The organism is Roseateles oligotrophus, from assembly GCF_014204525.1.
GTDB lineage: Bacteria > Pseudomonadota > Gammaproteobacteria > Burkholderiales > Burkholderiaceae_C > Paucibacter_A > Paucibacter_A oligotrophus_A.
In genome coordinates, this window is sequence record NZ_JACHLP010000001.1 from 112,379 (window position 1) to 167,912 (window position 55,534).

Genomic DNA, 55,534 nt, shown 5'->3' on the forward strand with positions numbered 1-55,534 from the left:
AGACAAGACACCGGAGCTGCTCGCACCTGCGGCGCTGAAACCGGCGGCAACCCCCTGCCCGGCCAAGCCGGACGCCCCAGCGCCCGATGCACTAAAGCCATTGCCCGCGCTGGGCGAGCCCAGCTTGTTGAGCGACAGTGGAAAGCGCTGCGGCCGATTGCTCGGTTTGTTCATGCGCGGCTGCCAAAACGCAGCGCCCAGGCGGGCAGCGCTGCATGATGGGTCAGATCGACCTGCAAGGGGGTGATGGAGATTTCGCCCGCAGCGGTGGCATGAAAGTCCGTGCCCTCCCCCGCCTCCCGCGCATCGCCCGCCGGACCGATCCAGTAAATCGTTTCGCCGCGCGGGCTTTGCTGGCGGATGACGGGCTCGCTGGCATGGCGCCGACCCAGACGGGTCACGCGGCGCGGCAGGCTCAAGGCATCGGCACGATTCGGGATATTGACGTTCAGCAGGAACGGCTTGTCCAGCCCGCCAGCGATCACCTGTTCGATCAACTGCCTCGCCAGCGCCGCTGCCGCATCGAGCTCGCCCCAACCCTTCTCGACCTGCGAGAACGCGATGGAGGGAATGCCAAAAAGATAACCCTCAGTCGCGGCGGCAACCGTACCGGAATACAAGGTGTCGTCGCCCATATTGGCGCCGTTATTGATGCCAGACAGCACCAGATCGGGCTTGTACCCAAGCAAGCCGGTCAGGGCCACATGGACCGAGTCCGACGGCGTGCCGTTGACGTAACGAAAACCATTGGCCGCCGTGTAAACCGACAGTGGTCGCCCCAGCGTCAATGAATTGGAAGTCCCGCTGGCGTTTTGCTCAGGGGCAATCACCTCGATCTGCCCCAAACCTTCACAAGCCTTCACCAGAGCGTGCAGCCCTGGCGCGAGGTAGCCATCGTCGTTCGCTATGAGTATGCGCATGGCGCGCATTGTAGGCATCTCGTCACCTGTGCGACCCGCAATCCGGCAGGCGCTCCCTATCATCCGCGCCACGCTTGCTGGAAACCTCAGCGGAGCGCTAATGGACGAATCGGAGAGTCGCGATGAAAGCTTGGTTGTGCGAGAACCCCATTGGCCCCGAGGGCTTGACCCTGCGGGAGCAGCTCATCCCCGAACCCCAGGCCGGTGAGATCCGCGTGGCCATCAAGGCAGCCAGTCTCAACTTCCCCGACCTGCTGATCATCCAGAACAAATACCAGCTGAAACCGCCCCTGCCCTTTGTGCCCGGCGCCGAGTTCGCCGGCGTCGTGGAGGCTCTTGGGGAGGGGGCAGAAGGCTTCAAAGTCGGCGATGCGGTCGCCGCCTTCTCTGGCACCGGTGGTTTTGCCAGTCATGCCTGCATTCCTGCGGGCCTGGCCCTGCCCCTGCCGCAAAGCATGGGCTTTGAGGAAGCCGCCGCCTTCATCTGCACCTATGCCACCAGCTATCACGCCCTGATGGATCGCGCGGCGCTGCGGCCAGGCGAGACCGTCTTGATCCTGGGAGCGGCCGGCGGCGTGGGGACGGCCGCCATCCAGATCGCCAAGGCCGCCGGCGCCCGAGTGATCGCCGCCACATCCAGTGACGAGAAATGCGCGCGCTGCCTCGAACTGGGCGCCGACGCCACGATCAACTACGGCAAAACCCATCTGCGTGAGGAACTCAAGACCCTGACCGAAGGCCGCGGCCCGGACGTCATCTACGACCCGGTGGGCGGCGACTTGGTCGAGCCCGCCTTCCGCTCCATCGCCTGGCGTGGGCGCTATCTGGTTGTGGGTTTTGCCCAGGGGCAAATCCCGTCCCTGCCCATCAATCTGGCCTTGTTGAAGGGCGCATCCTTGCTGGGCGTGTTCTGGGGCGAGTTCGCCAAGCGCGAGCCCAAGGCCAATGCAGAAATGCTGGGGCGATTAGCGCACTGGCATGCGATAGGGAAAATCAAGCCCGTGCTGGACGCCGTGATGCCGCTGGAACAACTACCCCAGGCGTTTGCCCGGATGGCAAGCCGCCAAGTGATCGGCAAGATTGTCCTGCGCTGCGACTGAGGCTTGCAGCCCAGGCGAGGCCGCTAGACAACATCTCAAGGCGGCAGCAGACTTGAACTCGAGCACTGTGCGCTATCCGTGCTTTGTGAGATACGATGAAAGCTGTCCGGAACTATTCGCTATGGCCGTCAAAGTACTCATCATTGAAGACAATCCGGTTGCCCGAAGCTTTTTGTGCCGCGTGGTGCGAGAGAGTTTCAGCGATCCCATGGAAATTACCGAAGCGGGTGATCTCGAAGGCGCACGCCGCCAAGTCGCCAAGTTGGCCGAATCCAGCCCCGACCTTGGTTTCAAACTGGTGCTCGTCGACCTGGAGTTGCCCGATGGCAATGGCATGGAGTTTCTGGCCGAGTTTGCCGCCACCCCGGCGCTGAAAATCGTCACCACGCTTTACTCTGACGACGACCACCTCTTCCCCGCCCTGCAATGCGGCGCCGACGGCTATCTGCTGAAGGAGGACCGCTTCGAGGTCCTGGTCGAGGAATTGCAGCGTATCGTGCGCGGCCAACCGCCTTTGTCGCCCGCCATCGCTCGCCGCCTGCTGTCCCACTTCCGCCCCGCTGCCGGTGGCGACAGCGGCCCAATGGCGCTGAACTCCGGCTTTGGCAACCTCTCGTCCAGCGCCCCTATCAACAGCGGCCGCGGCGTCGTGCTGGACCCGCCACCGGAATGGGAGCGCCTGACGCCGCGCGAAAGCGAAGTGCTGACCTATCTCAGCAAGGGCTTCACAATCAAAGAAATCGCCAATCTGATGGGCATCAAGTGGTTCACCGTGAACGACCACATCAAGTCCATCTACAAGAAACTCAATGTCTCCAGCCGTGCCGAAGCGGCGGTGCTGGCCAGCAAGCAAGGCTTGGTCTAGAAGACCTGCTCCAAAACAAAAAAGGCCCGAATCAATTCGGGCCTTTTTCATAAGCAAACCAAACACGGCATGCAAACTCAATATGGATTGCACAAAGCAAAACAGGCACCCGAAGGTGCCTGTTTCTTTTTTCTGGGGTGGCTGATGGGGCTCGAACCCACGACAAACGGAATCACAATCCGTGACTCTACCAACTGAGCTACAGCCACCGTAGAGACTCTCATTATAATACGTTTTTCAACGCCTCTGAGAGTTTTTCAAAAAAACTTCATTGAAATTTTCTTGACCGGGAAATCTTTGCTTTCAGCGCTTGGCACCGAATATCAATCCCCCGAAGCCAGCTAGTATAACACCAATTTAGGGTGCTGGGGAAGATGCTACAGCAGAAGGCGCCTTCATCACAACTTTGAAGCGTGTCTTCAGCGCATTGGCATAGGCCTGAGCTTCGGCAGCCGTCCAGGCCTGGGCATATTGCTGGGCGGCACGCTTGGCATCGACCACGGCAGGATCGCGATCCTGGAGCTTGACCAAGCGCGCCACGACGTAGGCGCCCTCACCTGTCTCCACGCCGATGAAGCCGGGCAACTTGCTGGCGTCGGCCGCCAGCACCGCTTCCAAGACCTTGCGCGACAGACCTTGCGGCTGAGCACGCGACACCAGCACGGGCGCCGACAAGCCACTGGCATCGCCGCCTTTTTGCAGGGCAGCCAGGCGGGCCTGGCCTGCCTTCACGGCCTCGGCCATGGCCAGCTTGGCCAGCACCTGATTGCGGACCTGACTCTTCACCTCGGCCAAGGGCTGCATCTGAGCCGGCTTGTGCAGGACCACATGAGCCGCCGTCATCTGATTGGGCGCGGTTTCCAGCGCTTCGGTATTGCGCTTGTTGCGCAAGGCATCGTTGCCGAACACGGCTTCCAGCAACTTGGTCGAGGCCAGGGGGCCGGTCGCACCGGGCGCAGGCGTGCGCTGCACGGTGGCCGTGGCGATGCTCAGCTTGAGCTTGTCGGCGGCGGGCTGCAGGCCATCGGCCTGTTCGTAGACCAGATTGCTGAATTGCTCGGCCGCTTCCGAATAACGCTTCTGCGCCAGTTGCTTGCGCACCTCGGCTTCGACCTCCGCGTGGACGGACTCAAAGCTCTTCTTCTCGCCACCACGGACACCGGTCAGCTGAATGACATGGTAACCGAAGTCAGACTCCACCGGCAGGCTGACCTCGCCCTTTTTCATCGCGTAGGCCGCGTCTTCAAAAGGCTTGACCATGGCACCGCGGCCAAAGAAGCCCAGGTCGCCGCCGTTGACGGCCGAACCTTCGTCTTGCGAATTCTTGCGTGCCAGCTCGGCAAAAGCCGCGGGATTCTTGCGCGCCTCGGCCGACAACTCTTCGGCGCGTGCCTTGGCCTTGCTGCGCTCTTCCGCGGGCGCACTCTTATCGGCCTTGATCAGGATATGGCTGGCGCGGCGCTCTTCGGCGACAGCGTAACGCGAGGCGTTCTCGTCGTAATACTTGCGCAGCTCTTCTTCATTGACGGTCACACCCGCCTTCAGCGCCTCGATGTCCAGCACCAGATACTGGATCTGGGCCGATTCCGGCAGCTGGAACTGCGCCGCGTGGGCCGGGTCTTTATAAAAAGCCTCGATCTGCGCCTCGGTCGGTTCGATGCGCGCAGCGAAGTCCTTGGCTTCAAAACGCTGCAACTGCACTTCGCGCTGCTGCAGCAAGGCATCGAAGGCCAGCGCGGCATTGGCATTGCTGGCAGGCACCGAGCCAGCCACGCCTGCCGTCACCTGGCGCAGGGTCAGGTCTTGCCGCAGGCGCTCCACAAACATCTGCGAACTCATGCCTTGCGAAGCGATCAAGGCCTTGTTGACCGTGCCGTCGGGATTGCGCAGGAAGGCGAACTGAGGGTCATTCAGGAACAGAGACTGCAGGCGCTCATCGCTGACGACGAAGTGCTCATCCTTCGCCGCAGCCTGCAGAACGCGCTCGCGCACCAGACCTTCCAGGGCTTCGCGCTGAGCTTCGGGCGAATCCAGCAGCTTGGGGTCCAGATTGGGCATCTGCGCGCGCAGGCGTTCGGCCTGCTGACGCTTGGCGTTATCCCACTCGGTTTGTGTGATCTTGTGACCATCGACCGTCGCCACGCTTGCATTGGCGCCGTCCATAAAGCTTGTATAGCCCTGCATGCCCACCAAGGCAAACGAGGGCAGGATCAGGATCAGCAGGATGAACTGAAACAGGCGTGTGTGTTTACGGACGAACTCAAACATCGAAAAACCTCAGACATGCATGCGAATGCGACAAAGGCGAACCGAGGTCCGCCTTTGAATGAGCTGGCATTGTGGTTGATGCCATGCACCAATCGAACTCAATCGAACTTGGTACCGTACTTCCATGGAAATATTTGGTGGGTGCTGACGGGCTCGAACCGCCGACCTGCGCCGTGTAAAGGCGACGCTCTACCAACTGAGCTAAGCACCCGGAAACCCGTAACTATACGGGATTTAGTTGACCGCATCCTTCAATGCCTTGCCAGGACGGAATTTTGGCACCTTGGCGGACTTGATTTTGATGGCGTCGCCGGTGCGCGGATTGCGGCCCGCACGCGCGGCACGCTTGCTGACGCTGAAGGTCCCAAAGCCCACCAGGGACACCGTGCCATTCTTTTTGAGCGTGGTCTTGACCCCGCCGATCAACGCTTCCAGGGCACGTGCCGCCGCCGCCTTGGAGATATCTGCTTGCGTGGCAATGTGATCGATCAGTTCAGACTTATTCACGAAGTTACCTCTCAAAGATGGCTGAGCATGCCGTCCACATCGGGGCGGATGGCAAGAAGCGTGCTGAATTGGAAGCCGACCGAGGCCCAGAACTTGCCGTAGGACAAGCCTGCAAGACGCCCGTAGATGGCTCGGGGAAGCGGATTCTATGCGGATTGGAGAGGCCTGCCTTGCAGGGAAAAGTCCTGATACACAAAGCGCCGGCAGCGACGTTTTTCAGGCCTTGCGCGCATGCATTTTTGGGCCTAACGAGCTCAGGCAAGGCAGAGCACGAGCAGTACGCCTATCGCACTCGCCAACAGGCCCGGCCGCATTGCCAAGCCTGGCGATTGAGCACGCGCCAAGGCTTCAATACCGCAAACCTTGGGTCACTCAACGCGCCTTGGCGCGGATCTCGGGCAAAGCCTTCTGCAGGTAATAGACCATGGACCAGATGGTCAGCACCACGGCCAAATAGATCAACCATGTGCCCCAGACGCGGGTCGAGATGAAACCGAATAGCGGGCCATCAAACAGCAGAAAGGGAATGGCCACCATCTGCACCGTGGTCTTCAGCTTGCCGACCATATGCACGGCCACGCTGCGCGAAGCGCCGATCTGCGCCATCCACTCACGCAGGGCCGAGATGGTGATCTCCCGGCCGATGATGACCAGGGCTACCAAGGCGTCCACGCGCCCCAACTCCAGCAGGATCAGCAGCGCCGCGCAGACCAGAATCTTGTCGGCCACCGGGTCGAGAAAAGCACCAAATGCCGAGGTCTGATTGAGCTTGCGGGCCAGATAGCCATCTAACCAGTCCGTCAAAGCCACCAGCACGAACAAGGCGGTCGCAAACAGGTTTTTGCTGTCGGTGGGCAGATCAAGGTAGTACACCCCAATGATCAAAGGGATGGCGACGATGCGCGCCCAGGTGAAGAGTGTTGGCAGCGTGAAGAACATGTGGCGCATTGTGCACAACAAAAGGACGCGGCCCTGACCGGGTCGCCGCCGTTTGTGGCTTTATTGTTGCAGGGACGGAGAGACTCGCGCCGCCCATCTCAGTCAAGCGTTCTGGGCTTGAAGCGGCGGTCGTCGTTGAACAAAAAGGTCTCGGTGAACTTCCAGGGCTGAGGCATGCGCGAGACATCGCCAAACGGTGCCGCCCGGTGCACCGCGTCGATGGCCATCTGCAAGGTCTCCGGGGCCTGGCCGGGGCGGCGCAGCACATGGACGTTCTTGACCGTGCCATCGCGTCGCAACTCCACCTCCAGCACGGGGATGGCCAGCAAAATATCGGGCACCTGGCCCAGATAGATTTGATCGGGATTGGCGGCCACCAGGCGCTGCGCGGCCTGCCGGCGTAACTCCTCGCCGTTGCGGACGGGTTTGGGCGGCTCCAGCAGCAGCAAAGACTTGGGCTGAGTGCCAGGTGCGGCCGGGGCCTTGCCACGCGCGGCCACGTCAGGGCTGGAGGGGTTTGTTGGCGTAGCCGCGGCACCAGCTACCGGGGCCGGGGCAACGCCGGGCGACAGCGAACACCCCGACAGCAGGCCCGCCAAGCCCAGAGCCAGGCTCAGCCGACCCGGCCCAGGCAGCCTGCGCTGCCAAGATTCAATACAAGAAGCCATGGTCTTTTTCATCCTTTTTTGTTGGTGCAGCACGCGGTAGATCTCTTCGGCAAGCTCGCGTGTTCTGCACCTCAGTGCAGCACGCGGTAGATTTCTTCGGCAAGCTCGCGTGAAATGCCCTTCACGCTGGCGATCTCCTCCACGCTGGCCTGGGCCACGCCGCGCACGCCGCCAAAACGCTGCAGCAGCAAGGCCCGTTTCTTGGGCCCGATACCGTCCACATCCTCCAGACGCGAACCGCCCGTGCGCACGGCCGCCCGCTTGGCCCGCATGCCGGTGATGGCGAAGCGATGCGCCTCGTCGCGGATCTGCGCCACCAGCATCAAGGCGGCGGAGTCGCGGCCCAGGCCTATCTTGGGGCGGCCATCGGCAAACACCAGCTCCTCCAGCCCGACCTTGCGGCCCTCGCCCTTTTCCACGCCCACGATCAGGCTCAAATCCAGGCCCAGTTCTTCAAACACCTCACGCGCCATCGAGACCTGACCCCGGCCACCGTCCACCAGCACCAGATCGGGCAAGCGCCCCGTGCCCAGCTGCGCAGCCTCGGCCAGCTTGCTGTAGCGCCGGGTCAAGACCTGACGCATGGCGGCGTAGTCGTCGCCGCCGGTGATGCCCTCGATGTTGTAGCGCCGGTACTCGCTGCTCTGCATCTGATGCGCCTCGAACACCACGCAAGAGGCCAGGGTGGCCTCGCCCGCCGTGTGGCTGATGTCGAAACACTCGATGCGAAAGCTGTTGATGTCTTCCACCGTCAGGTCCAAGGCGTCGAGCAGGGCGCGGCTGCGGGCCTGCTGCGAGCCTTCCTCGGACAGCAGCCGCGCCAGCGCCAGCTCAGCCCCCTTGACGCACATCTCCTGCCAGATGCGACGCTGGCCGCGCGGCTGAGCCTGGGTCGTGACCTTGTAGCCGGCCTGCTCGCTCAAGGCGGTGGCCAAAGCCTCATCCACCGCCTCGCTCAGCACGATCAGCGAGGGCACCTGGGCGTCCAGATAGTGCTGGGCCATGAAGGCCTCCAGCACCTGGCGCTCGGGCGAGTACTCGTCCGGCTGATCGTCCTCGGCCAGGCGGGTGGCCGTGGCCTCTTCCACATGTTTGGGAAAGTAGGCGCGGTCGCCCAGATGGCGGCCGCCCCGCACCATGGCCAGGTTGACGCAGGCCCGCCCGCCCTGCACCTTGGCGGCCAGGATATCCACATCACGGTCACGCCCGGTGGCGCTGTTCTCGTCCACCGACTGCTGCTGCAGCACCCGCGCCAAGGCCTGGATCTGATTGCGCACCTCGGCCGCCAGCTCGAACTGCAGGGCGTCGGAGAAAGCCATCATCTGCGCCTGCAGGCCGTCCATCACCTGCTGGGTCTCGCCCAGCAAAAAACGCTCGGCATGGCTGACATTGCGGGCATAGTCCGCGCCCTGGCCCTCGGGCACACAGGGGCCGGAGCAGCGGCGGATCTGGTACAGCAGGCAAGGCCGGCTGCGGTTGTTGAACACCGTGTCTTCGCAGGTGCGCAGCTTGAACACCTTCTGGATCAGCTGGATGGACTCCTTCACCGCCCAGGCGCTGGGGAAAGGCCCGAAATAACGGTGCCGCCTGTCCACCGCGCCGCGGTAATAGCTGATGCGCGGAAAGGCGTGACCGCTGAGCTTGAGATAGGGGTAGCTCTTGTCGTCCCTGAACAAGATATTGAACTTGGGGTTCAAGGCCTTGATCAGATTGTTTTCCAGCAGCAAGGCCTCGGCCTCGGTGCGCACCACCGTCGTGTCCAGGCGGGCGATGCGCGCCACCATCATGCCGATGCGGGTGCCGCCATGGTCGCGCTGAAAGTAGCTGGAGACGCGCTTCTTCAGATGCTTGGCCTTGCCCACATAGAGCACCTGATCCTGTGCGTCGAAGTAACGATACACCCCGGGCAAGGCCGGCAAGGCGGCCACCTGGGCCAGGATTTTTTCGCGGCCGGCGCTGGCGGCGGCCTCCATCTCCAGCACGCGGGCGGCCTCGGCCGTCTCGATGATTTGCCGTTCCGCCGCCCACTCGGCTTGCTTGCGAGCGCCCAGGGCGGCAGCCTCATCGGCGGGCTCGGCCGGATCGGGGATCGATGGGTTCTCTGACTCTTGCATAGGCCGGATTGTGCCGCCCTCGATAATCGCCCCATGGGAAAGCAATGGGATTTGTTCTGCCGAGTGATCGACAACTTCGGCGATATCGGGGTGAGTTGGCGCTTGGCGCGCGACCTGGCGGCACGGGGCGAACAGGTGCGGCTCTGGCTGGACGACGCTTCAGCCCTGGCCTGGATGGCGCCCCAGGGCATCCCGCCCGGGATTGAGATCAAGGCCTGGGAGCAAGCCTGCCGGGCGTCGCTGGGGCCGCTGGGGCCGCAAAGCCCCAGCGATGTGGTGGTGGAGACCTTTGGCTGCGAGCTGCCCGAGGCCTTTCTCCACCACATGGCCGAGCAAGCCGCCCAAGGCCATGCGCCACAGTGGATCAATCTGGAATACCTCAGCGCCGAACCCTATGTGGAGCGCAGCCACGGCCTCAACTCGCCCCAGTTCAGCGGGCCGGCCCGGGGTTTGAACAAGACTTTTTTCTACCCCGGCTTCACCCCGCGCACCGGCGGCCTTTTGCGCGAGCCCGGTCTGCTGCAGGCGCAAACGGCTTTTGAGCCCCAAGCCTGGCTGGCCGCTCAAGGGGTGGCGAACCAGGCGGCGAGTGGCGAGCGCATCGTCAGCCTGTTTGCCTACCCCAATGCGCCCCTGCCCCAGCTGCTGGCGGCCCTGGCCGATCGCCCCACCCTGCTGCTGGTATGCGCCGGCCAGGTGCAGGCCGATATTCAGCGTCTGAGCTTGCCGGCCACGCTGCGCCTGCATGCCCTGCCCTATCTCGGCCAGGACGATTTCGATCGCCTGCTGTGGGCCTGCGATCTCAACTTCGTGCGCGGAGAGGACTCTTTTGTGCGGGCGCAATGGGCGGGCAAGCCTTTCGTCTGGCAGATTTACTCGCAAGACGACGGCGCCCACGCCCCCAAGCTGGAGGCTTTTATGGACTTATGGCTGACACAAGCACCGGCAGGCCTTGCCTCGCAGTGGCGGGCCGTCTGGCGGTACTGGAATGCCTTGGCGCGTGAAGACGCAGGCGCCAAGCGATTGGCCCTGCCCGACACGGCGGCCGGCAGCGCCGCCCTCGCCCATGCCCGCCAATGGCGTGAGAATTTAGCCTCGCAGCCCGACTTGCTCAGCCAACTGAACGCGCATTTGCTAAAGCATTCGCACAAATCAAGTTAAAATCTCGGGCTTTGCCGCGCCACGGGGATTTTTGGCGCGCATTCTCATTGGCATGGGCTGCACAAGCCTATGGAAGCCGTGGGGGCCAGCGCAGATGGGCGCCCCACCCCGAAATACCTGTCCCTCCCAATATCGGAACACTCATTCATGAAGATCGCTCAAGAAATCCGCGCCGGCAACGTGATCATGCACGGCAAGGACCCCATGGTCGTGCTGAAGACTGAATACAGCCGTGGTGGCCGCAACGCCGCCACCGTGCGCATGAAGCTCAAGAGCCTGCTGAACAACTCCGGCACCGAAGTCGTGTTCAAGGCCGACGACAAGATGGACCAGATCATCCTGGAGAAGAAGGACTGCACCTACACCTACTTCGCCGACCCGATGTATGTGTTCATGGACACCGAATACAACCAGTTCGAAGTCGAAGCCGAAAACATGGGCGACGCCGTCTCCTACCTGGAAGACGCCATGCCCGTGGAAGTGGTGTTCTACGACGGCAAGGCCATCTCGGTTGAAATGCCCACCTCGGTGGTGCGCGAAGTGACCTGGACCGAACCCGCCGTCAAGGGCGACACCTCGGGCAAGGTGCTGAAGCCTGCCAAGATCTCCACCGGCTTCGAGATCCCCGTGCCCATCTTCGTGGCCCAGGGCGACAAGATCGAAATCGACACCCGTACCCACGAGTACCGCAAGCGCGTCTGATCGACGCCCGCGCATCGAAAAGCACCCTCGGGTGCTTTTTTTACGCCCGCAGCCCCTCCTGCAGATAGGGCTTGTCCTTGGCCAGCAAGACCTCGTCATGGCCGACCCCGGCCGGCATCATGGGGAAGCAGTTCTCCTCGGCCGCGACCTGCACATCGAGGAAGAAGGGGCCGTCCGAATCCAGGCATTCGGCGATGGCAGCGTCCAGCTCCTCCAGCCGCTCCACCCGTCTCGCCTGCCAGCCAAAGGCCCGCGCCAGGGCCACAAAATCCGGCAAGGCCTCGGTATAGCTGTGGCTGTAGCGCCCGCCGTGGATCAGCTCCTGCCACTGCCTGACCATGCCCATGCGGCCGTTATTGCTGAGCAGCAACTTGACGGGCAGGCGGTGCTGCACGGCGGTCGACAGCTCCTGGATATTCATCAGCACCGAGGCATCGCCGCTGACGCAAACCACCAAGGCCTGTGGGTGCGCGACCTGGGCGCCGATGGCCGCCGGCAGGCCATAACCCATGGTTCCCGCGCCACCCGAGGTCAGCCAGCGCCGCGGCCGCTCGAAGCGCAGATGCTGGGCCGCCCACATCTGGTGCTGGCCGACATCGGTGCTGACGATGGCATCGCGCGGGCCCAGCGCAGCCTGCAGCCGCCGCATCAGGCGCTGGGGCAAGACCTGACCCTCGCTGGCGCGCTCATCCACCGCCAGCGAGTCCTCAGCCCGCCATCGGTCGATCTGCGCCCACCAGGCGCACAAATCCTGGCCACCGCGCCCCCGCAAGCGCAGCCCCGCCTCCAGGGCCTGCAGCGAGGCCAGGCAATCGCCCACCAGGCCCACCTCGGCCCGCCTGACCTTGTGGATCTGACCGGCCGCCACATCCAGATGGATCACCCGCGCGCCGGGACTGAAGCGCTCCAGCCGGCCGGTGACGCGGTCATCGAAACGCGCGCCCACGCAGACGATCAGATCGGCATGATGCATGGCCAGGTTCGCCTCCAGCGTGCCATGCATGCCCAGCATGCCGAGGAACAAAGGATCCGAGGCCGGGAAGGCGCCCAAGCCCATCAGCGTCAGCGTGCAGGGCGCGTGCAAGGCCCGGGCCAGGCGGGCAAAGGCGGCGCAAGCGGCCTCGCCCGAATTGATCAGGCCACCGCCGCCGTAGAACACCGGGCGGCGCGCAGCCTGCAGCAAATCCAAAGCCGCGGTGATCAGACCGGGCTCGGGTGCTGGCGGCAAGGGCAAAGGCGGTGGCAGCTTCTCAGCAGGCCCGCCCGGCAGCGCCTGCTGCAAATCCTTGGGAAAGTCCAGCAAGACCGGGCCCGGCCGCCCCGAGCAGGCGCGTTGGAAGGCCTCGCTCACCAGGGCCTCGATGCTGGCCACCGAGCGGATCTGCGCATTCCAGCGCGTCACCGGCCGCGACAGGCCCAGGGCGTCGCACTCCTGAAACGCGTCCGTGCCGATGGCGGCGGTAGCCACCTGGCCGCTGATGCACAGCAGCGGAATGGAGTCGCAGAAAGCATCCAGCAGGCCGGTCACGGTATTGCTCATGCCCGGGCCCGAGGTCACAAAGACCACGCCCACCCGTCCGGTGCTGCGGGCATAACCCTCGGCCGCATGGACCGCAGCCTGCTCGTGCCGCACCAGCACATGGCGCAGGCGCGGCTCGGCATGCAGAGCGTCGTACAGCGGCAGAACGGCCCCGCCGGGGTAGCCGAACACGGTATCCACACCCAGCTTGAGCAAGGCGGCGATCAAGCGCTGGGCGCCATTGCCACGGTGTTCAAGCGGCCCAGGGGCGATGTCGGAAGTTGATTCTTGGAAAGGCGTACTCATGCCTCCACTGTGCCCGGCATGAGGCGGCAAAGGTTACCGAATTTTCCAGTGCCAAACTAGAATTCAGAAAATCCTTCTGCCACTCTTGGGATTCGCAGTGAAACTGGACAAATTCGATCTAGCCATACTCAAGGCCTTGCAGCTGGACGCCCGCATCAGCCTGCAGGAACTCAGCACCCAGGTGGGCCTGACCAGCTCACCCTGCTGGACGCGCATCAAGCGCATGGAGGAAGACGGGGTGATCGAGGGTTACTCGGTGAGGGTCAATGCCGCCAAGGTCGGCCTGGCCGACACGGTGATCGTGCAGGTCACGCTGGACAATCATTCGGACCAGGCCTTGTTCGAGTTCGGCCGCGCGCTGGAGCAGATCCCCGAGGTGCTGGAGGCCTTTCTGGTCTCGGGCGACTACGACTACTACGTGCGCATCGCCGTGGCCGACACCCGCGACTACGAGCGCCTGCTGCGCGAGCGGCTCTACAAAATCCCCGGCATACGGCACAGCAAGTCCAGCTTTGTGCTGCGCCAGCTCAAGCAAAGCCAGCTGCCGCTGCGCCTGCCCAATTAGTGAGGCTTGCCAGCCTTGGCGGCTTTGGCGCTCTTGCCGGACTTGGCCTTGCCGCTGGCCTTGGTCGTCTTGCCGGTCTTGCCGGACTTCTTCGCCGTGGCCTTTTTACCGGCGGTCTTCTTGCTGGCCGTGGCCTTCTTGGGTTTGGCCTTGGACTTGTTCTTGACCGTGGCCTGCTTTTTTTCCACGGGAGCCTGGGCCGTCGCCGGGTCGATCGCGCGGCCGGCCACGGCCGGCGGCAGGGGCTGAGCCTGCTGCTGCGTCGCTTGCGGCGGCGGCAGTTGCTGAGCCAAAGCCAGGCTGCAGGCCAGGCTGGACAAGGTCAAGGCGAGGATTTTTTTCATGGCGAGCGATAACTAAGAATTTCGATGGACAGCGATTCTAGGCCGACCCTCAGTTGAACTCGCCCTGCCGCAACCACTTGGTCGCCACCCATTTTTCGCCCTCGCGCACCGGCGCGCCGCCGTGCAAGGTCTGGGTGCGGGGATGGGGGCTGTCGTAGCTAAAAAAGACGGCATTGCCCTTGAGCGCCGAGACCGCCAGATGGACGTCCGGGAAGGTGGTCGCGCCGCCCGCCTGCGGCGTATTGAGATACATCACCAGGGTGCCGACCCGTTGGCCGCCGCGCTCCAGAATCGCCGGCGTGGCGGAATGCTCGGGGTCGAAGTAGTCGTAATGCGGCTGGTACTCGGCACCAGGGCGGTAGTGCAGGACTTGCAGGCCCTCACCATAAATCACCGGCCAGTTCAGCAGCTTGGCGATGCGTGTTTCGACCCGGCGCACGATCTCGCTCTCGCCGCGCGCGAAGAACATGCCGTCGCTGGTGCGCGCCGTGTTGACCTCGCTGCCGGCGGCAGAATCGGCCACCGTTTCGGAGCGGCTCAGGCGGCTGCGCGCCTGCGCCACCAGCTCATCGCACTCCGCCTCGCTGAGCAGGCCACCAAACACCAGCACCCGCGGCTGGGCCATGCTCAGCAAGACCTCGATGCCGTGGCCGTCGATCTCGATCCGGGTCTGGCCGCCGGACAGATCGGGCTCGGGCACGCTGCCGCTTGGGGCGATAGCGACCACCGGCGCCAGCACCTGGCCGCTTGTCACTTCCAACAAGGCCTGCTCGGCCACATCGGCCGCCCAGCCGCTGGCCCGCATGGCGGCCTTGAGTTGCTCGGGCGTGTAGCCCTCCTGCAATTGCGCCGCGATCCAGCTGCGCACTTCGGCGGTGATCATTTGCACGGCCATGGGGGTTTCCTTCTACTTGCTCGTGAGTGTTCAGGCCAGGCGGCGGCGGAACAGCAGGCGCTCCTGCGTAGAGAGCTCGGGCTCGAAGGCATAGCCCTCGAGATCAAAACCCTGCAGGCCGGCCGGTGTGTCTATGCGCTGGGTGATGGCGTAACGTGCCATCAGCCCGCGCGCGCGCTTGGCAAAAAAGCTGATGATTTTGTACTGGCCGTTCTTCCAGTCCTCGAACTGGCATTCGATCACCCGCGGCTTCAGGCTGCGCCTGTCCACCGCCTTGAAATACTCTTGCGAGGCCAGGTTGACGATCACCGGCACCTGGGCGGCGGCGGCCTGGGCATTGAGGTGCTGGGCCAGGCGATCGCCCCAGAAATGGTAGAGATTGCTGCCGCCGGCATTGGCCAGGCGGGTGCCCATTTCCAGGCGATAGGGCTGGACCAGATCCAGCGGCCGCAGCACGCCGTACAGGCCCGACAGAATCGCCAGATGCTGCTGGGCCCAAGCCAGTTGCTCCAGGCTCAAGGTCTTGGCCGACAGCCCGCCGTACACATCGCCATCGAAGGCAAAGGCCGCCGGCTTGCTATTGGCATGGTCGAAGCTAGGCACCCAGCTTTGATAGCGGGCCACATTGAGCCGGGAGAGGTCTTCAGACAGATGCATCAAGGCCGCCACATCCTCGGGCGTCTTTTGCCTCAGGATCTGAATCAGCTCGCTGGACTGCGGGATGAATTGAGGCTGGCTCGCCAGGGCTTGCACCGGAGGCGGTGTGGGCGTTTCGTAATCCAGGGCCTTGGCAGGGGAGATCAGATAAAGCATGGCGTCATTTTCACCCGGTGGCTTGAGGGCGGGCCCGGGCCGGCCCGCTGCGCGTGCGCAGGCCATCAAGACCCGCATGAAAAAACCCGCCGCAGCGGGTTTCTGAAAAGCGCTGGCTAAACCAGCAACGGCGCTTACTTGGCCAGCAAGGTGTTCACCGCGCTGATGTTCTCGGGCTTGAGCTGGCCCGAGGCCTGGCGCAACTTGAGGCTATTCACCAGCACGTCGTAACGCGCCTTGGCCAGATCGCGCTGGGTGGTGTAGAGCTGGGTCTGGGCATTCAAAACGTCCAGATTGACCCGCACACCGACCTTGTAACCCAGCTGCGTGGCGTCCAGGGCCAGCTTGGAGGAAGACTCGGCCGCCTCGTAGGCATTGACCTGGGCGCGCAGGGACTGCACGCCGAAGAAGGCGCGCTTGGTGCCCTCGGCCACGGCGCGGCGGGCGTAGTCCAGATCGTTGCGGGACTTTTCTTCCAGCGCCAGGGTTTCCTTCAAGCGGTTCTGGATCGCGCCGCCCGAATACAGCGGGTAGTTGATGGACAGGCCCAGATTGGCCACCTTGGCCGTGCCCGCGCCCGCCGCCAGATTGGCCGGGCCCGACAGGCTGTTGTGCTGGTTCTGCACATTCAGGCCGCCGGTCATATCGACCGTGATGCCGTCGGCCGCACGCGATTTGGCGGTCTCCAGCTGAGCCACTTCCAGGCCCAGCCTGGCCTTGCGGATCAGCGGATGCATATCGTCGGCCTGGTTGACCCAGGGGTCCACATTGACCGGCATCACGGCCGGCAAGGCTACCGGTTGAGCCAGGGGTTTGGGGGCCACACCCACACGGCCCACCAATTGGTCCAGGGTCACGCCCTTGACGCGCAAATCGTTCTCGGCCCCCAGTTCGACGGCGGTGGCCAGGTCGAACTTGGCCTGCGCTTCACGGCTGTCGGTGATGGTGGCGGTGCCGACCTCGAAATTGCGCTTGGCCGAGGCCAGCTGCTCGGCGATCGCGGCCTTGGCGGCGCGGGTGGTCGTCAGCGTGTCCTGCGCGCCCAGCACATCGAAATAGGCTTGCGCCACGCGCACGATCAGGTCTTGCTCGGCCAGTTCCAGATCGGCCTGGGCCACGCTGAGGGCGCGCTGGGCTTGCTCGATGCTCAGGGAGTTGCCGCGGTTGTAGAGCGCGTACCTGCCGTTCACGCCGGCCTGCACGGTGGCGGAATTGATGTTGTTGCCCGAGGCAGGTTCGGTGCGCTGAGCGCTCACGCCGGTGCTCAGGCCCACGCTGGGGCGGGCCAGAGCGTCCGCCTGGGCGGCCTTGTACTGGGCCGAGTCCGCCAGGGAGCGCGCCGACAGATAGCTGGCATCAAAGCCGCGTGCCGCGTCGTACAAGTCCTGCAGGCTCTGGGCCTGGGCGCCGCCAGCAGCGCCAAAAGCCAGCACCATGGCCAGGCCAAGGCGGGTCAGGGGTGAGCGCGATGGGTTTGCACGACGGTCTGACATGGGCATCCTTGTGAACATGATTTTTGGAAACTGTTGTAGGTCTTCAAACGCTTGGCGCAGGGCCCGAGGTGGCAGAACCCATCGGCCATCAATAGCGCGGCACCGAGGGGTCCACATCCTGCGACCAGGCATCGATACCACCGGCGAGGTTATAGACGGAATCGAAGCCTTGCCGCCGCAGAAATGCGACGACTTGCAGACTTCGCACCCCGTGATGGCAATAACAGACGACGGGCTGCGCGGGATCCAGCTCCTCCCAGCCCTGTCCCAGCTGGCCCATGGGCATCAGGCGTTGGGGCAGGCCCGGCAAAGCGATGCGTGCCAGTGCCGCCTCCCAGGGCTCGCGCACATCCAACAGCAGCGGCCCGGCCTGGCCCTGCGTCAATTGGCTGCACAGGGCCTGCAGTTCAAGCGCGCTGATTTGCATCGCTGGGCCAAGCAGCTCAGAACTTGAAGGCGCTGGACTCGGCAAAGCCCTGCAGGCGCGGCGCCACCGTGTCAAACAGATGGCTTGTACGGAATTCCTTTTCGCTCACGCGGCTGATCAGCTGGGCGCGCATGACCGGCTCCTCGCCCACGATGGCGGCCAGCCGGCCACCCACCTTGAGCTGGTTCAAGAGCTTGGCCGGCACCTCGGCCACCGAGCCCGACAGCAGGATGGCGTCGAAAGGCGCTTCGCCCGCCAGGCCCTGGCTGCCGTCCTGCGCCAGCACGTTCACATTGCGCACCCCGGCCCGCTTGAGATTGTCGTTAGCCAAAGCCACCAGCTCGGGCTGGACTTCCAGGCTGAAGACCTTTTGCGCGCGATGGCCCAGCAAGGCGGCCATGAAACCGCTGCCCGCGCCAACCTCCAGCACCTTCTCGTGGCGGGCGATCTTCAGCTCCTGCAGCAGGCGGGCTTCCACCCGCGGCGCCAGCATCTGCTGGCCACCGGCCAGGGGCACTTCGGTGTCGGTGAAGGCCAGGCCTTTGTAAGCAGCGGGCACAAAGTCCTCGCGCTTGACCACGGCCAGCAGCGCCAGCACACCCGCATCCAGCACGTCCCAGGGGCGGATCTGCTGTTCGATCATATTGAAGCGGGCTTGTTCGATATTCATCACTATTCCTCTGTGCTGCGGGGTTCGCTGCGGGGTTTATTCAACAGGTTCAAGATGGAATTCTAGGGCCTGCCCACCTGCGCTTGGCCCATTGGCCCAGATCGTCCAGATAGCAATAGATCACCGGCACCACCACCAGGGTCAGCAGGGAGGAGGTGATGACGCCGCCGATGACCGCCTGGCCCATGGGCGCGCGCTGCTCCGAACCCTCGCTCAGCGCAAAGGCCAGCGGCACCATGCCGAAGACCATGGCCAGGGTCGTCATCAGAATCGGCCGCAGCCGCACCCTGGCCGCGTGCAGCAAGGCCTGCTCGCGGCCCATGGGCTCGGCATCCACACCATGGCCATGCTCGCCCGCGCGCGAGCGGATGGCGAAGTCGATCAGCAAGATCGCGTTCTTGGTCACCAGGCCCATCAGCATCACGATGCCGATGATGCTGAACATATTCAGCGTCGAGTTGAAGGCCAGCAGCGCCAGCACCACGCCGATCAGGGTCATGGGCAGGGAGCTCATCAGGGCCAGCGGCTGCAGAAAGCTCTTGAACTGGCTGGCCAGAATCATGTAAATGAACACCAGACCCAGGGCCAGCGCGCCCAGGGCGTAGCCGAAGGACTCGTTCATATTCTTGGTCGAGCCGCCAAAGCTGTAGCGGTAGCCGGGCGGGAAGGCGGTGTCGTCCAGGACCTTCTTGATATCGGCCGAGACCTCACCCGAGCTGCGCCCCAGGGCATTGCCGTCGATGGTGATCTCGCGATTCAGGTCCCGCCGATTGATCTGGTTAGGCCCGGTAGAGGCCTGCACCTCGGCCACCTGGCTCAGGCGCACGACGCGGGCGGAGCCATCGGCGGCGGCCGCCACATTGATGGGCAGATTGCGCAGATCGCCGATGGCATCGCGGCTTTGCGGGTTCAGGCGCACGATGACGTCGTAGTTCTCGCCGTCCGGCGCGCGCCAATTGCCCACCGTCGTGCCGGCCACCAGGGTGCGCAGGCTGCTGGCCAGGGCGTTGACGTTCAGGCCCACATCGGCGGCGGCATCGCGCTTGACCTCGATCGAGACCGTCGGCTTATCGGGTTTGAGCGTGCTGTCCAGATCGACCAGGCCGGGGATTTTCTGCAGCCGCGCCATCACCTGCCGGGAGATACGCGCCAACTCGCCCAGGTCCGCGCCCTGGATGGAGAACTGCAAGCTCTTGCCCCCGCCCAGATCGGTCTGGCCAATATTGGTGACGGTGATGCCGGGCACGGCGGCGAGCTTTTGCCGCATGGGCGTGGCCAGCTCGGCCACGCTGAGTTTTCTGTCCTTGCGGTCCTGCAGGCGCACATAGACCGCGCCATAAATCTTGCCGGCCGCGAAACCGCTATTGATGGTGGTGACGGTGTAGCGCACCTCGGGGAACTCGCGCAGCAGGCGGTCGATCTGCTGGGCCCGCGCCTCGGTCACCTCCAGGGCCGAGCCCACCGGGGTGTAGAAATTGATCTGCGTCTCGGACAGATCGGCCTTGGGCACAAACTCCTTGCCCACGCCGCCCAGCAGGGCGCAGCTGCTCAACAGTGTCGCCAGCGCAATGCTCAAGGTCGCGCCCTTATGCCGCAAGGACCAGCCCAGAATGCCTTGATAGCCATTCGACAGCCATTCGGTGAAGCGATCAAAAGCCCCGGTCACACGGCCCAAGGTCTTGTCATACAAGGTCACCGGCGGACCCTTGTGCACGCCATGTGCGGCCGGGTCATGCCAGACGCTGGACAGCATCGGGTCCAGCGTGAAGCTGACAAACATGGAGATCAGCACCGCCGCCACGATGGTGATGCCGAACTCGTGGAAGAACTTGCCGACGATGCCGCCCATGAAGCCGATGGGCAGGAAGACCGCCACGATGGACAAGGTGGTGGCCAGCACGGCCAGGCCGATTTCCTCGGTGCCGTCCAGCGCCGCCTGGCGGGGCGAGGCCCCCATCTGCACATGACGCACGATGTTCTCGCGCACGACGATGGCATCGTCGATCAACAGGCCCACGCACAGGCTTAGCGCCATCATGGTGATGTTGTTGATGGTGAAGCCGAAGGCGTACATGAACAGAAAAGTGCCGATCAGGGCGATGGGCAGGGTCAGGCCGGTGATGACCGTCGAGCGCCAGGAGTTCAGGAACAGGAAGACGATCAGCACCGTCAGCGCCGCGCCCTCGAACAAGGTGCGCTGCACATTGGCCACCGACACGCGGATGGCGCGCGAGTTGTCGCGGTTGACCTCGGTGCGTATGCCCTTGGGCGTCAGCGCGGCCGATTCCTTCAGCGCCGCCTGCAGGCCGTCGACCACGGCGATGGTGTTCTCGCCCTGGCTTTTCTGCACGCTCAGCAAGACGGTGCGCTGGCCGTTGTAAAGCGCCAGGCTTTCCACCTCCTGCGGGCCGTCCACCACATCGGCCACCTGCCATAACTTGATCTGTGCGCCGGCCTTGCGGGCGACCACGATGTCCTTGAAGTCCTCCGGGCGCTTCAGGCGGGCATTGATCTGCACCACCTGCTCTTTTTCCAGCGAGCGCAGATTGCCCAGGGGCAGCTCCTGGTTCTCGCTCTTCACGGCCGCCAGCACCTGGTCCACGGTGATGCCCAAGGCCTCCATGGCCTGGGGGCGCAGCAGCAAGCGGATCTGCCGCTGCAGGCCGCCGACCACCGTCACCGAGCCCACGCCACGCACATTTTCCAGCCGCTTTTGCAGCACCTGCGTGGCCCAGGTAGTCAGCTCCTGGGTCGTGTGCTTGTTGTCTTCGGCCAGCACCGCCACATTGAAGATGGGCGCGCTCTGCGGGTCAAAGCGGGAGACGCGCGGCTCCTTCACCTCCTCGCGCAGCGTGGGCCGCATCAGGGCCACCTTCTCGCGCACGTCCTCGGCGGCCTTGCGGCCATCCACATCGAGGTTGAACTCGATGATGACGACCGACGTGCCTTCGTAGGAACGGGAGGTTAGCGCATTGATGCCGGCCACCGTGTTGACGGCCTGCTCGACCTTTTTGGTGACCTCGCTCTCGACGATCTCCGGCGAGGCGCCGGGGTAGTCCATCTGCACCACCACGGTGGGGAAGTCGACATTGGGGAATTGATCGACCGACAGACGCTGGTAGCTGAACAAGCCCAGCACCACAAAGGCCAGCATGACCATGACGGCCATGACGGGGTTCTGGATGGAGACGCGGGTGAACCACATGGCGGGCCGTCCTCAGCGTGCGGCGCTGGTCGCGGGGGACGGGCTGGCCAGCTTCACCGGCGTGCCCTCGGCGACCTGGCCGGCCGAGGCGGCCAGCAGCAGGGATCCCTCACCCAGACCGCTGTCCGCGCCCAGGCGCAGCTCGACGACGGCCTGGCCTTGCGCATCGCCGGTCTGCCCCGGTTCCACCGTCACGGCCTTCAGCCGGCCGGCCTGGATCAGCATCACATAGGGCTTGGCCTTGTCCTGGCGCAAGGCCGAAATGGGCAGCACCCAGGCCTCATGCTCGTCCAGCAAGAGCTTGCCGCGGGCAAACATGCCGTGGCGCAGGCCGGGCTGGCCGGCTATGGCCAGATAGACCAGCACCGCTCTCGAGCCCGCCTGGGCCATGGGATTGATGCGCGCCACCACGGCCGGCACGGCCTCGCCCAGGCCCTCGATCTGCAAGCGCGCCTTGTCGCCCACCTTGACCCGGCCGGCGTACTCGGGCGCGATGGCGGCCTCCAGCTCCAATTTGCTGAGGTTGACGATCTCCAAGATTCGCGCGTCGATGGCGACCCGCTCGCCCTTTTGTGCCAGGCGCTGCGAGACCTGGCCGGCGATGGGCGCGATCAGCCGCGCATCGTTGCGCTGCTTGCGCGCCAGCTCCACGGCGGCCTGCGCTGCCAGCAAGGTGGCTTGTGCCCCGGCCTCGCTGGAGACGGCGGCGTCCATGGCCGTGGGCGAGATAAAGCCTTGCGCCACCATGGCGCGGTTATTGCCCAGGGTGCGCTGGGCGATCTCCAGCTGGGCACGGCTGGCCGCGGCGCTCTGCTCCGCCTGGCGCAGGCGCCAGTCCAGCTCGGTGGTTTCCAACTGGCCGAGCAACTGCCCCGCCCGCACGCTATCACCCTCGCGCACCGTCAGCGATGCCAGCTCGGCCGCCACCTTGGCCTTGATGAGCGCGCTGTCCACCGCCCGCACATTGCCGGAGATGTCCAGGCTGCTGTTGAAGCGCTGGCGCTTGAGCGTCAGCACGTCGATGGCCGCAAGCTCCAGGCTGGCGGCCTGGCTGGGCTTGGCCTGGGCTTGCGCCTGGGCCTGGCGGGCCTTCAGCAGCCGGCTGCCGCCCCAGCCCAGGCCCAGCAGCACGAGCAATACCAGGGCAATCTTCATCCAGGACTTCATCGTTGACGAGCTTTCATTCAAAAAAGCACAAGCGCTTGAAACAAGAGCGGGGATGGGGATGGGGCCGCTTCAGCCGGGCGGCGGCTGCAACATCAGGCCACGCAGTATCAGGTCCAGCTGCACGGCCAGCACATCGGCGGCTTGCACCTCCATACAGGGCAGGCCGCAACTCCCCAGCGAATGCTCATGAAGAATCAGGTGCAGCATGGGGCCGATCAGCACGGTGATCATCTCCGGCACCGGGACGGGCCTGAACTCGCCCTGGCTGATACCGCGCTGCAAGAGCGCGCCGAGCACAGCGTCCGTGGGCACGATGACCTCATCCCGATAAAAGCTCGCCAACTCTGGGAAATTGCGAGCCTCTGACAACATGATCTTGACAATGCCACCCATGCCTCCACGCCCCAACTCAAGGCACCAAGCCTCCATGACCTGACGCAGGAGCAGATCGCTAGGCCCCTCAAAATTGGCCACGAATGCCGCCGTCTCGGCAATGTGAGCGGTCAAGTTCTCACGCACCACGGCCTTGAACAACTCTTGCTTGCTGGGGTAGTAGCGGTACAGCGTGCCTTTGGAGACGCCCGCGCGCAGGGCCACCTCCTCGCTGCGGGTGGCGGCAAAGCCGCGCTCCACAAACAAGGCCAGGGCCGCCTCCAGCAACTCCTGCGGGCGCGCCTCCTTGCGCCGCTGGCGCGGCCGCGGCGGGGTGTCGTCGGAAGGGGCTGGGGTGCTGGAAGGACTCAATTCGATGGGGCGGCTTGACACCGTGGGAAGGCATTACTGACTGACTGGTCAGTAATGTATTCGGGCGGGCTCGACGGGGTCAACAACAGGGCGCGGGGAAGATCCGTCGCCAGCCCATTAAACAATATTTGCTATTCTTTAATCGACATGAAATACTAATCAAAACAAAGTAAAGCACTATGCGAACCTCCAAATCCCAGCAAGCCAAGACCCACCGCCTGATCATTCAGACGGCCGTGGACCTGATGACCCAGCAGGGCTTCGAGTCCAGCACCATGAAGCAGATCGCCCGCGAGGCCAAGCTGGGCGACGCCACCATCTACAAATACTTCCCCAGCAAGGAAAAGCTGGTGCTGGGCTATTTCGAGCTGGCCTATGAGGACGCCCTGGCGCAGTGGCGCCAGACCCCGCAAACCGGCTTCACGCTGCAAGAGCGCCTGCAACTGCTGCTGGACAGCCTGCTGGAGCGCCTGCTGGCCGACCGCGAGTTCGTCGCCCTGGCGCGCGACCTGCTGCGCCGCGCCCCCCTGCTGATGCTGGGCGAGGAGCTGCCGGGCAAGCGCGCCTTCAAGCATGAGGTGGAGGCCTTGCTGAGCCAGGCCGAGGAGGCCGGCGAGATCGCCCCCTGCCCCTTCAAACACGCCTTGGCCGGCCTGCTGGCCGACTACAGCTATGGCGTGATCGGCTTCTGGCTGCGCGACACGTCCGAGCATTTCGGCGACACCACCCAGTTGCTGGATCTGAGCCTCGCCGTGCTGGTGCTGGCCTTGCAGACCGGCATGGTCAACAAGCTGCTGGAGCTAGGCGGCTTCATGCTGCGCAGCCAGTTGCTGCGCCTCATGCAGCAAGACGGTACGGGCCTGCTGGACCTGCTCAAACTGGCCCGCCAAGGCCTGGGCGGAGGTCGGCCATGATGAGCAAGCCCCTGCTCTGCCCCGTGCCACCACAAAGCCGCATCGCGGCTGAATTGCCCGGCGCCGACTTCCACGACTGCTACGAGCTGCCCGACCCCCAGCCCCAAGCCCCGGCCCTGCAAAACTGGCTGCAATTGATGGCCAGGACACCGGCCTGGATGGAATGGCTGATGCGCATGCGCAATCGCGCCGTCGGCCTGGTGGGGCTGAAGAATCTGGGCGGCCTGGGCGGCATAGACCTGAATCGCCCGCTGGACAGCTACCGCGTCGGTCAGACGGTCGGCATCTTCCAACTGCACTCGCTGAGTGAGGACGAAGTCGTCTGGCAGGACGACGACCGCCATCTGCGCGTGCAGGTCTCGCTCAGCAAGGGCTTGCGCGAGGGCCAGCCCGTGCTCAGGCTGGCCACCGTGGTCCATATCCACAATCGCCTGGGGCGGGTTTATATGGCCGTGGTCGGCCCGGCCCACCGCTGCATCGTGCCCTTGATGCTCGGGCAAGTGACGCGGCCACAGGCATGAGTACGGCACCCCGTCAAAGCCGGCTGGCCCGCGGCGGCGTCGCCGGCCTGGCCCTGGCCCGGGTCGGCCTGGCCAAGCTGGGCCATGGCGCCGCGCAACTGGCCCGCGACGAGGCCGGCCGCCAGCAAGCGCAAGCAGCGCACGAGGCCCAGTTGGGGCGCATCCTGTTCAGCGCACTCAACCAGCTCAAGGGCACGGCCCTGAAAGCCTCCCAGCTCCTGAGCATGGAGTTGGGCCTGCTGCCCGAGAGCCTGCGCGGACAACTGGCCCAAGCCCATTACCAGGCCACCCCGCTGAACCGCGCCCATGTGATCAAGCTCTTGCGCCAGGAGTTCGGCCAGGGGCCGGAGCAGCTGTTTGCCGAGTTCCAGCCCCAGGCTTTTGCGGCCGCCAGCCTGGGCCAGGTGCACGAGGCCAGAGCCCACACGGGCGAGCGCCTGGCCGTCAAGCTGCAATACCCCGGCATGGCCGCCACCATCGCCAGCGATATGAGCTTGTTGCGCGGCCTGCTGCGTGGTCTGCAACAGGGCAGCTCTGTCCATCTGCCGGATCAGGCGCTCCTGGCGAACGTGCTGGCCGATATCGAAACCAAGCTGGCCGAGGAGCTGGACTACCGGCGCGAGGCCGCCGAGCTGGACTGGTTCGCGCAACAAGCGCTGCCGCCCGGGCTGATCGTGCCCAAGGTCTTTCCAGGCCTCAGCAGCGGCCGGGTGCTGAGCATGGAGATGCTGGAAGGCCTGCATCTGGAGGCCTGGCTGGCCCAGCAACCCAGCCAGGCCCAGCGCGACCACTTTGGCCAGCTTCTGCTAACGCAATTCATGCACGGCCTGCTAACCCTGCGCCGCCTACAGGCCGACCCCCATCCCGGCAACTTTCTCTTCATGCCCGAGGGGAGGCTGGGCCTGCTGGACTTTGGCCGCACCCTGGCCCTGGAGGACGAGTTGCTGGCCCTGATCCAAGCCAGCTGGGGCGCCCGCCTGGCCGGTGACGATGCAGCCCTGTTCGAGGCCTACCGCCACCACCAGCTGATCGCGCCAACGCTGAGCCGGCGCCGTTTCAGCAGCGAGCTGCTGCCGGCCCTAAGGCCCATGCTGGACTGGCAGCTAGAGCCCTGGCGCCATGCGCACTTCGACTTCGGCCATTTCAAAGCCCTGCCCCGCATGGAGCCCGCCGCCCACCGCCAGGCCATGGCCATGCTGCACCGGCTACCACCTGCCCTGCCCTTCTTCGACCGCGCCTATCTGGGCCTGCTGCAGCTGCTGCGCCGCCTGGGTGCCCGGCTGGAGATACCGCTTGAGTGGCTGATGAATTCCCCCACAAGCAAAGAGCTATCGATATGAGGACCCATTCTTCCCGTGCCTGGATCGGCCACTGGCTGCTGGCCGTGGCCCTGCTGCATACGCTGGCCAGCGCGCTCTGGTTCGGCCCCACCCTGCAAGCCATGTGGCAGCAAGGCCTGTTCAACACCGTGGGCGCCGACGCGCTGCGCGGCGCGGTCAGCTGGTTTGTGCTGTTTGGCGTCTTGCTGGCCCTGCTGGCCATGGCCATCACGCCGCTGGAGCGGGCCGGCCAGGCGCCGGCGCTGCGCCGGCTCGGCTGGGGCACTATGGCGCTGACGGCCTTGGGCCTGCTCTTGATGCCGCTGTCGGGCTTCTGGCTTGCTTTGCCAGCCGCACTGGCCTTGCTGCGCAAGCGCTGACCTGAGGCGGACCGACTTGTGGGGCGGCTATCATGCCGCACCCTCGAAACTGGAGTCGCGCGTTGGATACCCTGTTGTTGATCAAGGCCGCCATCATGGGCGTCGTCGAAGGCCTGACCGAATTTTTACCCATTTCTTCGACGGGGCATCTGATCCTCACCGGGGCCTTGCTGGGTTTTGACGACGCCAAAAGCAAGGTCTTCGACATCGCCATCCAGACCGGCGCCATCTTTGCCGTCATCCTGGTCTACTGGCAGCGCCTGCGCGAGGTGGCCGGCGGCCTGGGCTCGGACCAGCGTGCCCGCCGCTTCGTCACCAATGTGGCCATAGGCTTCTTCCCGGCGGTGATCCTGGGCCTGCTGTTTGGCAAGGCCATCAAGGCCCATCTCTTCACCCCCACCGTGGTGGCCAGCACCTTCATCATCGGCGGCTTCATCATCCTGTGGGCCGAGAAGCGCCAGAACACCGTGGTGCGGGTCGAGAACGTGGACGATATGACGCCGCTGGATGCGCTGAAGGTCGGCGTTCTGCAATGCCTGGCCATGGTGCCCGGCACCAGCCGCTCGGGCGCCACCATCATCGGCGGCATGCTGATCGGCCTGTCGCGCAAGGCGGCCACCGATTTCTCCTTCTTCCTGGCCATCCCCACCCTGATCGGCGCCGGCCTCTACAGCCTCTACAAGGAGCGCGCCCTGCTGAGCACGGCCGACATCCCCATGTTCGGCGTCGGCCTGCTGTTCTCCTTCATCAGCGCCTGGATCTGTGTGCGCTGGCTCTTGCGCTACATCTCCTCGCACAGCTTCGTGCCCTTCGCCTACTACCGCATCGCCTTTGGCATCGTGGTGCTGGCCACGGCCTGGAGCGGCTTGGTGGTGTGGGCCGACTGAGCCCAGGCTGGCCCGCCAGTTCCTGCTTTTGCGCGGGGCCACTCGCCTCGTGCAAATCCCTGTGCGCCCGGCGGACAAGTCCGCCCACTAAAATCCCGCTATGACGATCACCCTCAAAACCGGCGCCGACATCGCGGCCCTGCGCATCGCCGGGCGCCTGGCCTCCGAAGTGCTGGACATGCTGACCCCCTACGTCCGCCCCGGCATCACCACCGAAGCCCTGGACAAGCTGGCCCACGACTACATCGTCGATGTGCAGCAAGCCATCCCCGCGCCGCTGAACTACACGCCGCCGGGCTATATCCCCTACCCCAAGTCCATCTGCACCTCGGTCAATGATGTGATCTGCCACGGCATCCCCGATGGCCGGGCGCTGAAGAATGGCGACATCGTCAATATCGACGTCACCGTCATCAAGGACGGCTGGCACGGCGACACCAGCCGCATGTTTGTCGTGGGCGAGGGCTCCATCGCCGCCAAGCGCCTGTGCGCCTTCACCTATGAGGCGATGTGGAAGGGCATCGCCAAGGTCAAGCCCGGCGCCTATCTGGGCGATATCGGCCACGCCATCCAGACCTTTGCCGAGAACGCCGGCTTCAGCGTCGTGCGCGAGTTCTGCGGCCACGGCATCGGCCAGGTCTTCCACGAGGAACCGCAGGTGCTGCACTACGGCCGCCCCGGCACCCTGGTGCAGTTGCAGCCCGGCATGGTCTTCACCATCGAGCCCATGATCAACGCCGGCCGGCGCGAGATGCGCGAGCATGGCGACGGCTGGACCATCAAAACCAAGGACCGCTCCCTCTCGGCCCAGTGGGAACATACCCTGGTGGTGACCGAGACCGGCTACGAGGTCTTCACGCTGTCGGAAGGCAGCCCCGCCCTGCCCGCCTTCATCAGCGCCAGCAAGACCTGAGCTCGATGGCCAAGTCCGCCGGCCTTGCGCCCGACTCCCGCCCAGCGCCGGCCAGCGTGGCCGAGATGCGCCAGGCCTTCAAGGCCGGCAAGCAGGCCTTGATCGAAGAGTTCAGGAACGCCAAGCCCACCGTGACCGCCGCCGCCGGCCTGCTGCGCCGTCTGGCCCGCCATGTGGACGCCAGCCTCAAGACCTTGTGGGCCCAGGCCCAGCTGCCCGCCGGCGCCAGCCTGCTGGCGGTGGGCGGCTATGGCCGCGGCGAACTCTTCCCCTATTCGGATATCGATGTGCTGCTGCTCTTGCCCGATGGCGTGGAGGCGCATCGGGACGGCGCCGCCAAGGCCGGCATCGAGCACTTCATCACCGCCTGCTGGGACATCGGCCTGGAGGTCGGCTCCTCGGTACGCACACTGGACGAATGCCTGACGGAGGCCGCCGCCGATGTGACGGTGCAGACCTCGCTGCTGGAGTCGCGTCTGCTGGCCGGCTCGCGCGGCCTGCACGCCCGGCTGGAGCAAAGCCTGCACCAGGCCATGGACGCCAGCGCCTTCTTGCGCGCCAAGACCCTGGAGGCGCAGCAGCGCCACACCAAGTACGACGAGACACCCTACTCGCTGGAGCCCAATTGCAAGGAAAGCCCCGGTGGCCTGCGCGATCTGCAGCTGTTGATCTGGATCGCCCGCGCGGCCGGCCTGGGGCAAACCTGGCACGAGCTGGCCACCAAGGGTTTGATCACCCCGTTTGAGAGCCGCCAGCTGCAGCGCAACGAAGGCCTGCTCAAGCTGATACGCGCCCGCCTGCACACGGTGGCGGGCCGGCGCGAGGACCGCCTGGTGTTCGATCTGCAAACCGCCGTGGCCGAAAGCTTTGGCTATGCCAGCAGCCGTGCCCAGCGCGCCTCCGAGCTGCTGATGCGGCGCTATTACTGGGCGGCCAAGGCGGTCAGCCAGCTCAACCAGATCCTGCTGCTGAATCTGGAAGAGCATATCCACGGCTCGCAACAAAGCTTGATGCGCCCCATCCCCGGCCATGAGCAGCAGTTCCTGGACCGCGCCGGCATGCTGGAGGTCGCCGACGACGAGCTCTATCGGCGCGAGCCCCACGCCATTCTGCGCACCTTTCTGGTCTACCAACAGACACCCGGCATCAAGGGCTTGTCGGCCCGCACGCTGCGCGCGCTCTACAACGCCCGCGAGCTGATGGACAGCGCCTTCCGCCGCGACCCGGTGAACCGCGCCACCTTTATGCAGATCCTGCGCCAGCCGCAGGGCCAGACCCATGCTTTCCGGCTGATGAACCAGACCTCGGTGCTGGGCCGTTACCTGTGGGTATTCCGCCGCATCGTCGGCCAGATGCAGCACGACCTCTTCCACGTCTACACGGTGGATCAGCACATCCTGATGGTGCTGCGCAATGTGCGCCGTTTCTTCATCCCCGAGCACGCCCACGAGTACAGCTTCTGCTCCCAGCTGGCCGCGCAATGGGACCGGCCCGAGCTGCTTTACATCGCCGCCCTCTTCCACGATGTGGCCAAGGGGCGGGGCGGTGACCACTCCGATCTGGGCGCCGTCGAGGTCAAACGTTTCTGCCGCGAGCACGGCCTGGCAAGACCCGACACCGAGCTGGTCGGCTTTCTGGTGCAACAGCACCTGACCCTCTCGCGCGTGGCGCAGAAGGAGGACTTGTCCGACCCCGAGGTCATCGCCGGCTTTGCCGCCAAGATGCGGGACGAGCGCCATCTGACCGGCCTCTACCTGCTCACCGTGGCCGATATCCGCGGCACCAGCCCCAAGGTCTGGAATGCCTGGAAGGGCAAGCTGCTGGAGGACCTCTACCGCGTCACCCTGCGCGCCCTGGGCGGCGCCAAGCCCAATCTGGACGCCGAAATCGAGGCCCGCAAGAACGAGGCCCGCCAGGCCCTGGCCCTGCACAGCATGTTGCCCGACACCGAGGCGCCGCTGTGGCAGACCCTGGAGCTCAGCTACTTCGCCCGCCACGAGGCCGGCGAACTAGCCTGGCATGCGCGCGCCCTGTGGCGATATGTGGACGCGGCCACCCCCATCGTGCGCGCCCGCCCCTCGCCGGTGGGTGAGGGCCTGCAGGTGCTGGTCTATTCGCCCGACCGGCCCGACCTCTTCGCCCGCATGTGCGCTTATTTCGACAGCGCCGGCTTCAACATCCTGGACGCCAAGGTCCACACCACCCGCAAGGGTTTTGCGCTGGACACCTTCCAGGTCATCAGCCCCGACTCCGATCAAAACCACCGCGACCTGGTCTCCCTGGTGGAGACCAAGCTGAGCCAGGCCTTGCTGGCCGAGGGCCCCTTGCCCGAACCGCGCCGCGGCCGGCTGTCGCGCCGGGTCAAGAGCTTTCCCTACACCCCGCGCATCGCACTGCGGCCGGACGAGCGGGCCCAGCGCTGGCTCTTGAGCATCAGCACCACCGACCGCGCCGGCCTGCTCTACGCCATCGCCCGCGTGCTGGCCCGGCACCGCATCAATCTGCAGTTAGCAAAAATCTCCACCCTGGGCGAGCGGGTGGAAGACACCTTTCTGGTCGACGGCGCGGCCCTGCAACAGAACAAGACCCAGCTGCAGATCGAGAGCGAATTGCTCGACGCCGTGGCCCTGCCCCAATGAATAGCGCCCCCCGCTCCACCATCATCCCGGCCCCCGAGGCCCTGGCCACCCTGGCCGATTTCAGCGCCATCATCGATGTGCGCAGCCCCGCCGAGTTTGCCGAGGACCACATCCCCGGCGCGCTGAACTGGCCGGTGCTGGATGACGAAGAGCGCCGCATCGTCGGCACGCTCTACAAAGACTCGCCCTTCGAGGCCCGCAAGCTGGGTGCGGCCCTGGTGGCGCGCAATATCGCCCGGCAGCTCGACACGCACGGCGCCGGCCTGCCGCGCCACTGGCGACCCCTGGTTTACTGCTGGCGCGGCGGCCAGCGCTCGGGCGCCATGCACTGGTTTCTGGGCCAGATCGGTTTCAAATCGCGCCAGCTGGCCGGTGGCTACAAGGCCTACCGGGCCGAGGTGCGTGGCGCACTGGAGGCCCTGCCCGCGGGCCTCCAGCTGCAAGTGCTGTGCGGCCGCACCGGCAGCGGCAAGACCCGGCTCCTGCAGGCCCTGCGTGCGCAGGGCGGCCAGGTGCTGGATCTGGAGGCCCTGGCCGCCCACCGCGGCTCGGTGCTGGGCGCCCTGCCCGGGCAGGCCCAGCCCAGCCAGAAGGCCTTTGACAGCCGGCTTTGGCAAAGCCTGCGCGCCCTGGACCCCAGCCAGCCGATTTTTGTGGAAAGCGAGAGCCGCAAGATTGGCCAGTTACGTCTGCCCGAAGCCCTGCACCAGGCCATGCGCAACAGCCCGCACTGCTGCTGGGTGGAGATGCCCGAGGCCGCCCGGGTGCAGCTGCTGCTGGAGGACTACGGCCATTTCAGCCAGCAGGTCGAGAGCTTTTGCGGCCTGATCGACGGCCTGCTGGCGCTGCGCGGGCGGCAGAAGATCGCCGCCTGGCAGGCCCTGGCCCGCGCCGGCGATTTCGCCACCGTCTTCACCGAGCTGATGCGTGAGCATTACGACCCGGGCTACGAGAAATCGCTCAGCGGCCACTACCCGAATTTGGCCCAGGCCCGCCGCATCGAGCTGGCCGATGGCGGCCAGGCGGCCCTGGCCGCCGCGGCGGCGGAACTGCTCAATAATCCAGCGTCAAATCCCGGAGTTTCGCCTCCGGCTTGATGTCGCTCAAGTCCACGGGCTTGTGCGGCTGGCACCATCCTAGATTCAGTAGTTGAGCGAGCCCGAGGGGCTGGCGAGGCGGGTCGCTGGCAAGGCGCGCCGACGAAGCGGGCTCCTGCCCACGAGGAGAAGCAACGCCGCCAGCGGCCCGAAGCGCCAGACCAGCGAGTTCGCAGCGTTCATCATCGGAGTGGTGAACAAAAATTTGGCACTAAGGTGTTGAACCAACAGGACTATCAAGGAAGGGCAAGCGGTCAACTGCTGAATCTAGGATCGCCCCCACCACATCATGCCCATGCTCGAAACCGAAAAAGCCCTTGCGCAGTCCCGCCAGTTCGGGGTCAAGCCCATTCCCCTGCTGCGGCCCCTGGGCTGGCTGGCGCGGGGCTGGCAAGACCTGCTGCGCTGCCCCGGCGCCTCGCTGGCCCATGGCCTGCTGATGGCCCTCGTCGGCGCCCTGATTCTGTGGCTGGCACGCGACCGCTTCTGGCTGCTGGCCGGCGCCTTCAGCGGCTTCCTGCTGGTGGCCCCCATCCTGGCCACCGGGCTTTACGTCATCAGCCGCGACATCGAGATGGGCCGCCAGCCCAGCTTGGGCTCGGTGCTGCGGGCCTGGCGGCCCCGCGATGGCCGCCTGGTCGTGTTCGGCGTGCTGCTGGCCTTTGCCGGCACCGGCTGGGTGATGACCTCGGCCTCGCTGATCACCGCGCTGGCGCCCCAGCCCATCCACAGCCCCAGCGATTTTGTGCAGCATGTGCTGCTCAACGAGAACTCCCATCTGTTTGAGATCTGGCTGGGCCTGGGCGCGCTGCTGGCCGCACCCATGTTTGCCTCCACCATGATCGCCGTGCCGCTCTTGCTGGACAGCCAGATCGGCATCCTGGGCGCCGTGTTCACCAGCTGGCGTGTGGTGATGGAATACCCGGCGCCGGTGGCGCTATGGGCGGCGCTGATCATGCTGCTGACCTTGCTGGGCATGGGCACGGCGATGTTGGGCCTGATCGTGATCCTGCCCTGGCTGGGCCATGCCAGCTGGCATGCCTACCGTGATCTGGTCAGGAAAGCCGAGTAGTCCCTATGTTTGGATACACCGAGCAGCAAATCGCCCAATTCGGGCTGACCTGGGGCGTTGGCGCCTTCATGGTCTATATGATTTTCATCATCCTGCAGCTGGCCCGCGAGTCCAAGGCCGGCCGCTTCGGCACCTTTGTGCTGCTGCTGGCCCTGGGCTTTGGCATGATTGGCTTCATCGCCAAGGGCCTCATCAAGTGGTGGATGAATGGTTAAGAGCCTGGGCGCCGTCAGCCGCAGCTTCAGGCATAGCAATTTCGAAGACGTCCAGGCCCTGATCACCGGCACCTTGTTCGTCGCCCTGGGCGTGGCCTTGTTCAAGCAGGCCGGCATGCTGACCGGTGGCACGGTGGGCATCGCCTTTCTGATCCACTACGCCAGCGGCTTGCCCTTCGGCGCCCTGTTCTTCGGCATCAACCTGCCCTTCTACTGGCTGGCCTATCGGCGCATGGGCCTGCCCTTCATGCTGAAAACCATGCTGGCGGTCGGCCTGATGTCCGTCCTGTCGGAGCTGCTGCCGCGCTGGATTCAGTTCAGCGCCCTCAATAGCTGGTTCGCCGCCATCGCCGGCGGTCTGCTGATCGGTGCGGGCATGCTGATCCTGTTCCGCCACCGGGCCTCGCTAGGCGGGCTCAATGTGCTGGTGCTCTATCTGCAGGAGAAAAAAGGCTGGCGCGCCGGCTATGTGCAGGCCGCGCTGGACGGCCTGATCCTGCTGGCCTCGCTGGCCTTTGTGGCGCCGGACCGGGTGGCCCTGTCCCTGCTGGGCATGGCGGCCATCAACGCGGCCCTGGTGGTCAACCACAGGCCGGGGCGGTATACGGCGGTGTCTTAAGGACTCATACGGTTTTGCATTCAAGCGCAGAACAAGGCGGCTTGCCGCTGACTGTGCTGTAGCACGGCAAGGCAAGCCAACACGGTTATGCGGTTGAAGGCGAAACCGTCTCAGTCCGTCAGGCCCCATTGCTGCAGCATGAAGGCATAGACCTTGGCCCGCTCCTTCATGCCGTCAAAGCGCCCGGACGCGCCGCCATGGCCGGCCGTCATATTGATGTCGAACAGCAGGGGTACCTCCGGGTTGCTCTTGAGCGTGCGCAGCTTGGCCACGTATTTGGCCGCCTCCCAGTAGGGCACCTGGCTGTCGTTCAAGCCGGTGCGGGCCAGGATGGCCGGGTAGGCACCGGGCTTGAGATTGTCGTAAGGGCTGTAGGCCCGCATCCAGCGGTATTGCTCGGCGATCTTGGGGTTGCCCCACTCGATGAACTCCTCGGTGGTCAGCGGCAGGCTTTCGTCCAGCATGGTATTGATCACGTCCACAAACGGCACCTCGGCCACCACGGCCTTGTAGAGATCGGGGCGCAGATTCGTCACCGCCCCCATCAAGAGCCCACCGGCGCTGCCGCCGCTGATGATGAGCTGGGCCGGCTCGGTAAAGCCCTGGGCCACCAAGGCCTCGCTGGCGGCGATGAAGTCGGTGAAGGTATTCATCTTCTTGGCCAGCTTGCCCTCCAGATACCAGCGCCGCCCCAGATCACCGCCGCCACGCACATGGGCGACGGCGATGATCACGCCGCGCTCCAGCAAGGACAGGCCCGGCAATGAAAAGCGCGGGTCGGAGGAGCTGCCGTAACTGCCATAACCCTGCAACAGCAGGGGCTGCGGGCCCTGGCGGCGCAGCGGCTTGGCCCAGACCAGGGAGACCGGCACCTGGGTGCCGTCCGCCGCCTGCGCCCAGATGCGGCGGGTCTCATAACGGCCGGCCTCATAGCCGCCCTGCACCGGCTGGCGCTTGAGCAGGCTGAGCTTGCGGCTGGCAAAGCCGTAGTCGTAGACCGAGACCGGCGTGGTCATGGACTGATAGCTCAGGCGCAGGCTGGGGCTGTCGTACTCCCGATTGAGGCCGCGGTTGCTGGTGGCGGTGTAGACCGCTTGTTCAAACGGGATGTCTTGCGGTTTGAAGCGCGCATGTTCATAAACCCGCAGCTTGACCGAACCCTGCTCGCGCAGCTGCACGGCCAGATGGGTCTTGAACATGGTGATGCTCTCCAGCATGGCCTCATCGCGATGCGCCAGCAGCTCCTGGGCCGCGGCCAGTTGCCGGGGCTGCAGAGGCAGGCGCCGGAGATCCGGCAGGGGCAGACGCGCCAAGCGGAAATTGGGGCCGCGGTCATTGCTGAGCAGATAAAGCTGGCCCTCGCGATGCTCGACCGCATACTCCAGGCCCGGCTTGCGCGCCAGCAGCAGCGCCCAGTCGCCCAGGGGCTGGCGGCTGGGCAGGAGCCTGACCTCGCTGGCGTCCTTGGAACGGCTGATCAGGCTAAGGAAACGCCCGTCGGCCGTGTTCGACAGCTCCAGGTTGTAGAGCGGGTCCTTGTCTTCATAAACAAGAACGTCGGGCGCGCTGCCGTCCAGGGCATGGCGCCACAGGCGGTCGCGCCGCTTGGCCGCGTTGCTGGTGATGTAGAAAAGATAGCGGCCGTCGGCCGACCACTGCAGCGAGGCCACTTGCTGCGCCCGCCAGCCCAGGTCCTGAGCGCTGGCCAGATCGCGGATCTTCAGCTCGAAGTCGCGCGCGCCGGAGTCGTCGGTCGTGTAGGCCAGGCGCTTGCCGTCCGGGCTGACCATCATGCCGCCCAGGGCCATGAATTTGCGGCCCCGGGCCAGCTCGTTCATGTCCAGCAAGACCTGCTCGGCGGCAGCGGCATCAAAGCTGCGCGCAGGCCCCTGGGCCGGCCGGCGGATGAAGACCGGGTACTGCGCGCCCTCGACGGTACGGCTGGAATACCACCAAGCCCCCTCGCGCACCGGCACGGCCTCGTCCTTTTGCTGGACGCGGCCCAGCATCTCCTGGTAGAGCCGCTCCTGCAGGCCGGCCAGGGGCTGGAACCAGGCGGCGGTATAGGCGCTCTCGGCATTCAGATGCGCCATCACCTCGGGCCGCTCCTTCTCGCGCAGCCAGAAGAAGTCGTCGATACGGGTATCGCCATGGATGCTGACGTCCTTGGGCCGGCGCTCGGCCATGGGCGGCTGGGCCAGCAGGGCCGTCGCCTGCGCCAGCAGCAGCGCAAGGAACAGCGGGGCGAGCAGGCGACGGCCTGCGAACTTGGCTAGCAATATCAATTTCTCTCCCTCGCATGACCATGAGCGGTCAAAACATAATTCTCAATTCAAGCGCATCACAGCAGCGGGCTGTACCAGCGCAAGTCCAGCAGCTTGCGCGCCAGCAGATGCAGGCGGCCCGCCGGGTCGGCCAGATTGTGCAGGATGTCAAAGTGGTTGCAGCCCGGTACTTCCTCGCAGATGGGCACGGCACGCGCCCCCCAGGCCTGGCGCAGCAGCCGGTTCTGGCGCTTGAATTCCTCGCTCTCCAAGCCGCCCACCACGGTGTAGACGGGTGCCAGCGGCGCCGGGAAATGCACCGGGCTCAGGCGCCGCACGGCCTGGGCATCGAGTTGCAGATCCGCCTGCAGAAACGGCGTCTGCCGGATCGGCGCCAGATCATGCAGGCCGGAGATGCTGAGCACCCCTTTGATCAGCTGGCGCGGCAGGTCGGCGCCGACGGCCTTCCAATCGCAGCAGGCCAGCATGCTGGCCAGATGGCCGCCGGCCGAGTGGCCCAGCAGGATGATTCGATTCGGGTCGCCGCCATACTCGGCCACATTTCGCCACAGCCAGGCCAGGGCCTGGGTGAGTTGCAAGGGGATGCGGTCCAGGCCGACCGCGGGGCAGAGGCCGTAATTGGGCAGGGCCACCAGCGCCCCTTCTTCGGTGAAGCCGCTGGCCAGAAAGGACAGGTCCGATTTGTCCAGCGAGCGCCACCAGCCGCCGTGCAGCACGACCAGCACCGGCGCCGCGGAGGCCTCGGTGGGGAACAGGTCCAGACGCTCGCTGGCGGCCTCGCCATAAGCCAGATCGAGCAGGCAGGGCGAGTACTGCCGCACAAAGCGGGAGGTGCTGGCCCAGCGGTCCAGCAGGACGGCGCTGTCGGCCACGCGGGCACGGTTGTTGTACTGGGCGTCAAACCAGGCGGGCGAGCGAGCTGACATGGGCAGTCCTCCAGGGCTGGAAAAGAAATCGGCGCATGGGCGCCGATTTCACCAAATTTCCAAGCCGCTGAGTCAGCGGATTAGCCCGGCCAGGTTCGGGCACGCCTCAGAGGCTGAGAACTTTTGTAGCGAGCGGTCGTCAGGCTAGGCGGACGGAGCACAGGAACCGGAACGTACTCCCTGTACGTGAGGATTCCGAGCACCGCCCAACGACGCTTGGCGGCCGCGCAGTAAAAAGTTCTCATCCTCTCAGCGCACGCGGCCTTCCTTCCAGGCGTTCAGCAGCTTGCCGTAGTCAATGGTCTCGCCCTTGGGCTTTTCATTCGCCAGCTTGGCCCAGGGCGCGCCCTTGTCGGACAGCCATTTGGCCGGGCTTTCCTTTTTGTTCAGCTTGGGCGCGCACTTGGCCATGCCGGCGCGCTCCAGGCGGGCCATCACCGCGTCCATCTCCTCGGCCAGATTGTCCATGGCGCCCTGCGGGGTCTTCTCGCCCGTCACCGCCTGGGCCACGTTCTTCCACCACAGCTGGGCCAGCTTGGGGTAGTCGGGCACATTGTTGCCGGTGGGCGTCCAGGCCACCCGGGCCGGGCTGCGGTAGAACTCGATCAGGCCGCCGTACTTGCCGGCGTTCTTGGTGAAGAAGTCGCTGCGGATATCGCTGTCGCGGATAAAGGTCAGGCCGGTGATGCTTTTCTTCAGGCTGGTGGTCTTGGCCGTGATGAACTGGGCGTAGAGCCAGGCCGCGGCCACCTTGTTGGCGTCGTGGTCCTTGAAGAAGGTCCAGCTGCCCACGTCCTGGTAGCCGTTTTGCATGCCCTGCTTCCAGTAAGGGCCGTTGGGGCCGGGGGCCATGCGCCATTTGGGCGAGCCGTCCTCATTGACCACGGGCAGGCCTTTCTTGGTCATGTCCGCGGTGAAGGCGGTGTACCAGAAGATCTGCTGCGCGATCTGGCCCTGGGCGGGCACCGGGCCGGCCTCGCCAAAAGTCATGCCCATGGCTTCCTTGGGCGCGTACTTCTTCATCCAGTCGATGTATTTCGTCAGGGCATAGACGGCGGCGGGCGAATTGGTCGCGCCACCCCGGCTGACCGAGGCGCCCACCGGCGTGCATTTGTCATCGGCCACGCGTATGCCCCACTCGTCCACCGGCAGGCCGTTGGGGATGCCTTTGTCCGCCGTGCCGGCCATGGAGAGCCAGGCATCGGTGAAGCGCCAGCCCAGCGAGGGGTCTTTCTTGCCATAGTCCATATGGCCGTAGATGGGCTTGCCATCGATATTCTTCACATCCACGCTGAAGAATTCGGCGATGTCCTCGTAAGCGCTCCAGTTGAGCGGCACGCCCAGCTCGTAGCCGTACTTGGCCTTGAATTTGGCTTGCAGGTCTTTGCGGGCAAACAGGTCGGCGCGGAACCAGTAGAGGTTGGCGAACTGCTGATCGGGCAACTGGTAGAGCTTGCCATCGGGCGCGGTGGTGAAGCTGGTGCCGATGAAGTCCTTCAGGTCCAGGCCGGGGTTGGTGTAGTCCTTGCCAGCGCCCGCCATATAGTCGCTCAAGGCCATGATCTTGCCGTAGCGGTAATGGGTGCCGATCAGGTCGGAGTCGGAGATCCAACCGTCGTAAATGCTTTTGCCCGACTGCATGGAGGTCTGCAGCTTCTCGACCACATCACCCTCCTGGATCAGGTCATGCTTGACCTTGATGCCGGTGATTTCCTCAAAGGCCTTGGCCAGGGTCTTGCTCTCGTACTCATGGGTGGTGAGGGTCTCGGACACCACGGCCACCTCTTTCACGCCCAAGGCCCGCAGCTTCTTGGCGGCCTCGATGAACCACTTCATCTCGGCCAGCTGCTGGTCCTTGTTCAGCGTGGAGGGCTGGAACTCGGCGTCAATCCATTTTTTTGCCTCGGCCTCGCCGGCTTGGGCCGGGCCTGCCACCGCCAGCACGGCGGCGATTGCGAGCGCGCTGTAGTGGCACTTCATGCGGCTTTCCTTCATGCTTGTCTCCATCTTGCGTGTTGTCAGCCCCCGGACCGGGATTCAATAGACACGGCCCCGGGGACGCGGGCCGAATCCTTGGCTACGGAATCAGAGGGTGAGAACTTTTGTCGCGAGCGGTCGTCAGGCTAGGCGGACGGAGCGCAGGAACCGGAACGTACTCCCTGTACGTGAGGATTCCGAGCACCGCCCAACGACGCATGGCGACCGCGCAGTAAAAAGTTCTCACCCTCTCAGCCTTTTTTCAAGATCAGCCCCAGCACGGCCATGGACAGCACAAAGCTGATCCACACCGTGGGCTCGCTCTCCAGCGAAAACCATTCCATGGCCTTGGCCGACAGGCCCACAAAGGCCAGATTGATATAGGCCGCCGCCAGCAGGCCCACAAAGAGCCGGTCGCCGCGCGTGGTCTTCATCGGCAGCCAGCCTTTGCGCAGCAGCGTCGGTGACTTGATCTCCCAGATCGTCATGCCTACCAGCATCAGCGCGATGCAGCAGAAAAACACGGCGACGGGGGTGGTCCAGACCATCCAGTCAAACATTTGCTGGCTCCTTCAAATTTGCTGAAGAGCGGGTGGCGATCAAGTCGACTGGGTGCTCTGCACCGCTCATGTCCTCCGTCGGCTTCGCCTCCTCCCCCTTTACTTCGCTATGCAGAACACCCAGCCGACCTGATCGAGCAACAGCGGCTTTGCATTGGTTCGACGAAGACGCCCGAACGCCAAGCGGCTTGGGGCCTTGCTGAAGCGAAGTCAAGGAGGAGGCGGCGCCAGCCGCCGGGGGACATGAGCGGAAGCAATGCCCTAAGTCGCTTGGCCAGCGCAAGCTACCCCTTCCAATGCGAATGCGAAGTTCCATCACACCCGCCCCATCGCGAAGCCCTTGGCGATGTAGTGGCGCACAAACCAGATGACGATGGCGCCCGGCACAATGGTCAGGGTGCCGGCCGCGGCCAGGGTGGCCCAGTCCATGCCGGAGGCGCTGACGGTGCGGGTCATGATGGCGACGATGGGCTTGGCATTGACGCTGGTCAGCGTGCGCGCCAGCAGCAGCTCCACCCAGGAAAACATAAAGCAGAAAAAAGCGGCCACGCCGACCCCGGCCTTGATCAGAGGCAGGAAGATGGTGGCGAAAAAGCGCGGGAAGGAATAACCGTCGATATAAGCGGTTTCATCGATCTCGCGCGGGATGCCGCTCATGAATCCCTCCAAAATCCACACCGCCAGCGGCACGTTGAAGAGCAGATGCGCCATAGCCACGGCGATATGCGTGTCCATCAGGCCCAGCGTGGTGTAGAGCTGGAAGAAGGGCAGCAGGAAGACGGCCGGCGGCGTCATGCGATTGGTCAGCAGCCAGAAGAACACATGCTTGTCGCCCAGAAAGCTGTAGCGGCTGAAGGCATAGGCGGCCGGCAGGGCTACGCTGACGGAGATCAGCGTGTTGATGCCCACATAGAGCAGGCTGTTGAGATAGCCCGAGTACCAGGACTCATCGGTGAAGATGGTCCTGTAGCTGGCCAGGGAGAAATGCTGGGGGAAGAAGCTGAAGCTGGACAGGATCTCCTCATTCGTCTTGAAGCTCATATTGACCATCCAGTAGATGGGCAGCAGGGCAAAGACCAGATAGGCGATCAGGAATAGCGTACGTTTCTTGAAGCGGCTGTCCTCATGCATGGCTCGCGCCCTCCTGCTCGGTCTGGCCCAGCGCCTGCATCCAGCTGTAGAGGATGAAGCACAGCAAAAGGATGATCAAAAAATAGATCAGCGAGAAGGCCGCCGCCGGCCCCAGATCGAACTGGCCGACCGCCTTCTGCGTCAGGTATTGCGACAAGAAAGTGGTGGCATTGCCGGGCCCGCCACCGGTCAGCACAAAGGGCTCGGTATAGATCATGAAGCTGTCCATGAAGCGCAGGAGCACCGCAATCATCAGCACGCCGCGCATCTTGGGCAGTTGGATATAGCGGAACACGGCGAACTTGCTGGCCCCGTCTATGCGTGCAGCCTGGTAGTAAGCATCGGGGATGGAGCGCAGACCCGCATAGCCCAGCAAGGCCACCAAGGGCGTCCAGTGCCAGACATCCATCACCAGCACGGTGAGCCAGGCGTCCAGGGGATTGCCGGTGTAGTTGTAGTCCACACCCAGGGCCTTGAGCCCGGCGCCCAGCAGGCCGATATCGCTGCGGCCGAAGATCTGCCAGATCGTGCCCACCACATTCCAGGGGATCAGCAGCGAGAGCGACACCAGCACCAGGGTGGCCGACGACTTCCAGCCCTGGGCCGGCATGGACAGGGCCAGCGCCACCCCCAGCGGCAGCTCCACCAGCAGCACCGCAAGCGAAAAGCCCAGCTGCCGCCACAGGGCCGCATGCAGCTCTTCGTCCCGCATCACGGCGGCAAACCACTCGGTACCGACGAACACGCGGCGCTCGGGCGAGATGATGTCCTGCACCGAGTAATTGACCACGGTCATCAAGGGCAGGATGGCCGAGAAGGCCACGCAGATGAAGACCGGCAGGACCAGGAACCAGGCTTTTTGATTGACGGGCTTCATGCCAGCACCTCCGGGGCTGTGATGAGCTGCTCATCGGCGCCATAAAAACATGTGTGCTCGCCCAGCAGTTGCAGCCAAACCCGATCGCCCGCGACCGGCGGCCTGGCCTGGGGCTGCAGGCGCACGCGCAGGGTCTGGCCCGCCAGCTGGGTCGTGATCAGCCAATACGTGCCCACGTCCTGCACCTTGCTGACCTGCACCTCCACGCAGCCGGGCTGCTGCGCCGGCCGCAGCTGCACATACTCGGGCCGCACGCCCAGGGTGAACTCGGCCAGCTGAGCCAGGCGCGCCAGCATCGCCGCGCCGAGCGCACTGCCGGCCAGGCTCAGGCGCTGGCCGCCCAGAATCAGGTCCTGGCCCTGCAGACGCGCGGGCAAAAAGTTCATGCCGGGCGAGCCGATGAAATGGCCCACAAACATATGCTGGGGCCGTTCGAACAGCGCGTCCGCCGCCCCCATCTGCACCGCGCGGCCCCGACTCATCACCACGATCTGGTCGGCGAAGGTCAGCGCCTCTACCTGATCATGGGTGACGTAGATCAGGGTCAGGCCAAGCTCGTGGTGGATCTGCTTGAGCTTGCGCCGCAGCTGCCATTTCAGATGCGGGTCTATGACCGTCAGCGGCTCGTCGAACAGCACGGCCGACACATCCTCCCGCACCAGGCCGCGGCCCAGCGAGATCTTCTGCTTGGCATCGGCCGTCAGGCCGGCGGCGCGCTGGTCCAGCTGGGCGCTCAGCTCCAGCATCTCGGCGATGCGCCCTACCCGCTGCTGGATGCGGGCCGCGGCCAGGCCGCGGTTCTTCAAGGGAAAGGCCAGGTTCTCCGCCACCGTCATGGTGTCGTAGATGACCGGGAACTGGAATACCTGGGCGATATTGCGCGCCTGCGGCGAGAGCCGGGTCACGTCGCGGCCGTCGAAGCTCACCGTGCCCTGGGAGGGCTGGACCAGGCCCGACATGATGTTGAGCATGGTGGTCTTGCCGCAGCCCGAGGGGCCCAGCAAGGCATAGGCGCCGCCGTCCTCGAAGGCCATCTTCAGCGGCAGCAGCGCATAATCGCTGTCCTGCTGGGGATTGGCCTTGTAAGCGTGGGCCAGATCGAGTGTGATGCCAGCCATCAGCCCTGCCCTCCCACGGCCTGCAGGCGCTGCGGCGCCAGCAGCAAGGCCTCTTGCGCATCGAACACATAGGCCTCGGCGGCCTGCAGATACAAGGTGAGGGCGGCGCCCAGCTCGAAATAATGCACGCCGCTGAGCTGGGCCACCAGGGACCCTAACTCACTGCGCAGATGGACAAAAGTGTCGGACCCCGAAATCTCCGCCAGCTCCACGATGCCGGGCAAGGCGAGATCGCCGGGCCGGCCTTGCAGGCGCAGGCTGTTGGCACGCAAGCCCAGCGTGAGCGCGGCACTGGCGCCCGCAGGCAGGGGCAGGTCCAGCGTCAAGCCAGGCTTCAATTCGACGCCTTGCGCCGAGGCGCGCGCCGGCAAAAGATTCATCGGCGGGTCGCTGAAGGCCCGTGCCACCCGCAGCGAGGCCGGGCGGTGGAAGACCTCGGCCGTGGGGCCGTACTGCAGCAACTCACCGGCATCCAGCACGGCGGTATAGCCGCCCAGCAGCAAGGCCTCGGCCGGCTCGGTGGTGGCATAGACCACGGTGGCATCGCCGGTGGCAAAGAGCTGGCTCAGCTCCTCGCGCAAGTCCTCGCGCAGCTTGTAGTCCAGATTGACCAGGGGCTCGTCCAGCAGCATCAGGGGCGCGTTCTTGGCCAGGGCGCGGGCCAGGGCCACGCGCTGCTGCTGGCCGCCGCTGAGCTGGGCGGGTAGCTTGTCCAGATGCATCTCGATGTGCAGGCGCTCGGCCAGGGCCTGCACCTGGGCCTGGATGGCCTTGGCGCTCAGGCCGCCGCGCAGCTTGAGCGGCGAGGCGATGTTCTGCGCCACCGTCATCGAGGGGTAGTTGATGAACTGCTGGTAGACCATGGAGACATTGCGCTCCCGCACCGGCAGGCCGGTCACGTCCGCGCCATCCACCAGCACCCGGCCCGCGCTGGGCTTGTCCAGGCCGGCCATCAGCCGCATCAGGCTGGTCTTGCCCGCCTGCGTGGCGCCCAGCAACACCGTCACCGCGCCGGGCTGCAAGGCCAGGTCCAGCGGATAGAGAAAGGCCTGGGCACCGACTCGGTGGCTGAGGTCTTGCAGGCTCAGTTGCATCGAAATTCCTTGTCAGGTTTGATCTGCGAACCAGGCGCTCACCCGCGCCCGCTGGGCCGCGTCGTAATGCAGGCCCAGCTTGGAGCGGCGCCACAGCACGTCCTCGGCCGACAGCGCCCACTCCTCGCGCTGCAGATAGCGCAGCTCGATCTCGTACAAGCCGGGCGCCACCTCGGCCCCCAGATCGGCGATCGTCGCCGCCGCGCCCAGCACCCGCGAGATGCGCGCGCCATAGGCTCTGGAGAGGCGCCGCGCCAGCGGCTCGGGCAGATAGGCATAGCGTTTTTGCACCGCCTGCACCAGGCGCTCGAAATCGGTATCGGGGCGCTGCGGCCGGCCTATCCAGGCGCTCAGCTCGCCACCGGGCAGATAGGCTTTCTCGGTCCAGGCCGGGCGGGCCGGCTGGCCCAGCATCTCGCCCAGCAGATCGGCCGCATCCTCGGCCAGCTTGCGGAAGGTGGTGATCTTGCCGCCCCACACGCTCAGCAAGGGCGCGCCCTGGGTATTGCTCTCCAGCGAATAGTCGCGGGTCACGGCCGAAGCGTCGCCGGAGGCATCGTCCAGCAGCGGGCGCACGCCGGCATAGCTCCAGACCACATCCTCGCGCTCGACCGGTTTCTCGAAATAACGGCTGGCCTGCTCGCACAGATAGGCCACCTCCTGCGCATCGATCTCGGCCTTGGCCCCGCCCGCGATGGCCGCCTGCGGCAGTTCCACATCGGTGGTGCCGATCAAGGTGTAGTCACGCTCGTAGGGGATGGCGAAGATGATGCGCTTGTCGGGGTTCTGGAAGATATAGGCGTGGTCGTGCTCGAAGCAGCGCTTGACGATGATGTGGCTGCCCTTGACCAGGCGCAGGCTCTTGGTCGCCAGGGTCTCGCCGCGGGCGGCCTCAGTGCATTCGCGCAAAAAAGACTCCGCCCAGGGCCCGGCCGCATTCACCAGGGCACGGGCGCGCACGATACGCTCACCCGCCGGGGTCTGGATATGGGCCGTCCAGCCCTGGGCATCACGCTTGACGCGGGTGCAGGGGCTGCGGGTCAGGATCTCCGCCCCTTTTGCCTGGGCGTCCAGGGCATTCAGCAGGACCAGGCGAGCGTCATCCACCCAGCCGTCGGAATAGACAAAGCCGCGCTCATACCTGGCCTTGAGCGGCGCGCCCAGGGGCGAGCGGCGCAGCTGCACGCTGCTGGAGCCCGGCAAGACCTCGCGGCGGGCCAGATGGTCGTACAAAAATATGCCCATGCGTATCATCCAGGCCGGGCGCATGGCCGCGTCGTGCGGCATCACAAAGCGCAGCGGCCACATGATGTGGGGGGCGCTCTTGAGCAGCAGCTCGCGCTCCTGCAAGGCCTTGCGGACCAGGGAGAACTCGTAATACTCCAGATAGCGCAGGCCGCCGTGGATCAGCTTGGTCGAGGACGAGGAGGTGTGCGAGGCCAGATCATCCCGCTCGCACAGCAAGACCTTCCAGCCCCGCCCGGCCAGATCACGCGCGATGCCCGCGCCATTGATGCCACCGCCGACGACGAGCACGTCCAGCCAATCGCCCTGATCTGAATTTCGCTCCGCCGTCACGGCAGCGGGCTTTTCCCTGGCATTCACAAACAGTCTCCAAGATCGAAAGATTCGTTATTCTGTCTTTCTTTTTCGTTTTTAACGCGTTTCCGTGCGAATCAACACAGGGTTAACCAGATTTCTCATTCGATTTGATTCCAATTAGGCTGGGACACGACGCGAATTGGCGCGTTTCAGGCTCATCCGAAGCACCTGCGAGCCGCCCTCTACACTTGGCACCATGGTTCCCAATCTCCGTCAAACAGAGCTGCTCGCCGAAGTGCGCGCGCGCGGCTCGATCAGCGTCGAAGCCCTGGCCGAAAAATTCGGCGTCACCCTGCAAACGGTGCGCCGCGATGTGCAGCGCATGGCCGAGGCCGGCCTGGTCGCCCGCTTCCACGGCGGCGTGCGCGTCCCCGCCAGCACCACCGAAAACATCGCCTACCGCCAACGCCAGGCCTTGCACGCCGAGGGCAAGGCACGCATCGCCCGCGCCATCGCCCAGCGCATCCCGGCCGGCTGCTCGCTGATCCTGAATCTGGGCACGACCACCGAGGCCGTGGCCCGCGAACTGCTCAAGCACCAGGGCCTGCGCGTCATCACCAACAATCTGAATGTGGCCATGATCCTGGCCGACAACCCGGACTGCGAGCTGGTGATGGTGGGCGGCGTGGTGCGCTCGCGCGACCGCGGCGTCATCGGCGAGGCGGCGGTGGACTTCATCCGCCAGTTCAAGGTCGACATCGGCCTGGTCGGCATCTCCGGCATCGAGGAAGACGGCTCGCTGCGCGACTTCGACTACCGCGAGGTGATGGTGGCCCGCACCATCATCGAACACTCGCGCGAGGTCTGGGTCGCCAGCGACCACAGCAAATTCAAACGCCCCGCCATGGCCGAGGTGGCTCGCCTGGCCCAGATCGACGCCTTGTTCACCGACGCCCAGCCGCCCGAGCCCTTCCCCAGCCTGATGCGGGACGCGGGCGTGGAGCTGGTGGTGGCGGACTGACACCAGCAAGCTAACGAAAATTACCGACGGCCATGACCTATCTGCTCGCCCTCGACCAGGGCACCTCCAGCTCCCGCAGCATCGTGTTCGACGCCACCGGCCGGATCTTGGCCATGGCGCAGCGCGAGTTCCGCCAGATCTTTCCCCAGCCCGGCTGGGTCGAGCACGACGCAGACGAAATCTGGGACAGCCAGCTGGCCACCGCCCGCGAGGCCCTGGCCAAGGCCGGCCTGCAAGCGCAGCAGATCAAGGCTTTGGGCATCACCAACCAGCGCGAGACCACGGTGCTGTGGAACCGCAAGACCGGCCAGCCCGTGCATCACGCCATCGTCTGGCAGGACCGCCGCGCCGAACCCATTTGCGCCGAGCTGCGCGCCCAGGGCCTGAGCGGCCTGGTGCGGGAAAAAACCGGCCTGGTGATCGACGCCTATTTCTCCGGCAGCAAGCTCAAATGGCTGCTGGACCATGTGCCCGGCGCGCGCGCCCAGGCCGAACGCGGCGAACTGGCCTTTGGCACGGTGGACAGCTGGCTGATGTGGCGGCTGAGCGAGGGCCGCATCCACGCCACCGACGTCAGCAATGCCTCGCGCACCCTGCTCTTCAATGTGCGCAGCAATGCATGGGATGAGGAGCTGCTGGCCCTGCTGCAGATCCCGCGCGCGCTGCTGCCCGAGGTCCACCCCAGTGCCCATGTCTACGGCCAGGCGGCGGCCAGGCATCTGGGCGCCGAGATCGCGATTGGCGGCGTGGCGGGCGATCAGCAAAGCGCCCTCTTCGGCCAGGCCTGCTTCAAGGCCGGCATGGCCAAGAACACCTATGGCACCGGCTGCTTCATGCTGATGCACACCGGCGAGCAGTTCCAAAGCTCGGCCAACGGCCTGATCAGCACCAGTGCCGCCCAGGCCAGCGCCAGGCCGGAGTTTGCGCTGGAGGGCAGCGTCTTCATCGGCGGCGCGGTGGTGCAGTGGTTGCGCGACGGCCTGCATGCTTTTTCAAACAGCCAGGAGGTGCAAGGCCTGGCCGAGAGCGTGCCCGATGCCGGCGGGGTGATGTTTGTGCCGGCCTTCACCGGCCTGGGCGCGCCCTACTGGCAGCCGCAGGCGCGCGGCGCCATCGTGGGCTTAACAAGGGGTAGCACGATGGCTCACATCGCGCGTGCGGCGCTGGAAAGCATTGCCTTCCAGAGCGCCGCCCTGCTGCAGGCCATGAGCAGCGACGCGGTGGCCGCGGGCGCCGCGCCGGTGACCGAGCTGCGGGTGGACGGCGGCGCCTGCGTCAACAATCTGCTGATGCAGTTCCAGGCCGATCTGCTGGGCATCCCGGTGCTGCGGCCCCGGGTGATCGAGACCACCGCCCTGGGCGCCGCCTATCTGGCCGGCCTGAGCACCGGCGTGTTCAAGAACCTGGGCGATCTGGAGCAGCACTGGCGGGCGGAGCGGGTCTTCCACCCCACGCTGAGCCGCGAACGCGCCCAGGGCCTGATGGCCGACTGGGAGCGCGCGGTGCGCCAGACCGTGACGGTCTGAATCAGCGGATCAACGGTAGAAGGCTTCGACCCGGCCCTTGAGCTTGAGCATCAGGGGCTGACCCTTGCGGTCCACGGTCTTGCCGGCGCGGAACTTGATCCAGCCTTCGCTGATGCAGTATTCCTCGACGTCGGAGCGCTCCTTGTCGTTGAAACGGATGCCGATCTCGTGCTCGAACACGGCCGCATCATGGTGCGGGCTGCGCGGATCGACCGACAGATGGTCGGGAATGGGCGGACGGGAATCGCTTGGGGTGGAGGCTTGGTTTTCGCTCATAGTTCTGGCTTCTCTGTTCGTTCTGCCTGGCTGCTTGGCGCAGGCGCTTTGAATTGCAGCGCCGATTTTCGCGGATTTGCGAGCCCAGCCGGCCGGCCAGGCAAAACTCTGTTTGAAAAGCCGCCAGGGCCAGGAGTCTGTCGGGCTTGGGTCGCCGACAGACTCCTAAACTAGGCGCAGACCCAAAACCAGACAGAGGGGAGATCATGTCCTACGCCTTGCTGATCATCGAAGACCCGGCCCAACGCAGTGAGCGCAGCCGCGCCGAGGGTGAAGCCTTGTACGCCCAGATGGCGGCCTTTGGCGCCGCCCTGCATGACAAGCGGCAGTTGAAGGCCGCCGAGTCGCTGGGCTCGCACCAGGGCGCCCAGCGCGTGCGCAGCGGCCCGCAGGGCCGTATGCAAATCACCGACGGCCCTTTTGCCGAGGCCAAGGAAATGATTGGCGGCTTTTTCCTGCTGCAAAACGTCAGCCACGCCGAAGCCCTGGAGATCGCCCAACGCTGCCCGGCCGCCCAATGGGCCACGGTGGAACTGCGCCGCCTGGCCCCCTGCTTTGACGGCAGCGAGGGCCAGGCCTGAGAAAGGGTATTCCTACCCAAAGCCGGGTTTCCGGTCGAAATCGCTCCACCTGCTTCGTCGTTCCTCATGAAGCGCGGGAGGATTGTTTGACTCACCCGCTTGCAGACCCTGCGGCCCAGCCGCAGCCTTGCTTCATTCCACCGCAGCGCCTGTTCGGAGCCCTCATCACCATGTCTTTCCAAGCCTATCTCGACACCATTCAAAGCAAGACCGGCAAAAGCCCGGCGGACTTCAAGGCCCTGGCCAAGGCCAAGGGCTGGATGACGGGGCCGACCCTCAGCGCCGAGATCAAAGCCACCCAGATCGTCGACTGGATCAAGCAGGACTTTGCCCTGGGCCATGGTCACGCCATGGCGATTTACGCCCTGCTCAAGGGGCTCAAGAAGGAAGGTCAGGCCTGAGAGGGTGAGAACTTTTTACTGCGCGGCCGCCATGCGTCGTTGGACGGTGCTCGGAATCCTCACGTACAGGGAGTACGTTCCGGTTCCTGCGCTCCGTCCGCCTAGCCTGACGACCGCTCGCTACAAAAGTTCTCACCCTCTGAGCGCTTGTCGGCCCGCAGGCGCCGCGACCACCACCCCATAGCCACAGAAAGAACCCAGCATGCTTCGCCAAATTTTCGTCAACCTGCCCATCAAGAATATGGCGCGCTCACGGGCCTTTTTCCAAGCCCTGGGCCTGCACTTCAACCCGCAGTTCAGCAACGAGCAAGGTGCCTGCCTGCAGATCGCCGACAACATCTACGCCATGCTGCTGGTGGAGCCTTTTTTCCAGAGCTTCACCAAGCTGCCCATCTCGGATGCCCACAAAAGCACCCAGCTGCTGATCGCCCTGAGTTGCGACAGCCGGGCCGAGGTCGACGAGCTGGTACGCAAGGCCCTGGGCGCGGGCGGCACGACGCCAAACGAGCCGCGCGATATGGGCTTTATGTACCAGCACGGTTTCGCCGATCCGGACGGCCACCAGTGGGAGGTGTTCTGGATGGACGAGAAGGCCGCCCCGGCCCAGGTTTGAGCGCCTTGCCCGCCGATCTGTACCAGGCCATTGCCACCCTCTGGCGGCAGGAATCGCCCAAGCTGGTGGCCACCCTCAGCCGCCTGCTGCGCGACCTGGACCTGGCCGAGGACCTTGCCCAGGAGGCCTTGCTGGCCGCCCTGGAGCATTGGCCCTCGCAAGGCCTGCCCGACAAGCCCGGCGCCTGGCTGATGAGCACGGCCAAGAACCGCGCTTTCGACCAGCTGCGCCACCGCAAGATGGCGCAGCTGCGCCAGGAAGAACTGGCTCAGGACCTATTGGCACTGGAGCAGCATAGGGCGCCCGATTTTCTGGAGGCGCTGGACCGCGCGCGCCAGGACGAGGTGGGTGACGATATGCTGCGCCTGATCTTCGTCGCCTGCCATCCCGAGCTGGCAGCCGAGAGCCGGGTGGCGTTAACGCTCAAACTGCTGGGCGGCCTGACGACGCAGGAGATCGCCCGCGCCTACCTGCTGCCCGAGGCCACCATGGCCCAACGCATCGTGCGCGCCAAGCGCCGCATCAAGGAGGCCGAGCTGCCCTTCGACTTGCCACGCGGCCCGGCTTTGCAGCAGCGCCTGGCCTCGGTGCTGGAGGTGATCTACCTGATCTTCAACGAAGGCTATGCCGCCAGCAGCGGCGCCGACTCGACCCGCCCCGCGCTATGCCGGGAGGCCTTGCGCCTGGGCCGCCTGCTGAGCCAAATCCAGCCCCAGTCCGCCGAGGCCCAGGGCCTGCTGGCCTTGATGGCCTTGCAAGCCTCGCGGCTGCCGGCACGCAGCGATGCGCAGGGCCGCCCGGTGCTGCTGGAAGCACAAGATCGCAGCCTGTGGGACCAGGGCCTGATCGAGCAAGGCCTGCGGGCGCTGGCACTGGCGGCGCAGCGCGAGGCCGAGCTGGGCCCTTACGGACTGCAGGCCGCCATCGCCGCCTGCCACGCCCGCGCGCCCAGCACGGATCAGACCGATTGGGCCAGAGTCGATGCGCTCTACCTGGCACTCTACCGCCTGCGCCCCTCGCCCGTCATCGCCCTCAACCGGGTGGTCGCCCACGCCATGCACCAGGGCCCGGCCGCGGGCCTGCAGCTGCTGGCGCCCCTGCTGCAAGACCCCGCCCTGCAAAACTACCCCTGGCTGCCCGCCGTGCAGGGCGATTTGCTGGAGAAGCTGGGGCAGGCCGAACAGGCCGGCCGGGCTTTTGAAACCGCCGCCGCCCTGAGCGGCAATGCGCAGGACCGCCTGCAGATGCTGACGCGGGCGCAGAGGCTGAAGGCGCAGACCGGCGCTTGATCGGGCACCGGAGGCAGCGAAAAAGGAAAAGCCCGCAAAGTCTCTCGACCTTGCGGGCTTGTTCTGGTGGGCGGTGCAGGGTTCGAACCTGCGACCCCTGCCGTGTGAAGGCAGTGCTCTACCGCTGAGCTAACCGCCCGGTATCGGGTACCGGGTTTGATAAAACCTCGTGATGCCTGGGCCCGATGCGATTGCCGGGCTCATCATCATCAAAACAACTGGTGGGCGGTGCAGGGTTCGAACCTGCGACCCCTGCCGTGTGAAGGCAGTGCTCTACCACTGAGCTAACCGCCCGGTTGATCGTGCCGGGAATTTTCAAACTTCTGACCGCAGCCTGGCTGAAGATGGCGCTCGATACGATTGCCGAGTTCATCGTCAAAAAGACTGGTGGGCGGTGCAGGGTTCGAACCTGCGACCCCTGCCGTGTGAAGGCAGTGCTCTACCACTGAGCTAACCGCCCGGTCTGGTCACATTTGCTCAATCTGCTTTCGCAAATCTCGCTAACCGGGAAGCCCACGATTATGCCATGCTTTTCCTGGGCCAAAGCAAAACCTCATGCGGAAATTTGCTCGGGCGCCTTCCAAATGCGCTTGCCGCCGCTGGCCTTGTCCAGTTCCAGCAGCACTTTCTCATGCGCGGCCAGTTCGTCCGCGCTGGCCTGGGGCACGGGCAGATCGAAGCCGCGCAGGTCCAGGGCCGCGACGCGAAATTCGTTCGAGTCCGAGCCGGCCTCGCCGGCATCGTCCATCACCAGGGAGTCCTGGCCCCGGGTCAGGCGGATATAGACCTCGGCCAATAACTCGGCATCCAGCAAGGCGCCGTGCAGCTTGCGGTTGGAGTTGTCCACCTCCAGGCGGCGACACAAGGCGTCCAGGGAATTGGCCTTGCCGGGGAACATATCGCGCGCCATCAGCAAGGTGTCGCGCACGCTGCCCACCACATCGGTGATGGGCGGCTTGCGCAAGCGCTTCAGCTCGGCATTGACGAAGCCGATGTCGAAGGGCGCGTTGTGAATGACCAGCTCGGCACCGGCCAGAAAGCCCAGCAACTGCTCGGCGATCTGGGCGAACAGCGGCTTGTCCGACAGAAAAGCCTCGGTCAGGCCGTGCACCCGCAGCGCATCCTCGTGGCTGGCGCGCTGGGGGTTGATGTAGAGGTGCAGATTGTTGCCAGTCAGCTGGCGGTTGATCATCTCGACGCAGCCGATTTCGATGATGCGGTCGCCGCCCTCGGCCTGCAGGCCGGTGGTTTCGGTGTCGAAGAAGATTTGGCGCATAACTCAGTTTTTCTTGGTCTTGCCGGCGTACAGCCAGATCGCAACGCCGGCCGCGATCATGGGCAGGGACAGCCATTGTCCCTGACTCAGATCGAAGGCCCGCAGGCCCAGGAAGTCATCGGGCTGGCGGAAGAACTCGGTGACGAAGCGCTGCGCGCCATAGCCGATCAGAAACAGGCCCGACACCTGGCCGGTGGCGCGCGGACTGCGCGCGTAAAACCACATCAGCAGGCCCAGGAACACGCCCTCGCCCAGGAACTGATAAATCGGCGAAGGATGGCGCGGATCGGCCGTGCCCGATTGCGGGAACACCATGGCCCAGGGCAGGCTGGGCTCGGCCACCCGGCCCCACAGCTCGCCGTTGATGAAGTTGCCCACCCGGCCGGCCGCCAGGCCGGTGGGCACGCAGGGGGCGATCAGATCGGTGACCTCAAAGAAGCGCCGGCCGCGCAATTTGGCGAACACCGCCATGGCCACGATCACGCCCAGCAGGCCACCATGGAAAGCCATGCCGCCCTTCCAGACCGCCAGCACCTCGCCCAGATTGTGGAGGTAGTAGTCGGGCTTGTAGAACAGGCAATAGCCCAGGCGCCCGCCCAGCACCACGCCCAAGACGCCGAAGAACAGCAGATCGTCCACATCCCTCGAACTCCAGCCACCGGCGGCCCATTGCGGCTGGCGCACACGCTTGTTGGCCAGCCACAGAAACATGCCGAAGGCGGCCAGATAGGTCAGGCCATACCAGTGGATGGCGAAGGGGCCGAGTTGAATGGCGACGGGGTCGAACTGGGGATGAACCCACATGATGGCTGGTCCTGTGCTGCGAGGAATAAGGCCGGCATCATAGCCAGCCCCCTCCGCCCCCAGCGCCGGGAGCGGGTTCAGCCGAGTTCAGCCAGCTTTTTCTTCGCGTCTTCCAGATTGCGCGGATTGGGGTGCTTGGCGCTGCTGACAAAACGCTGCAGCGCCAGCCTGGCCTGGGGCTTGTCGCCCTTGGCCAGCAGGGCCAGGCCCAGACGGTGGTCCACCGGCAGCTTGTCGGCACCGTCGAGTTTGCGGGCCAGCTCCAGATTCTGGATGGCCTCGTCCGCCTGCCCCATCTCGGTCAGCACCCGGCCGGCACCGTAAAAGCCGGCCGCCCAGCCGGGGTAGTCGCGCTGCATCTGCTCAAACACACGCTTGGCATTGGGCAGTTGCTTGAGGCTGAAGTACTGGCTGCCCAGCGCAAACCAGGCCTCGCGCAAGGCGCTCTGCAGCCCCAAGTCGGCACCGGGCCGCACGCTGGCCAGTTCGCGCTCCGTCTCGGCCGGCTTGTCCTCCTGGCCGGCAATGCTGGCACGCAGCAGCTTGGCATGTTCGGGTTGCCTGGCCTGGGCCGCGGCGGCCAACTCGCGCGCCTTGCTCACGCTGCCACCGGCCACACCGGGCGCCATCAGGTAGAACTGCAGCAAGGCCTCGCGGGCCTCGAACAGCAGGGGATCCAACTCCACGGCGCGTTGCAACTGGGTCTTGATGCTGCCCGACAAGCGGATCGCCGTCATCATGCCGCCCCGCATCGCCTGCATGCCTTGCAAAGAACCCAGGGCATAGGCGCAGGCGGCCGAATCGGGCTTGCGCTCCACACAGGCTTGCACGGGCTGGAGGGCGGCCTCCAAGCGCTTGGTTTCGCCGTTATCCATGGCCACCAGGGCCAGGGCCACGGCCGCCTGCTCGTCATCGGCCTGGGCGGCCTGCCGGGCCGTGGCGGCACGCTCCAGCTCGGCCAGCTTGCCGCTATCGGCCCAGGCCTGCCATTGCGCGTCCTTGAACAGCTGTGCCTGCGCTGACACTGCGGCTACAGCCAGCAAACCAGGCAAGCAAATTTTGATGCTTCTTGTCAGTCCACATGCTTCTACCATCTGATGGCCTCCGGTTGAAGTCATTAGAACGAAGCCGGAGACCGCCAGTTGGCCGGGTATTCACCAGGAGGGGCTTGTGCACTGTCCTACGAAAACTGTCGTCGCAAGCAGAGCAATAGCGATTAATTGGAAGGCTACGAACAAATGAACCCTACAACCCAAACCGTCTCCTTGCGCGAAATCAGCGCCGAAACGGTGCGCGCGGTGACCCGGCTGTCGGTGGCCGAGGATCAACAAGGGTTTGTCGCGCCCAATGCGGTGTCGCTGGCCCAAGCACTGTTTGCACCCGAAGCCTGGTATCGCGCCATCTATCTCGGCGAGGAACTGGCGGGATTCGTCATGCTGGAGGACGAGTCCCTGCGATCGCCGCCACCGCTGCGGCCCGAGGTCAGCGTCTGGCGCTTCATGGTGGACGCCAAGTTCCAGGGCCGTGGCGTCGGGCGGGCCGGCTTGCTGCGGGTCATCGAGCATGTCCGCGACAAGGGTTTGTTCACCCGCCTGCAGCTCTCCTACGTGCCCGGCCCGGGCTGCCCCGAGCCCTTCTACCTCTCGCTTGGTTTCCGGCACACCGGCCGGATCGACGGGAACGAGGTGGTACTGGAATTGCCGCTGGCCGAGGCCGCGGCGCAATCACAGCCAGGCCAGCGAACCGCCATCTAGTGACGTCAATTTAAGACGTTATGTATCATCCGCCGCATGCCGATAACACCCTTCCACTTTGGTCTCGGTGCCGCGCTGCATGGCGCGGCGCCAAAGACCGTCAGCTTTCTTTCATTCTGTGCGGCAAATGTCTTGATCGACCTCGAGGTTCTGTACAAGCTGATGCAGCGCCAGCACCCCCTGCACGCCTTCTTCCATACCTATATCGGCGCCACCCTCGTCATGATCGCAACGATCTGTCTTTTCATGGGAATGCGCTGGTTTGCAGCCCGGTTCTGGCTGCCCGACCTGCTGTCTTGGCGCTCACTGGCCATCAAGCCCGTTGCGCTTGGCGCCGGCCTTGGCGCCTACACCCACATCGTGTTGGACAGCATCATGCACACGGACATTCGCCCATTCGCCCCCTTCAGCGAGGCGAACGGATTGCATGGCCTCATCTCGCTGACCGGGCTGCACCTGCTTTGCATGGGCCTGGGGCTTTTCGGCCTGGCCGCGCTGAGCTTGCGACGCCTTCG

The 55,534-nt window shown here is 65.0% G+C and carries 53 protein-coding genes, 5 tRNA genes and 2 other RNA genes (1 of these 60 only partly in view); 25 read left to right on the forward strand and 35 right to left on the reverse strand.

All coding sequences use genetic code 11. The features are described 5' to 3' along the window. Positions 1–170: 170 nt before the first annotated feature. Complete coding sequence (surE, locus tag HNP55_RS00535; protein WP_184294959.1) at positions 171–920, reverse strand: 5'/3'-nucleotidase SurE; 750 nt, start codon at positions 918–920, stop codon at positions 171–173. Between the two features lie 122 nt (positions 921–1,042). Here surE and HNP55_RS00540 point away from each other — a divergent pair, with 122 nt between their 5' ends. Together HNP55_RS00540 and HNP55_RS00545 are read left to right on the forward strand one after the other, a co-directional pair. After that, positions 1,043–2,020 (forward strand): NADPH:quinone oxidoreductase family protein, encoded by a 978-nt coding sequence (locus tag HNP55_RS00540; RefSeq protein WP_184294962.1) that lies wholly within the window; start codon positions 1,043–1,045, stop codon positions 2,018–2,020. Between the two features lie 121 nt (positions 2,021–2,141). Next, on the forward strand, positions 2,142–2,885 hold the full coding sequence (locus HNP55_RS00545; protein ID WP_184296609.1) for a response regulator transcription factor: 744 nt from the start codon (positions 2,142–2,144) through the stop codon (positions 2,883–2,885). Between the two features lie 133 nt (positions 2,886–3,018). Here the strand turns inward: HNP55_RS00545 and HNP55_RS00550 are convergent. From HNP55_RS00550 to uvrC, 7 genes are all read right to left on the reverse strand, one after another. Beyond that, positions 3,019–3,094: transfer RNA gene (locus HNP55_RS00550), tRNA-His, on the reverse strand. 148 nt (positions 3,095–3,242) lie between these two features. Then, positions 3,243–5,153, reverse strand: a complete 1,911-nt coding sequence (locus HNP55_RS00555; RefSeq protein ID WP_184294964.1) for a SurA N-terminal domain-containing protein — start codon at positions 5,151–5,153, stop codon at positions 3,243–3,245. A gap of 135 nt (positions 5,154–5,288) precedes the next feature. Then, positions 5,289–5,364 (reverse strand) — tRNA-Val (locus HNP55_RS00560). Between the two features lie 23 nt (positions 5,365–5,387). After that, positions 5,388–5,660 (reverse strand): HU family DNA-binding protein, encoded by a 273-nt coding sequence (locus HNP55_RS00565; RefSeq protein WP_348648657.1) that lies wholly within the window; start codon positions 5,658–5,660, stop codon positions 5,388–5,390. 372 nt (positions 5,661–6,032) lie between these two features. Further along, complete coding sequence (gene pgsA / locus HNP55_RS00570) at positions 6,033–6,599, reverse strand: CDP-diacylglycerol--glycerol-3-phosphate 3-phosphatidyltransferase (RefSeq protein WP_184294969.1); 567 nt, start codon at positions 6,597–6,599, stop codon at positions 6,033–6,035. Between the two features lie 98 nt (positions 6,600–6,697). Then, the gene (locus HNP55_RS00575) at positions 6,698–7,099 is read right to left on the reverse strand and encodes a hypothetical protein (protein ID WP_348648635.1); all 402 of its coding nucleotides are present in this window, start codon (positions 7,097–7,099) and stop codon (positions 6,698–6,700) included. A 239-nt stretch (positions 7,100–7,338) separates the two neighbouring features. Continuing rightward, positions 7,339–9,240: an excinuclease ABC subunit UvrC gene (uvrC, locus tag HNP55_RS00580; RefSeq protein ID WP_184296613.1), complete on the reverse strand. Its 1,902-nt coding sequence runs from the start codon at positions 9,238–9,240 to the stop codon at positions 7,339–7,341. 174 nt (positions 9,241–9,414) lie between these two features. On the opposite strand from uvrC, the gene earP reads away from it, so the two are divergent. Then, positions 9,415–10,542 carry an elongation factor P maturation arginine rhamnosyltransferase EarP gene (earP, locus tag HNP55_RS00585; protein WP_184294972.1) on the forward strand — a complete coding sequence of 376 codons (1,128 nt, stop codon included), beginning with the start codon at positions 9,415–9,417 and terminating at the stop codon, positions 10,540–10,542. 147 nt (positions 10,543–10,689) lie between these two features. Next, positions 10,690–11,244 (forward strand): elongation factor P, encoded by a 555-nt coding sequence (efp, locus tag HNP55_RS00590; protein ID WP_184294974.1) that lies wholly within the window; start codon positions 10,690–10,692, stop codon positions 11,242–11,244. Between the two features lie 40 nt (positions 11,245–11,284). Here the strand turns inward: efp and ilvB are convergent, their stop codons facing one another. Further along, complete coding sequence (ilvB, locus tag HNP55_RS00595) at positions 11,285–13,069, reverse strand: biosynthetic-type acetolactate synthase large subunit (RefSeq protein ID WP_184294977.1); 1,785 nt, start codon at positions 13,067–13,069, stop codon at positions 11,285–11,287. Positions 13,070–13,166: 97 nt separating this feature from the next. Between ilvB and HNP55_RS00600 the strand changes: the two genes are divergently transcribed. Then, entirely contained in the window at positions 13,167–13,634 is a 468-nt protein-coding gene (locus tag HNP55_RS00600; RefSeq protein ID WP_184294980.1) for an Lrp/AsnC ligand binding domain-containing protein, read from the forward strand. Here HNP55_RS00600 and HNP55_RS00605 read toward each other — a convergent pair. The 9 genes from HNP55_RS00605 to HNP55_RS00645 all read right to left on the reverse strand — a co-directional run bounded on the left by HNP55_RS00605 (position 13,631) and on the right by HNP55_RS00645 (position 23,392). After that, entirely contained in the window at positions 13,631–13,978 is a 348-nt protein-coding gene (locus tag HNP55_RS00605; RefSeq protein WP_184294983.1) for a hypothetical protein, read from the reverse strand. The genes HNP55_RS00600 and HNP55_RS00605 overlap by 4 nt on opposite strands. Before the next feature lie 49 nt (positions 13,979–14,027). Then, the gene (locus HNP55_RS00610; protein ID WP_184294986.1) at positions 14,028–14,873 is read right to left on the reverse strand and encodes a 2OG-Fe(II) oxygenase; all 846 of its coding nucleotides are present in this window, start codon (positions 14,871–14,873) and stop codon (positions 14,028–14,030) included. Between the two features lie 30 nt (positions 14,874–14,903). Beyond that, positions 14,904–15,686, reverse strand: coding sequence for a peroxide stress protein YaaA (gene yaaA, locus HNP55_RS00615; protein ID WP_184294989.1), 783 nt, complete (start codon positions 15,684–15,686; stop codon positions 14,904–14,906). A 134-nt stretch (positions 15,687–15,820) separates the two neighbouring features. Continuing rightward, complete coding sequence (locus tag HNP55_RS00620; protein ID WP_184294991.1) at positions 15,821–17,179, reverse strand: TolC family outer membrane protein; 1,359 nt, start codon at positions 17,177–17,179, stop codon at positions 15,821–15,823. An 88-nt stretch (positions 17,180–17,267) separates the two neighbouring features. Next, positions 17,268–17,606, reverse strand: coding sequence for a rhodanese-like domain-containing protein (locus HNP55_RS00625; protein WP_184294994.1), 339 nt, complete (start codon positions 17,604–17,606; stop codon positions 17,268–17,270). Between the two features lie 16 nt (positions 17,607–17,622). Beyond that, entirely contained in the window at positions 17,623–18,276 is a 654-nt protein-coding gene (locus HNP55_RS00630) for a protein-L-isoaspartate O-methyltransferase family protein (RefSeq protein ID WP_184294997.1), read from the reverse strand. A gap of 49 nt (positions 18,277–18,325) precedes the next feature. Beyond that, positions 18,326–21,481 (reverse strand): efflux RND transporter permease subunit, encoded by a 3,156-nt coding sequence (locus HNP55_RS00635; RefSeq protein ID WP_184295000.1) that lies wholly within the window; start codon positions 21,479–21,481, stop codon positions 18,326–18,328. A gap of 12 nt (positions 21,482–21,493) precedes the next feature. Next, the gene (locus HNP55_RS00640; protein WP_246448089.1) at positions 21,494–22,636 is read right to left on the reverse strand and encodes an efflux RND transporter periplasmic adaptor subunit; all 1,143 of its coding nucleotides are present in this window, start codon (positions 22,634–22,636) and stop codon (positions 21,494–21,496) included. Positions 22,637–22,717: 81 nt separating this feature from the next. Next, complete coding sequence (locus tag HNP55_RS00645; protein WP_184295006.1) at positions 22,718–23,392, reverse strand: TetR/AcrR family transcriptional regulator; 675 nt, start codon at positions 23,390–23,392, stop codon at positions 22,718–22,720. A gap of 179 nt (positions 23,393–23,571) precedes the next feature. Here HNP55_RS00645 and HNP55_RS00650 point away from each other — a divergent pair, with 179 nt between their 5' ends. The 11 genes from HNP55_RS00650 (at position 23,572) to HNP55_RS00700 (ending at position 33,968) form a co-directional block, all read left to right on the forward strand. After that, the gene (locus HNP55_RS00650; protein ID WP_184295009.1) at positions 23,572–24,306 is read left to right on the forward strand and encodes a TetR/AcrR family transcriptional regulator; all 735 of its coding nucleotides are present in this window, start codon (positions 23,572–23,574) and stop codon (positions 24,304–24,306) included. Further along, positions 24,303–24,827 (forward strand): DUF2867 domain-containing protein, encoded by a 525-nt coding sequence (locus HNP55_RS00655; RefSeq protein WP_184295012.1) that lies wholly within the window; start codon positions 24,303–24,305, stop codon positions 24,825–24,827. Before HNP55_RS00650 ends, HNP55_RS00655 begins: the two co-directional genes overlap by 4 nt. Beyond that, entirely contained in the window at positions 24,824–26,167 is a 1,344-nt protein-coding gene (locus HNP55_RS00660) for an ABC1 kinase family protein (RefSeq protein WP_184295014.1), read from the forward strand. Before HNP55_RS00655 ends, HNP55_RS00660 begins: the two co-directional genes overlap by 4 nt. After that, a complete protein-coding gene (locus HNP55_RS00665; protein WP_221439416.1) occupies positions 26,164–26,526 on the forward strand; it encodes a DUF6463 family protein in 363 nt (120 codons plus the stop codon). Before HNP55_RS00660 ends, HNP55_RS00665 begins: the two co-directional genes overlap by 4 nt. A gap of 62 nt (positions 26,527–26,588) precedes the next feature. Next, complete coding sequence (locus HNP55_RS00670) at positions 26,589–27,413, forward strand: undecaprenyl-diphosphate phosphatase (protein ID WP_184295017.1); 825 nt, start codon at positions 26,589–26,591, stop codon at positions 27,411–27,413. Positions 27,414–27,513: 100 nt separating this feature from the next. Beyond that, on the forward strand, positions 27,514–28,326 hold the full coding sequence (gene map / locus HNP55_RS00675) for a type I methionyl aminopeptidase (protein WP_184295021.1): 813 nt from the start codon (positions 27,514–27,516) through the stop codon (positions 28,324–28,326). A gap of 5 nt (positions 28,327–28,331) precedes the next feature. Next, positions 28,332–30,965 carry a [protein-PII] uridylyltransferase gene (locus tag HNP55_RS00680; RefSeq protein ID WP_184295024.1) on the forward strand — a complete coding sequence of 878 codons (2,634 nt, stop codon included), beginning with the start codon at positions 28,332–28,334 and terminating at the stop codon, positions 30,963–30,965. Then, positions 30,962–32,062, forward strand: coding sequence for a tRNA 2-selenouridine(34) synthase MnmH (mnmH, locus tag HNP55_RS00685; RefSeq protein WP_184295027.1), 1,101 nt, complete (start codon positions 30,962–30,964; stop codon positions 32,060–32,062). Before HNP55_RS00680 ends, mnmH begins: the two co-directional genes overlap by 4 nt. A 289-nt stretch (positions 32,063–32,351) precedes the next feature. Further along, entirely contained in the window at positions 32,352–33,134 is a 783-nt protein-coding gene (locus HNP55_RS00690) for a DUF2189 domain-containing protein (RefSeq protein WP_246448091.1), read from the forward strand. Between the two features lie 5 nt (positions 33,135–33,139). Further along, entirely contained in the window at positions 33,140–33,349 is a 210-nt protein-coding gene (locus HNP55_RS00695; protein WP_184295030.1) for a DUF2788 domain-containing protein, read from the forward strand. Continuing rightward, the gene (locus HNP55_RS00700; RefSeq protein WP_184295033.1) at positions 33,342–33,968 is read left to right on the forward strand and encodes a YitT family protein; all 627 of its coding nucleotides are present in this window, start codon (positions 33,342–33,344) and stop codon (positions 33,966–33,968) included. Before HNP55_RS00695 ends, HNP55_RS00700 begins: the two co-directional genes overlap by 8 nt. Before the next feature lie 110 nt (positions 33,969–34,078). Here the strand turns inward: HNP55_RS00700 and HNP55_RS00705 are convergent, their stop codons facing one another. From HNP55_RS00705 to glpD, 10 genes are all read right to left on the reverse strand, one after another. Beyond that, a complete protein-coding gene (locus HNP55_RS00705; RefSeq protein ID WP_221439417.1) occupies positions 34,079–36,253 on the reverse strand; it encodes a S9 family peptidase in 2,175 nt (724 codons plus the stop codon). Between the two features lie 56 nt (positions 36,254–36,309). Next, a complete protein-coding gene (locus tag HNP55_RS00710; protein WP_184295038.1) occupies positions 36,310–37,179 on the reverse strand; it encodes an alpha/beta hydrolase in 870 nt (289 codons plus the stop codon). Between the two features lie 111 nt (positions 37,180–37,290). Then, positions 37,291–37,367, reverse strand: a non-coding RNA gene (locus HNP55_RS00715) — sX9 sRNA. Positions 37,368–37,428: 61 nt separating this feature from the next. Then, the gene (locus tag HNP55_RS00720) at positions 37,429–39,159 is read right to left on the reverse strand and encodes an ABC transporter substrate-binding protein (protein WP_184296619.1); all 1,731 of its coding nucleotides are present in this window, start codon (positions 39,157–39,159) and stop codon (positions 37,429–37,431) included. Between the two features lie 248 nt (positions 39,160–39,407). Further along, a complete protein-coding gene (locus HNP55_RS00725) occupies positions 39,408–39,716 on the reverse strand; it encodes a DUF2160 domain-containing protein (protein WP_184295041.1) in 309 nt (102 codons plus the stop codon). 315 nt (positions 39,717–40,031) lie between these two features. Then, positions 40,032–40,847 (reverse strand): carbohydrate ABC transporter permease, encoded by an 816-nt coding sequence (locus HNP55_RS00730; protein ID WP_184295043.1) that lies wholly within the window; start codon positions 40,845–40,847, stop codon positions 40,032–40,034. Continuing rightward, the gene (locus HNP55_RS00735) at positions 40,840–41,724 is read right to left on the reverse strand and encodes a carbohydrate ABC transporter permease (protein ID WP_184295045.1); all 885 of its coding nucleotides are present in this window, start codon (positions 41,722–41,724) and stop codon (positions 40,840–40,842) included. The genes HNP55_RS00730 and HNP55_RS00735 overlap by 8 nt, the downstream gene beginning before the upstream one ends. Next, complete coding sequence (locus HNP55_RS00740; protein WP_184295048.1) at positions 41,721–42,842, reverse strand: ABC transporter ATP-binding protein; 1,122 nt, start codon at positions 42,840–42,842, stop codon at positions 41,721–41,723. Before HNP55_RS00740 ends, HNP55_RS00735 begins: the two co-directional genes overlap by 4 nt. Then, on the reverse strand, positions 42,842–43,936 hold the full coding sequence (locus tag HNP55_RS00745; RefSeq protein WP_184295051.1) for an ABC transporter ATP-binding protein: 1,095 nt from the start codon (positions 43,934–43,936) through the stop codon (positions 42,842–42,844). Before HNP55_RS00745 ends, HNP55_RS00740 begins: the two co-directional genes overlap by 1 nt. Positions 43,937–43,948: 12 nt before the next feature. After that, positions 43,949–45,514 carry a glycerol-3-phosphate dehydrogenase gene (gene glpD / locus HNP55_RS00750; protein ID WP_348648658.1) on the reverse strand — a complete coding sequence of 522 codons (1,566 nt, stop codon included), beginning with the start codon at positions 45,512–45,514 and terminating at the stop codon, positions 43,949–43,951. A gap of 220 nt (positions 45,515–45,734) precedes the next feature. Here glpD and HNP55_RS00755 point away from each other — a divergent pair, with 220 nt between their 5' ends. Both HNP55_RS00755 and glpK read left to right on the forward strand, forming a co-directional pair. Beyond that, on the forward strand, positions 45,735–46,499 hold the full coding sequence (locus tag HNP55_RS00755; protein ID WP_184295054.1) for a DeoR/GlpR family DNA-binding transcription regulator: 765 nt from the start codon (positions 45,735–45,737) through the stop codon (positions 46,497–46,499). Between the two features lie 32 nt (positions 46,500–46,531). Further along, entirely contained in the window at positions 46,532–48,025 is a 1,494-nt protein-coding gene (gene glpK / locus HNP55_RS00760; RefSeq protein WP_184295057.1) for a glycerol kinase GlpK, read from the forward strand. Positions 48,026–48,034: 9 nt separating this feature from the next. On the opposite strand, the gene HNP55_RS00765 is transcribed toward glpK, so the two are convergent. After that, entirely contained in the window at positions 48,035–48,301 is a 267-nt protein-coding gene (locus tag HNP55_RS00765) for a DUF3297 family protein (protein ID WP_184295060.1), read from the reverse strand. 206 nt (positions 48,302–48,507) lie between these two features. Between HNP55_RS00765 and HNP55_RS00770 the strand changes: the two genes are divergently transcribed. The 5 genes from HNP55_RS00770 (at position 48,508) to HNP55_RS00790 (ending at position 51,185) form a co-directional block, all read left to right on the forward strand. Beyond that, positions 48,508–48,882: a YciI family protein gene (locus tag HNP55_RS00770; protein ID WP_184295063.1), complete on the forward strand. Its 375-nt coding sequence runs from the start codon at positions 48,508–48,510 to the stop codon at positions 48,880–48,882. Positions 48,883–49,052: 170 nt separating this feature from the next. Further along, a complete protein-coding gene (locus tag HNP55_RS00775; RefSeq protein WP_184295065.1) occupies positions 49,053–49,283 on the forward strand; it encodes a DUF4287 domain-containing protein in 231 nt (76 codons plus the stop codon). Positions 49,284–49,344: 61 nt separating this feature from the next. Next, positions 49,345–49,439, forward strand: a non-coding RNA gene (locus HNP55_RS00780) — sX9 sRNA. Between the two features lie 46 nt (positions 49,440–49,485). After that, on the forward strand, positions 49,486–49,896 hold the full coding sequence (locus tag HNP55_RS00785; RefSeq protein WP_184295068.1) for a VOC family protein: 411 nt from the start codon (positions 49,486–49,488) through the stop codon (positions 49,894–49,896). Next, positions 49,893–51,185 carry an RNA polymerase sigma factor gene (locus tag HNP55_RS00790; protein WP_348648636.1) on the forward strand — a complete coding sequence of 431 codons (1,293 nt, stop codon included), beginning with the start codon at positions 49,893–49,895 and terminating at the stop codon, positions 51,183–51,185. The genes HNP55_RS00785 and HNP55_RS00790 overlap by 4 nt, the downstream gene beginning before the upstream one ends. 64 nt (positions 51,186–51,249) lie before the next feature. Here HNP55_RS00790 and HNP55_RS00795 read toward each other — a convergent pair. From HNP55_RS00795 to HNP55_RS00820, 6 genes are all read right to left on the reverse strand, one after another. Next, positions 51,250–51,324, reverse strand: a tRNA-Val gene (locus tag HNP55_RS00795). Between the two features lie 80 nt (positions 51,325–51,404). Further along, a tRNA-Val gene (locus HNP55_RS00800) sits at positions 51,405–51,479 on the reverse strand. A gap of 91 nt (positions 51,480–51,570) precedes the next feature. Beyond that, positions 51,571–51,645: transfer RNA gene (locus HNP55_RS00805), tRNA-Val, on the reverse strand. A 93-nt stretch (positions 51,646–51,738) separates the two neighbouring features. Next, positions 51,739–52,461 (reverse strand): DNA polymerase III subunit epsilon, encoded by a 723-nt coding sequence (gene dnaQ, locus HNP55_RS00810; RefSeq protein ID WP_184295071.1) that lies wholly within the window; start codon positions 52,459–52,461, stop codon positions 51,739–51,741. Between the two features lie 3 nt (positions 52,462–52,464). Next, positions 52,465–53,265, reverse strand: a complete 801-nt coding sequence (lgt, locus tag HNP55_RS00815; protein WP_184295074.1) for a prolipoprotein diacylglyceryl transferase — start codon at positions 53,263–53,265, stop codon at positions 52,465–52,467. A 77-nt stretch (positions 53,266–53,342) separates the two neighbouring features. Continuing rightward, the gene (locus HNP55_RS00820; RefSeq protein WP_184295076.1) at positions 53,343–54,290 is read right to left on the reverse strand and encodes a tetratricopeptide repeat protein; all 948 of its coding nucleotides are present in this window, start codon (positions 54,288–54,290) and stop codon (positions 53,343–53,345) included. Between the two features lie 213 nt (positions 54,291–54,503). On the opposite strand from HNP55_RS00820, the gene HNP55_RS00825 reads away from it, so the two are divergent. Both HNP55_RS00825 and HNP55_RS00830 read left to right on the forward strand, forming a co-directional pair. Next, positions 54,504–55,019, forward strand: coding sequence for a GNAT family N-acetyltransferase (locus tag HNP55_RS00825; RefSeq protein WP_184295079.1), 516 nt, complete (start codon positions 54,504–54,506; stop codon positions 55,017–55,019). Between the two features lie 36 nt (positions 55,020–55,055). Further along, positions 55,056–55,534, forward strand: the 5' portion of a protein-coding gene (locus tag HNP55_RS00830; protein WP_184295082.1) for a hypothetical protein. It continues 22 nt past the right edge of the window; 479 of the gene's 501 nt are visible here — the first part of the coding sequence; the start codon lies at positions 55,056–55,058; the stop codon falls past the right edge of the window.

Excerpts from the sequence above, each read along its gene's own strand:
- HNP55_RS00745 (WP_184295051.1), bottom strand. The coding sequence starts at position 43,936 with ATGCAACTGAGCCTGCAAGACCTCAGCCACCGAGTCGGTGCCCAGGCC.
- HNP55_RS00785 (WP_184295068.1), top strand. The coding sequence starts at position 49,486 with ATGCTTCGCCAAATTTTCGTCAACCTGCCCATCAAGAATATGGCGCGC.
- ilvB (WP_184294977.1), bottom strand. The coding sequence starts at position 13,069 with ATGAGTACGCCTTTCCAAGAATCAACTTCCGACATCGCCCCTGGGCCG.
- HNP55_RS00640 (WP_246448089.1), bottom strand. The coding sequence starts at position 22,636 with ATGAAGATTGCCCTGGTATTGCTCGTGCTGCTGGGCCTGGGCTGGGGC.
- HNP55_RS00650 (WP_184295009.1), top strand. The coding sequence starts at position 23,572 with ATGCGAACCTCCAAATCCCAGCAAGCCAAGACCCACCGCCTGATCATT.
- earP (WP_184294972.1), top strand. The coding sequence starts at position 9,415 with ATGGGAAAGCAATGGGATTTGTTCTGCCGAGTGATCGACAACTTCGGC.
- HNP55_RS00680 (WP_184295024.1), top strand. The coding sequence starts at position 28,332 with ATGGCCAAGTCCGCCGGCCTTGCGCCCGACTCCCGCCCAGCGCCGGCC.
- dnaQ (WP_184295071.1), bottom strand. The coding sequence starts at position 52,461 with ATGCGCCAAATCTTCTTCGACACCGAAACCACCGGCCTGCAGGCCGAG.
- HNP55_RS00765 (WP_184295060.1), bottom strand. The coding sequence starts at position 48,301 with ATGAGCGAAAACCAAGCCTCCACCCCAAGCGATTCCCGTCCGCCCATT.
- HNP55_RS00710 (WP_184295038.1), bottom strand. The coding sequence starts at position 37,179 with ATGTCAGCTCGCTCGCCCGCCTGGTTTGACGCCCAGTACAACAACCGT.
- lgt (WP_184295074.1), bottom strand. The coding sequence starts at position 53,265 with ATGTGGGTTCATCCCCAGTTCGACCCCGTCGCCATTCAACTCGGCCCC.
- HNP55_RS00695 (WP_184295030.1), top strand. The coding sequence starts at position 33,140 with ATGTTTGGATACACCGAGCAGCAAATCGCCCAATTCGGGCTGACCTGG.
- HNP55_RS00655 (WP_184295012.1), top strand. The coding sequence starts at position 24,303 with ATGATGAGCAAGCCCCTGCTCTGCCCCGTGCCACCACAAAGCCGCATC.
- HNP55_RS00665 (WP_221439416.1), top strand. The coding sequence starts at position 26,164 with ATGAGGACCCATTCTTCCCGTGCCTGGATCGGCCACTGGCTGCTGGCC.
- HNP55_RS00735 (WP_184295045.1), bottom strand. The coding sequence starts at position 41,724 with ATGAAGCCCGTCAATCAAAAAGCCTGGTTCCTGGTCCTGCCGGTCTTC.
- HNP55_RS00720 (WP_184296619.1), bottom strand. The coding sequence starts at position 39,159 with ATGAAGTGCCACTACAGCGCGCTCGCAATCGCCGCCGTGCTGGCGGTG.
- surE (WP_184294959.1), bottom strand. The coding sequence starts at position 920 with ATGCGCATACTCATAGCGAACGACGATGGCTACCTCGCGCCAGGGCTG.
- HNP55_RS00620 (WP_184294991.1), bottom strand. The coding sequence starts at position 17,179 with ATGTCAGACCGTCGTGCAAACCCATCGCGCTCACCCCTGACCCGCCTT.
- HNP55_RS00625 (WP_184294994.1), bottom strand. The coding sequence starts at position 17,606 with ATGCAAATCAGCGCGCTTGAACTGCAGGCCCTGTGCAGCCAATTGACG.
- HNP55_RS00605 (WP_184294983.1), bottom strand. The coding sequence starts at position 13,978 with ATGAAAAAAATCCTCGCCTTGACCTTGTCCAGCCTGGCCTGCAGCCTG.
- uvrC (WP_184296613.1), bottom strand. The coding sequence starts at position 9,240 with ATGGAGGCCGCCGCCAGCGCCGGCCGCGAAAAAATCCTGGCCCAGGTG.
- HNP55_RS00730 (WP_184295043.1), bottom strand. The coding sequence starts at position 40,847 with ATGCATGAGGACAGCCGCTTCAAGAAACGTACGCTATTCCTGATCGCC.
- HNP55_RS00690 (WP_246448091.1), top strand. The coding sequence starts at position 32,352 with ATGCCCATGCTCGAAACCGAAAAAGCCCTTGCGCAGTCCCGCCAGTTC.
- HNP55_RS00545 (WP_184296609.1), top strand. The coding sequence starts at position 2,142 with ATGGCCGTCAAAGTACTCATCATTGAAGACAATCCGGTTGCCCGAAGC.
- efp (WP_184294974.1), top strand. The coding sequence starts at position 10,690 with ATGAAGATCGCTCAAGAAATCCGCGCCGGCAACGTGATCATGCACGGC.
- HNP55_RS00825 (WP_184295079.1), top strand. The coding sequence starts at position 54,504 with ATGAACCCTACAACCCAAACCGTCTCCTTGCGCGAAATCAGCGCCGAA.
- HNP55_RS00770 (WP_184295063.1), top strand. The coding sequence starts at position 48,508 with ATGTCCTACGCCTTGCTGATCATCGAAGACCCGGCCCAACGCAGTGAG.
- HNP55_RS00635 (WP_184295000.1), bottom strand. The coding sequence starts at position 21,481 with ATGTGGTTCACCCGCGTCTCCATCCAGAACCCCGTCATGGCCGTCATG.
- yaaA (WP_184294989.1), bottom strand. The coding sequence starts at position 15,686 with ATGCTTTATCTGATCTCCCCTGCCAAGGCCCTGGATTACGAAACGCCC.
- HNP55_RS00540 (WP_184294962.1), top strand. The coding sequence starts at position 1,043 with ATGAAAGCTTGGTTGTGCGAGAACCCCATTGGCCCCGAGGGCTTGACC.
- HNP55_RS00630 (WP_184294997.1), bottom strand. The coding sequence starts at position 18,276 with ATGAATATCGAACAAGCCCGCTTCAATATGATCGAACAGCAGATCCGC.
- HNP55_RS00775 (WP_184295065.1), top strand. The coding sequence starts at position 49,053 with ATGTCTTTCCAAGCCTATCTCGACACCATTCAAAGCAAGACCGGCAAA.
- mnmH (WP_184295027.1), top strand. The coding sequence starts at position 30,962 with ATGAATAGCGCCCCCCGCTCCACCATCATCCCGGCCCCCGAGGCCCTG.
- map (WP_184295021.1), top strand. The coding sequence starts at position 27,514 with ATGACGATCACCCTCAAAACCGGCGCCGACATCGCGGCCCTGCGCATC.
- HNP55_RS00725 (WP_184295041.1), bottom strand. The coding sequence starts at position 39,716 with ATGTTTGACTGGATGGTCTGGACCACCCCCGTCGCCGTGTTTTTCTGC.
- HNP55_RS00740 (WP_184295048.1), bottom strand. The coding sequence starts at position 42,842 with ATGGCTGGCATCACACTCGATCTGGCCCACGCTTACAAGGCCAATCCC.
- HNP55_RS00755 (WP_184295054.1), top strand. The coding sequence starts at position 45,735 with ATGGTTCCCAATCTCCGTCAAACAGAGCTGCTCGCCGAAGTGCGCGCG.
- HNP55_RS00610 (WP_184294986.1), bottom strand. The coding sequence starts at position 14,873 with ATGGCCGTGCAAATGATCACCGCCGAAGTGCGCAGCTGGATCGCGGCG.
- HNP55_RS00555 (WP_184294964.1), bottom strand. The coding sequence starts at position 5,153 with ATGTTTGAGTTCGTCCGTAAACACACACGCCTGTTTCAGTTCATCCTG.
- HNP55_RS00700 (WP_184295033.1), top strand. The coding sequence starts at position 33,342 with ATGGTTAAGAGCCTGGGCGCCGTCAGCCGCAGCTTCAGGCATAGCAAT.
- glpK (WP_184295057.1), top strand. The coding sequence starts at position 46,532 with ATGACCTATCTGCTCGCCCTCGACCAGGGCACCTCCAGCTCCCGCAGC.
- pgsA (WP_184294969.1), bottom strand. The coding sequence starts at position 6,599 with ATGTTCTTCACGCTGCCAACACTCTTCACCTGGGCGCGCATCGTCGCC.
- HNP55_RS00660 (WP_184295014.1), top strand. The coding sequence starts at position 24,824 with ATGAGTACGGCACCCCGTCAAAGCCGGCTGGCCCGCGGCGGCGTCGCC.